Origin of the sequence: Dokdonella soli, from assembly GCF_039523175.1 — a bacterium.
In the GTDB taxonomy this organism is placed as follows: domain Bacteria; phylum Pseudomonadota; class Gammaproteobacteria; order Xanthomonadales; family Rhodanobacteraceae; genus Dokdonella_A; species Dokdonella_A soli.
Map to the genome: position 1 here is coordinate 470,734 of NZ_BAAAEU010000006.1, position 56,962 is coordinate 527,695.

The following is a 56,962-nucleotide window of genomic DNA, read 5'->3' on the forward strand; positions in this document are numbered from 1 at the left end:
ATCGGCCCCTGGCTCGGCATCCCGCCGGCGGTCGTGGCGCTGCTCTTGAGTCCGATCGCGACCGAGCTGCCGGAAACCATGAACGCGATCATCTGGGTCCGTCAGGGCAAGACCGGACTCGCGCTCGCGAACATCAGCGGCGCAATGATGATCCAGGCCACCGTGCCGAGCGCGCTGGGCCTGTTCTTCACGCCGTGGCTGTTCGACCAGGCGCTGACCCTGGCCGCGATCGTCACCATGCTCTCGATCGCGGGATTGTTCGTGCTGCTGCGACGCGACGCGCTGACGCCGCTGCGGCTGGCGCTGTTCGGGTTGCTGTATGGCGTGTTCGCGATCGGCCTGTGGCTGGTTTGACGGCGAGGCTCGATCGGATGGGCCTCACGCCGCGACCATCACCGCTGCGCGTCCACTCGCGAGCACCACCCCGGCGTGTTCGACGCGGAACGCATACTGCCAGCTGCTCTCGCCGCCCAGCAGGCGTTCGGCATGCACATCGAGCGCATGGGGAAGATCATCGACGCGCGCCACGTGCAATTCGACCGCGCGCAGCGAGACGAGAAACCCGGGCGCCGCGGTGCCACCGGCTGCGCGCGCGATCAGTCCGCCATGCACCGCCATCGCCTGCGCACCGAATTCGCACAGATGCAGCGCGCGCAACTTGCCGTCGCTGCGCAGTGGGTTGTCAATGCTGCGATGCGAGTCGCTGCGCGCGTGGATGCTCGTTGTGTCCCAGGCGATGACCGTGTCGAGCAGGCACATCGCGCCCTGGTGCGGGATCAGTGCGGACCAGTCGGATTTTTCGAGAAGGCGATCTTGCATCGGCGTGTGCGCTATGGGCGACGCTCGCGCGCCATCAGGATCGACAGGCAGAAATGGAAGCCGACGCCGAGCGCGACGGTGAGGCCGATCGCGCGCAGCACCGGCAGCGACGACCACGCCTGCAGGCCGAACACGAGCAGCGCGGACAGCACGCAGACGATCGTCGCATGCAACGTGCGACGGCCTTCCGCGGCGTCGGCAACCGGGCGTTCGAAGAACAGCGCGTAGTGCAGGCCGAGACCCGCCGCGAGCGTCAGCGCGACCAGATGGAACAGCGACAGCGAAATCCCCGAGGCGCGCTCGACGACCAGCACCAGCAAGGTCGCCAGCGACATCGGCGCGAGCACGTGCCAGGCGCGGCGCAGGCTGCGCAGGGCGACGATGACGGTGACTGCAAGCAAGCCGAGTGCGAGGCCGAGCGCGCGCAGGATGCGTTCGCGATAGGCGATGACCAGCGATTCCGAAGCGGTCTTGAGATCGAGCAGGCGCGCGTGTCCTTGCGTCGATTCGGCGAACGCGTCGAGCGCGGCCGCGTCGTGCACGCCGGACAGCGTCGCGAGTCCGAGCCAGCCGTCGTCCTGTTGCACCAGCATCGACGCGAGTCGTGCGCCGAACGGCGAGCGCGCAAATTCGGCCGGCGTCAGCGGCGGCAGCGTACGCGCGGTTTCGACGTCGGCGACGAACGGCGCGAACAGGCCGGAACGGAACGGCAGCTCGCGGCCCGCCTCTGCGAGTGCGCTTTCGAGCGTCGCCGCATCCGGCAGTTTCGCCTGGCGCGCGCGCTGGGTCGCGAGGCTCGGCAGGTAGCGACTTGGCAGTTCCGCCGCGTCGAGTGCGCCTTGCTTGACCAGCGCATCGAGCCCGGGTTCGAGCGCTTCGGACACGGCCAGCACGCAGTCCGCATCGGGCGCATCGAGTATCAGCAGATAGCGCACGTCGGGCGCGCCGAGCTCGCCACGCAGCTTCGCGTCACGCAGCAGCAGGTCCGGCGGCACCGGTGTCAACGCGGCGAGATCGTTCTGCCACAGCGGCCCTGGCAGGCGCCACAGCACGAGCAGTGCGAGGGCGAGCAGCAGCCACGGCAGCCAGCGCGGTCGCGGCAGATGGTCGATGAAGGTCGCGGCGCGCACGAGTCCCGGCGTATCCGCTGCATCGCGAAAACGCGCCGGCAATACGCGCGGCAACAGATGGCGCGTGCTCAGGCCGGCGACGATGAGGCCCGCGATCGTGAACACCGCCAGCTGCTGCAGGCCACTCACGCCGGACGCGAAAAACGCGAGATACGCAATCGCGGCCGACACGATCGCGGTCGCGAGCAGCGGCCACAGCGCGCGCGCGCTGGCCAGCGCATCCTCGCCGGCGCGGCGATGGCTGAGCAGGCGGATCGGATACTCCTGCGCCACGCCGAGCAGGGTGAAGCCGAACGCGAGCGTGATTCCATGCGCGGTGCCGAACGCAAGCGCGAGCGTGGCGACGCCGGCCAGCGCGCCGCTCGCGACCGGCAGCGCCGCCAGCAGCAGCGACGGCACGCTGCGGTATGCGAGCAGCAGCAGCAGGATGAAGCCGAGCGTGCTCACCGCCCCGATGCGATCGGCCTCGGCGCGCGTGTTCGCATTGATCAACACGGTGAAGTAACCGGGTCCGCTGAGCGTGAGTTTCGCTGTAGCCGCCTCCGGCAACGCGCTGAAGGCCGCCTGCAGTGCGTCGATCGCCGCGCCCTGCGCGGCCGGATCGAAGCCCGTACCGCCCGTTTGCGCGAGCAGGAGTGCGGCGCCATCCGCGGAAAACCAGACCCCGTCGCGCAGCGCCGGCGGCTTCGGCGGCGCCCAACGCTCGGCCAGCGCGAGCGTCTCCAGGGTCGGATCGCGCGGCAGCAACGGTTTCAACAACGTTGCCGCCGGCGAGGCGAGATCCTCGATGCGCTGTTCGAGCTGTTCGCCAAGATACGTCGCATCGAGCGTATGCCGGTCGAGCGTCGGCGAGAGCAGGTAGCGATACGCGAGCAGCCGGTCGTCAAGCGTGGCCGGATCGAAGGCGCCGTTGACGACCTGCTCGAAGTGCGCGTCGCTGTGCAATCGGTCGGCGAGGCCGCGGCTCAGGTCCGCGAGCTGCGCCTCGGGTGCGCCGTCGATCGCAAGCAGCAGCAGGCGTGAACCCGGGCCCTCGCCGATCTGGTCCATCAGCAGCTTCTGGTCCGCGGTCTGCGGCGGCGGCATGAAACTGCGCAGATCGGTGCCGATGCGCAGCGCATGGATCGCGAACGCACCGAGCGCGGCGAGTGCGAGCAGCCATGCAGCCAGCAGTATCCAACGCGCGGAGCGGCCGGGCATCCTCACGGGTTCCGCGCCATCGTGTTCACGGCACCTTGAAGCCGCGGCAGAGTGCATCGACCAGCGGCTGCGAGGGCCGCGTCGGCACCTTGGTATCGGCCAGCGCGTCGACCAGCAGCACGTTGAGGTCGCCGTCGGCATCGCGCGTGCGGAAGCAGCGCGCCGCGCTGCCGGTGCCGTCGACCTGGATCGCGCTGATGCGCCGCGCAAGCCGGCTGTCGCGCGGTTTCAGCGTGAGCTGCCAGCTCGCCGGGCTGCCGCGTGCGGCCAGCTCGAAATCGCGCGCGAGCGCGCCGGCGTCGCCGCCGAGCAGTGCGGTGAACCCGCGCAGGAAGCCCTCGAGTTCCGGTGCCTGGCTCAGTGCGAACGTGCGCGGCGCGCGCGTGCCGCGGCGCACGCTCGCGGTGCCATCCGCCACCGTGGTCTGCTCCTGATAGGGCGTGTCGACGCGTTTGCCGAGCTTGCCGGGGCCGAGGTATTCGAGTTCGCCGCGCAGGATCAGCGGACGCTCGAGCATCCCGGAAAAGCGCACCTCCGTGTAGGCGGTGCGCGCCGGCGTGTCGCGCTTGAGTCCGGCGACCAGCTTCGCGGCATCGATGCGCTCGGGGGCAGCAGCCGGTGTTGCGGCGTCAGGTGGCGCGGCCAGACATGGAAGGGCCAGCCCGCTCGCACTTGCCCAGAGCAGGCTCGCCTGCAGCAGTCGCGTCGCCGCCTTCGCTTTCGAGTTTCCAGAAATCATGCCAGTTGAACCAGTTGTAGGGATCATGTCGCACATGGTGTTCGAGGCGCGCCGCGTAGCGTTGCACGAGCGCGCGCGTTTCCGCACCGCGTTCGCGACGCGCCAACGTGAGCTCGTCGGCGAATGCCTCGAAATACAGATCGTAGCGGTTGCCGCCGCGGTACATGCCGAAGCACAGCACGATCGGCGCTTTCAGCACCGACCCGATCAGGAACGGAGCAACCGGAAACGCGGCCGGCGCGCCGAGGAAATCGACCACGACGGTCGCTTCGTGCGGACGCGCGCGATCCGCCAGCAGGGTCGCCAATGCACCTTCGCCGATCGCCTCGCCGAGTGCGAGCACGATCTCGGTGCCCGGTCGCGACGCGTCGATCACGTTGCGCGCGATCTCCGGGTTGAGCGCGTGCAGGAGTTCGGTCAGCGCCGGTGTCTGCTGCGTATCCAGCACCACGCGTACCTTCACATCGGGCCGTTCCGCGGCCGCGACGCGGAGCACCTCGAAGCTGCCGACATGTGCCCCGAGCAGCAGCACACCGCGCTCCGGACGCATCCGCGAGGTCAGTTCGTCGAGGCCGTGGATGCGCACGTCGAAGCGCGCGAAACGGTCTGCGAGCAGGAACACCCGGTCGAGGATCGTCGAGGCGAACCGGTGGATATGGCGCATGACCTGCCAAGCGCTGGCCGGACGGCCGAACGCGCGCTGCAGGAACGCATACGACACGCGCCGCTCGAATGGTCTGCGGAAATAGAAGTACAGCGTGATCGGATACAGCAACGAGCGCGCGACGCTGCGTCCCAGCCCGAGACCGATCGTGCGGATCAGCCAGAGCGCGAACCAGCCGCCACCCTCCGGGCGCTCGCTCCAGTGCGAGCTCATGTGTCGATCCATGTCAGCTCTCCCTCGCCACTGAGTATCGGCGTTCCGTCGCGCTCCATGCGAAAGCGCACGCGCGCGCCGTCGATGGTCAAGTTGAGTTCCGCATCCTGCTCGGGCAGCAGCGGCGCCATGAATTTCACCGCGACGATGCGTCGGAAGCAACCTGCACCGGCGCGTTCGAGCGCTGCCGCGATGCAGTCGAGCAGAACCACACCCGGCACGACCGGATTGCCGGGGAAGTGACCCGGCAGGCTCGGATGCCGCGCGGAGATGCGTACCGTCTGGATGATAGCGGGTGTGCCGTTCATCAGCCGCTCCGCGCGGTGTCGTCCGCGATGCTGCGCATCAGGGAGGGCCAACGCCGCGCCAGCAGCACGATGAACCGTGCCAGCGGTGGATGCGGAAGGTGGCGGAGGTGCCAGCGCCGGAACGCATACTCGAGAACCAGCAGTGCGGGCACCAGCACGTAGCTGCCCAGGTGCAGGTACCAGCGCCATGCCGGACCGATCGCGATCGGCGGGGCCACGCGCAGCGACGCCAGCAGGCCGTCCGGAACGACGCAGAGGACGAGCGTGGCGAGCACGCTGGCCTGAATCCCTAACGACAGCGCCCACGCCCAGGTCAGGCGGCGTGCATACGTGGCGACGCGTGGCAGCATGAGGCGCTCGCGTCCTTCGAGCGCGGCGATGATGCGCGCGATCAGCGGTTCGCGGTTGCGCACGAGAGTGCGCGCGAACACGAAGCACAACGCGACATTGATCAGGACCGGCATGCAGTCGAGTGCGAATCGGCCATTGCCGTGCGCGCCGAGCAGCGCGAGCATGGCGGCCGCGCAAAACCATACGATCCATGCCAATACGCGCCGCCGGCGCAGGCCTGGCAGCAGGAACAGCCCGATCAGCGCGAGCGCCGCGAGTTCATCGAACCAGACGTTCCCGCTCAGTTTCGCTGCGAGCATCAGCGCGGCATAGACCACCACGCCGCAGCCGAACAGGCGCGAGCCGCGATCCTGCGCCGCGGCGATTGAAGATGCGGGAACTCTGGCGGAAACGGAAGGCAACACGCGAAGGCGACAACCGATTTCGGAGCGACGCTGAAAGCGGCGCGACTGTAGCATAGGGTTCCGGGGGAACCGGCGGCACGAACATGGGGAGGGTGGAGTGGAACAAGCGGCAAACAACTACGATTGCGATGTACTGGTGGTGGGCGGCGGCCCCGGCGGTTCGACCGCGGCGACGCTGTTGCAACGCCAAGGCCGGCGCGTGCTGCAACTGGAGAAGGATCACCATCCGCGCTTCCACATCGGCGAATCCCTGCTGCCGGCGAACCTGCCGATCTTCGATGCGCTCGGCGTGATGGAGAAGGTGCGCGCGCTTGGGGTGCTCAAGCTCGGCGCCGACTTTCCGTCCGAGGAAGGCAACTACCAGACCTTCCACTTCCGGCGCGCGATCGGCGATACACCGCCGCACGCGTTCCAGGTCAAGCGCGAGGAGTTCGACCAGATGCTGTTCGAGCACGCACGCGAGAACGGCGTCGATGCGCGCGAGGGTGTCAAGGTCGAGCGCGTCGAGATCGATGGCGTCGGCGCGGTCGTCGCGCAGGCGAAGGACGCCGCCGGCAACGCACTGACCGTGCGCGCGAAATACCTCGTCGACGCCAGCGGCCGCGACACCCTGCTCGGCAACGCGCTGAAGATCAAGCGCAAGAATGACAAGCACCAGAGCGCCGCGATCTTCGCGCATTTTCGCGGCGTCGAACCGCGCCCGGGCGACGACGCCGGCAACATCAGCATCTACAACTTCGCGCACGGCTGGTGCTGGTGCATTCCGCTGCGCGATGGCGTAACCAGCGTCGGCGCGGTGTGCTGGCCGGAATATCTGAAGCAGCGCCGCGGCCGCAACGAGGAGTTCCTGCTGGCGACGCTCAAGCTGATGCCGGACCTGTGGCGGCGCATGACCGGCGCCGAGCTGATTTCCGACGTGCGCGTGACCGGCAACTATTCCTACACTTGCGAGCGCATGACCGGGCCGGGCTGGGTCATGGTCGGCGACGCGTACGCGTTCGTCGATCCGGTGTTCTCGTCCGGCGTGTACCTGGCGATGCACAGCGGCAAGCAGGCCGCGGCGATGGTTGGCGCGGTGCTCGACGAGCCCTCACGCGAAACCGGATTGCAGCGCGCATTCACGGCGCGCATCCGGCGCGGCGTGCGCGTGTTCTCGTGGTTCATCTACCGCTTCAATTCGCCGGTGATGCGCCATCTGTTCGCGCACCCGGGCAACCAGTGGCAGCTCGAGCAGAGCGTGATCTCGATGCTCGCCGGTGACGTGTTCGACAGCGCGCTGGTGATGCGCAAGCTGAAGCTGTTCAAGTTCGTCTATGCGTGCTACGGCATCCGCAACCTGCGCCGATGGCTCGGCGAGCTGATCACGCGCCGGCGCCAGGCACGCTATACGTTCAGCGGCGGCAATACGCCGGTGGATCCGGCGTGAGTTGAGTGGAGCCGGTTGCCAGGTTACGCCACGCGATTCCGCTCGATATGCTCGGACAACGCGCGCAGGCTGCCGAAGATGCGCTTGTTGTCCGGGTTGTCGGAACGCAGCTGGAAGCCGTAGCGCCTGGAGACCGCGAGCGCGAGTTCGAGCGCGTCGATCGAGTCGAGGCCGAGATCGCTGCCGAACAGCGCGGCAGCGGGATCGATCTCGGCGGGTTTCACCCAGTCGATATTGAGACTCTCGACGATCAATTGCGCGAGTTCATGCTCGGCTTGTGTCTGCGCGGAGGCGCTGGCGTGGGTGTCCATGGGCGATTGGGCTGCAGCCGGTTCGGGCGGAAAATCGGCCGATCAGTGTATCATCCGCGCCCCGCCGCACCCTGCGCGGTGCCGCCCGTCTGCATTTCCGCGACCGATGTCGAGCCCGATGACCGAACCCGAACCGCTGCCGCTGCCGCTCGGGATCGGCTACGAGCGGACGCCGGCGAGCGAACTGCTTGGCCAGGCTGACGTGCTCGCGGTGATCGGCTTCGGTGCGAGTGCGGCGCTGCCGGACGATCTGCGCGCACTGCGGGTCGGGCTCGAACCACTCGATGCATCGCTTCTCGAGGTCTGGCGCGCGTCTGCGCCGGTGCAGACCGGCCGCGCCGGTGACCTGCGCTGGAGCAGCGACGGCGAGCATCTGTTTTTCGCGATCGAGGTCGACGAGGCCACGCACGGCGGGATCACCGGTGCGGCCGAGCACGCGTACCGCACGCTGGCCGCATTCGTCGCGGCGAGCGCGACGCCGCACCTGCTGCGGCTCTGGAACTATCTCGATGCGATCAACCTCGGCGAGGGCGACGCCGAGCGCTACCGCCAGTTCTGCGATGGTCGTGCGCGCGGCATGGGCGCGCATCCGGACACGCGCTATCCCGCCGCAACCGCGATCGGCCGCCAGGACGGCGTACGTGTATTGCAGGTCTACGGCCTTGCCGCGCGGCATGCCGGCGTGCCGGTCGAGAATCCACGCCAAGTCAGTGCGTGGCGTTATCCGCGCCAGTACGGCCCGACCGCGCCGACGTTCGCGCGCGGCATGCTGACCGCGACCTCGCAACTGCTGATCTCCGGTACCGCTGCGGTGGTCGGCCATGCCTCGCAGCACCACGACGATCTCGTCGCACAGATCGATGAGACGCTGGCAAACCTCGCAAGCCTCTTGCAGCGTATCGACGTGGACCCGTCGCGCTTCGCGGCGCACAGTTTCCTCAAGGCTTATCTGCGCGACCCGGCCGACGCCAGCCTCGTTGCGCAAGCGCTCTACGCGCATCTGCCGTCGCTCGGCGGCCTGCTGCTGCTCGCCGGCGACATCTGCCGCTCCGAGCTGCTGGTCGAAATCGACGGCGTGCATCGCAACGCCGACTGAGCTTCGCCCGACGCGTGCGCTGATGGAGATGCCGATGACACCGCGTATCGTATTTCTTGTCGCCATGGGCGCACTCGTTTGCGCGGGCGCCTGCGCGAACACCGAATCACCGGCGCCGAAGGATGCCGATACGACCTATCAGTCGAAGGCGGATGCCGTGGCCAAGCCGGCCGGCGCGAGTCGCGGAGCGGGCACGCCGACGACGGGCGGCAAGAACGAACATGGTCTCGACATCGTCAGGAATCCATATACGGACAAGCCCGACGCGATTGCCGAGGGCAAGGATCTGTTCGTCTTGAAGGCCTGCAGCGGCTGCCACGGTGCCGGTGGCGGCGGGGGCATGTGCCCGCCGGTGATCAACGACACCTGGGTCTATGGCAGCGACGACACCACGCTGTTCAACCTGGTCAAACTCGGCAGCACCGGTCTGCAGGCGAAGGGCTACACGCGCGTCGGCCACGAGAACGTGGTCGGTGACATGCCGCCGTTTGCCGGCGTCGTCACCGACGACGAGTTGTGGAAGCTGCTCGCCTACGTGCGCTCGAGGTATGCCGGCGATCCGTCATTGCGCAACTGGTAGGCTGTCCGCGATACGGTATCGTCTGCGACCCCTCGGTCATGATCATCGGAGACGCGATGCCACGCCTGCCTTCCACGCCAACGGTGCTCGCCGCCGCACTGCTGATCACGCTTGCGGCGGGCCGCGCGCATGCGGCGCCCTTTGCGTACGTACCGAACCAGAAGAGCGGCACGATCTCGGTGATCGACACCGAGACGGACGTGGTCGCGCGCACGCTGACCGCGCAAGGCAAGCTCGGCAAGCGCCTGCAGGCGATCGACGCCGACAAGGCAGGCCACACGCTGTACGTGGTCGATGCGCAGAACAACCAGCTGGTGGCGATCGATCCGGCCAGGGATGCCATCACCCACACCGTCGCGATCGGAAAGGACGCCGAAGGCGTGCGCCTGTCGCCAGACGGCCGCGCGCTCGCGGTCTGCGCGGAAGGCCAGCATCAGGTACTGCTGGTCGATGTCGCGTCGTTCGCGATCACGGCGCGGATCCCGGTCCAGGGCCGCAATCCCGAACATTGCGAGTTCACACCCGACGGGAAGCAGCTGCTGACCAGCAACGAAGGTTCGGACAACATCGACGTGATCGATGTCGCGAAGCATGCCTCCGGCGGCGTGATTCCGACCAGCGGCCACCCGCGTGGCGCCGCGTTCGTGCCGAGCACCTTGCATGTCTACGTCGCGCAGGAAGCGGCGAACAGCGTCGACGTGATCGACGTCGGCGCGCGCAGACGCATCACGAACATCCCGACCGCGCTGCGCGCCGCCGGCATCACCGCAAGCCGCGACGGCAAGCGCGTCTATGTCGCCAACGGCGGCGCCGGCAGCGTGTCGGTGATCGATGTCGCGACGAACAAGGTGATCAAGGAGATTGCGGTCGGCCAGCGGCCGTGGAACATGGCACTGACACCGGATGGAAAGAAACTCTACGTCGCCAATGGACGGTCCGGCAGCGTCAGCGTGATTGACACGCGCGCGCTTGCGGTGAGCAAGGAGATACCGGTCGGCGAGCTGCCGTGGGGCGTCGTGATCCCGCAGTGATCCGCGCCGCGCGATGGTGATCCACAAGTGCCACTGGCGGCCGCCGAATGCGCCGGCAGGTGTGCCACTCCGTTTCACTCGGAGGCATCATGCAGGCGCCACGCGGACCACGTCCTGAAAGAGCCGCGGTTTGCAGTGGCTCACGCGCACCTGCCGCCGCGGCATGCACATTGCTGCCGACGCCGTACCCCGCGCACGATTTATCTTTCGGAGATCGCGAACCATGAAGACACGAGCCGCCGTTGCCTGGGCCGCCGGCAAACCCCTCGAGGTCGAGGAAGTCGACCTCGACGGTCCGCGCACGGGTGAAGTCCTGGTCAGGATCGTCGCCACCGGCGTCTGCCACACCGATGCGTTCACCTTGTCCGGCTCGGATCCGGAGGGTTTGTTTCCGGTGATCCTCGGCCACGAAGGCGGCGGCATCGTGCAGGAAGTCGGCCCCGGCGTGACCAGCGTGAAGCCGGGTGACCACGTGATCCCGCTGTACACGCCCGAGTGCGGCGTGTGCAAGTTCTGCACCTCCGGCAAGACCAACCTGTGCCAGGCGATCCGGGTGACCCAGGGCAAGGGCCTGATGCCGGACGGCACTTCGCGCTTCTCGAAGAACGGCAAGCCGATCCTGCACTACATGGGCACCAGCACGTTCTCCGAGTACACGGTGCTGCCGGAGATCGCGGTCGCGAAGATCAATCCGGCCGCTCCGCTCGACAAGGTCTGTCTGCTCGGCTGCGGCGTGACCACCGGCATCGGCGCAGTGCTGAACACGGCGAAGGTGACGCCGGGCTCGACGGTCGCGGTGTTCGGCCTCGGCGGCATCGGCATGTCGGTGATCCAGGGCGCGGTCATGGCCAAGGCCGGGCGCATTCTCGCGATCGACATGAACCCCGAAAAGTTCGTGATGGCCAAACAACTCGGCGCGACCGACTTCATCAACCCGGCCGACTACAAGGACACGCCGATCCAGCAGGTCATCGTCGAACTCACCGACGGCGGCGTCGACTACTCGTTCGAATGCATCGGCAACGTCAAGGTCATGCGCTCGGCGCTGGAGTGCTGCCACAAGGGCTGGGGCGAGTCGATCATTATCGGCGTCGCCGGCGCGGGACAGGAGATCTCGACACGGCCGTTCCAGCTGGTCACCGGTCGCGTCTGGCGCGGCTCGGCGTTCGGCGGCGTCAAGGGCCGTTCGCAGCTGCCGGGCTACGTCGATCGTTACATGAAAGGCGAGTTCAAGATCGACCCGTTCGTATCCGCGGTGCTGCCGCTGGAGCAGATCAACCACGCGTTCGACCTGATGCACGAGGGCAAGGTGATCCGTTCGGTGATCCAGTACTGAGCACTGCCGAGCCGCAGGTCGTTGCAGGACCTGCGGCGTGGGTGCATCTCGCGTTTCTCGCTGGATGCGCGGGTGAACATCGTGGCGGCGCTCGGTCGCCGCGCGCATGTCGAACCGCATCTTTCGTCCCCCACTTGCTAGAATCGATCGCAGGGGGCCGCAACAGCGGCCCTTCGCTTTTTCGCATCACCAAGGATTCGACTCACCGCATGCAAAGCATCGAACAACGCATCGCCGCGGACATCGCCGCGCAGTCGGCGCAGGTGAAGGCCGCCGTGGAGCTCCTCGACGGCGGCGCGACCGTGCCATTCATCGCGCGCTACCGCAAGGAAGTCACTGGCGGTCTCGATGACACCCAGTTGCGCCTGCTCGAAGAGCGCCTCGGCTATCTGCGCGAACTCGAGGATCGCCGCGCCGCGATCCTCGACAGCATCGCCGAGCAGGGCAAGCTCGACGACACATTGAAGGCGCAGATCCTCGAGGCCGACACCAAGGCGCGTCTCGAGGACTTGTACCTGCCGTACAAGCCCAAGCGCCGCACCAAGGCGCAGATCGCGCGCGAGGCCGGGTTGGAACCGCTCGCGCTCGCGTTACGTGAGGACCCGACGATCGCGCCGGAGCAGCGCGCCGCCGCGTTCGTCGACGAGGCGAAGGGCGTGCCCGACATCAAGGCCGCGCTCGACGGCGCGCGCCAGATCCTTATCGAGACGATCGCCGAAGACGCCACGCTGGTCGGCGGTCTGCGCGACTGGATCTGGAGCAAGGGCCAGATTCGCGCGAAGGTCATTGAGGGCAAGGAGAACGAAGGCGCGAAGTTCCGCGACTACTTCGACCATGCCGAAGCGATCGCGAAGATCCCGTCGCACCGCCTGCTCGCGCTGATGCGCGCGCGCAACGAAGGCGTGCTCGCGCTGGAACTTGCGCCGGGCGCGGAGCCCGAGCAGGGTCATATCGAGGCGCAGGAGCGCGTCGCCGCGCATGCCGGCATCGCCGCACGCGGGCGCGCCGCCGATGCGTGGCTGCTCGAAACCTGCCGCCTGACCTGGAAGGTCAAGTTGCATCTGTCGCTGATGCTGGACCTGTTCGCACGCGCGCGCGAAACCGCCGAGGACGAGGCGATCCGCGTGTTCGGTGACAACCTCAAGGACTTGATGCTGGCCGCGCCGGCCGGACCGAAGGCGGTCATGGGGCTGGATCCCGGCATCCGCACCGGCGTCAAGGTTGCGGTGGTCGATGCGACCGGCAAGTTGCTGGCGACCACGACGATCTATCCACACGAGCCGCGCCGGCAGTGGGACCCGTCGCTCGCCGAACTCGGTGCCTTGTGCAAAAGGCACAACGTCGCGCTGATCGCGATCGGCAACGGCACCGCCTCGCGCGAGACCGACAAGCTGGCCGGCGAGATGATGAAGAAACTCGCCGATCCGAAACTCGCCAAGATCGTGGTCAGCGAAGCGGGTGCCTCCGTGTATTCGGCGTCGGAACTCGCGGCGAAGGAGTTCCCGGAACTCGATGTCTCGCTTCGCGGCGCGGTCTCGATTGCGCGCCGCCTGCAGGACCCGCTCGCCGAACTCGTGAAGATCGAGCCGAAGGCGATCGGCGTCGGCCAGTATCAGCACGACGTGAACCAGTCCAAGCTCGCACGCGCACTCGATGCCAAGGTCGAGGACTGCGTGAATGCGGTCGGCGTCGACGTGAACACCGCCTCGGCACCGCTGCTCGCGCGCGTGGCCGGGCTATCGTCCGGCGTCGCCGAAAATATCGTCAAATACCGGGATGAGCACGGCGCGTTCGCGACGCGCACGGCGCTGAAGAAGGTGCCGCGCCTCGGCGACAAAGCGTTCGAGCAAAGCGCCGGCTTCCTGCGCATCCCGCACGGCGACAATCCGCTCGATGCAGGTGGCGTGCATCCGGAGGCCTATCCGGTCGTCGAACGCATCATCAAGTCTTGCGGCCGTGAAGTGAAGCAACTGATCGGCGACAGCGGCTTCCTGCGCACGCTGAAACCCGAGCAATTCACCGACGAGCGCTTCGGCGTGCCGACCGTGCGCGACATCCTGAAGGAGCTGGAGAAGCCCGGCCGCGATCCGCGCCCGACCTTCGTCGCACCCTCGTTCGCCGAAGGCGTCGAGGACCTCAAGGATCTCGTGGTCGGCATGGTGCTCGAAGGCCGCGTGACCAACGTCGCCGCGTTCGGCGCGTTCGTCGACATCGGCGTGCACCAGGACGGCCTCGTGCACGTGTCTGCGCTCTCGCACACGTTCGTGCGCGACCCGCGCGAAGCCGTCAAGGCCGGCGACATCGTCAAGGTCAAGGTGATGGAGGTCGACCTGCAGCGCCAGCGCATCGCGCTCAGCATGCGCCTCGACGACGTGCCGGGCGAAGCGCGCGGCGGCGCGCGTCCTGCGCGCGACGAACGCAATGAACGTGGCAGCCCTCGTTCCGCACCCGTGAAGAAGTCCGCGGCGCCGGCCGCGAATAGCGCGCTGGCCGACGCGTTCTCGCGTGCGCTGAAGCGCTGAGCACCCATATCGAGATGAAATGATGGCCGCGGCTGCGCGTTTGGCATTCCGATTCGGATTGCGGGCCCGGGAATTCGAAAACTAACCAAGAGGACAGGCCATGCGCCGTCGAATCATGGGGTGGTTCAGTGCGGGTTTGATCAGCCTGGGCGTCGGCCACGCGGTTGCCTGTTCCGTGCCGGCGCCGGCGTTGTCGATCGATCCGCCGGGGTTCTATGACGATCCGGCCGGCTATGCGCAGGCGGTCAAGCCGATGCGCGGATTCGTCGATCGCCTCAACAAGGCCGCCGACTCGAATCAATGGTCATGCGCGCTCGACCTGCTGGAGGGCTGGGCGCGCGCGGATGCCCTGATGGGGCCGATCGCCGGGTATCAGGGCTACTATGAACGCTCCTGGGCGGGGACCGATTTTGCATTGGTGCTGCTGCGGTTGCCCAAGGACGTCAGCAGCGCCAACGAACAGCGACTGCGCATCATCACGCCGTGGCTGGCGCGCATCGCCGTCGCCACGCGCGACGCGGACGCGATCAATCACTTGCACAATAACCTGGTGTATTGGGCCGGATTGAATCTTGTCGCGATCGGCACGGTCGCGAGGCAACAGGAGCTCGTCGAGGCCGGCCTTGCGCGAGCGCGCGAAGGGATCCGTGACATCGGTCCGCGGGGCGAACTGGAGCGGGAGATCAAACGCGGCGATCGCGCGCTTCACTATCACACGTTCGCGTTGATCCCTCTCGTATTCGCCGCCGAGCTGGCGCAGCGGCACGGCGTGGACCTCTACCAGGAAAATCACGGCGCCATCGGCCGACTGGCGAACCTGGTGATTCAGGCGGTGCAGGATCCTTCCAGCTTTGCCAGGATCACACCGGTCGAACAGAAGCCCTTCCCGTGGACGTTTCAGGACGAGCTTTCGTGGATGGAGCCCTACTACGCCCACACACGGGACAAGCGGCTTCCCACGCTGATCGCACCGCGCCGCCCGTTCAACGAATGGCGGTTGGGCGGCAATGTCACCGCTGCATGGGGCGCCGTACTGCCGCGGTGACTTCGCCCGAGTGACGGCGCGCCGGCTGTCTCGAAGCGGACTCGATGGCCCGAATGGAGAAATCCACGCTCGACACGGCGGCTCACCGCGCGAACCGATGCAGCGTGCACGACGTATGGCACTGACCGCGAGGCATCGTCGTATCCAAGAATCGCACGGCCTCGACCCAGGAAGTGCATCGCAATGCGTTATCGCGCGTATCGAACATCGTTGTGGCTGTTGTGCCTGCTGGTTCCGATGCTGGCCGACGCGCGTATCGCCGGCTGTCCTCCAAGCGGGTTCGACCTTCCGAAGCTACGCGCGCTCAAGCAGGCGCATTTCGTCATCGACGATGCCGCAACGCGGGCATCGCTGGCGCGCGGGCTCCTTGCGTGCCTGCGCGATCCCGATCCGGAGCTGCGCGACCGCATTGGCTACGAGGCCTATGCGGCATGGCGCGAAGGCAATGCGCTCGACGCTGCGACGTGGAAATTCATCGAGGCGCGGCTCAAGGCTGAACTCGCTCGAGACCGGCCGGATCCAGACGGCGTCGCCAAGCCGTTCGCCGCATTGATACTTTCCGAAGCGGTCAATGCCGACCGCACGTCTCCGTTTCTCGACGCCGCCGCACGCCACGCCTTGCTCGCCGCGGCCACGTCATACATGACGACGCTACGAGACTATCGTGGGTTCGACGACACGGTCGGCTGGCGTCATGGCGTTGCGCATGCCGCCGACTTGCTAGCGCAGCTCGCGCTCGAACCGGATTTCGGCAGACCGGAACTCGACGAGATCCTGCGTGCGCTCGCCAGTCAGGTTGTCGCCGCCGAAGCGCGTTTCTATGTCTACGGCGAAAGCGAGCGGCTGGCGGAAGCGGTCGCAGCGGTGGCGCTGCGCGGTGTGTATTCCGAGTCGGACTGGCAACGCTGGTTGCACAATGTGGCCGACCCCGCACCGCTCGCGAGCTGGGACGACGCGTACTGGAGCCAGGCGGGATTGGCCAAGCGCCACGACACGATGGCGTTTCTGCTTGCGCTTCATGCCGATGCCGCCCATGACAAACGTACGCAGCTATCCCAACTCGCTCCGATTGTTGCGACGGCAATGCAGCGATTGCGCTGAACCTTGCTCCGCGTGCGTGGCGGTGCCGACGCCGGGCAGCAGCAGCGTGAACGACATCGGCATCTACGAAACCAGTGGCGGTTTGTTCAACCAGGCAGCAGCCACTTCGACCGCCCAGGTCGGCAGTCTAATTTTCCAAAACTGTACAGCCGCAACGCTGACCTACACGTTCACGTCGGGCTCGAATGCCGGCATTGCCGGTAGACTGAATTTGTCGCGACTCACGCCGGCCCCGGCGGGTTGCCGGGTGCCATGAGATAGCTTCCGCGCACAGGTCGTGTTGCGCCGGAGCACGTCCTGCGCGCGACGAACGCAATGAACGTGGCAGCCCTCGTTCCGCACCCGCGAAGAAGTCCGCGGCGCCGGCCGCCAACAGCGCGCTGGCCGACGCGTTCGCGCGCGCGCTGATCACCTTCAACCCTCCCCGGCAAGAGGAGGGTTGGATGGGACCCGCATGCTGCGCTTATCCGCCCGCCTTTCCCGCAATCTCGGCCGCTCGCGCCAACACGGTGTCCTCCTGTGTCGGGACCGTGGGCGTGTCGATGGCGATGTCGGGGCGCACGCCGCGCGCGTCGGTCGCTCCGCTCGGACGGATGATGTAGGCCTTGGGGAAGCCGACCGTGACGCCGGTGCGCGAGAGTTCGAACTCCTCCATCGCGCCATAGGTCGTGGCCAGGTCGGAGGTTTCCTCGCCCAGGATCGTGGCGAATCCGTAGTCCTGGGCCAGCGCTGCGACCGACACCGTGTTGGAGTAGGAGTGGCGGTTGATCAGCAGGAAGACCTTGCCCTGGAATCGAGTGCCGGGGCGAGGTTGTGCCAGCGGAATCTCGTATGAGAACACGTCGCCGGGTTTGCGTGTCGCATACGCTGCGGCCAGCTTGTGCGAAGTCGAAGCGGCATCGTCGGCGTTGGCAACGAGTCGTTTCCGGTTGGTATCGATCGCAGCCTGGCTCACCTTGATGCGGAAGTCCGATGCGAAGCGGAACGGTTTGGTCGCGAACCAGCTCACCATGGGGTCGCTGAAGGAGTTGTCGCCGCCGGGATTGTCGCGCAGGTCGATCACGAGGCTCTTCGCACCTGCTTCGATGAAGCGCCAGAATGCCGCATCGATAAATACCGAGTACGCGGTCGCGTCCCACATGTTGGTTGCGCCGGGGTCGTTGTTGTAGAACGGTCCGGGACGCAGATACGCGACGCCGTTCTGCAGCATCCTCGATTCGCGCTTGTCCCAGTCGAGTTCGAACGTCTTGGGCAGTTTTTCCGAAGACGCCTGCATCTCGTCGCGGGAGCGCGCGGGAACCACGACCTCGTACGTCTTGCCCTGGGCGGTGCGCAGCTTCATGTGAAACCGAGTCGCGTCGCGGTGCTCGAGCCACTCGACCGCCGGCAGGAGCGACTCCAGCATCGCATAGGCCATATAGTCGTTGTCGGCGGACAGGTGTCTGCGCAGGCTCGACAGCCATGCCGCGCCGGGTTGGCCATCGAACGCGACGATCTCGTCTCCGAGGGAGATCGCGTCCAGCCCGCTCTGATTCGAACTGACCCGAGCCGCACCGTTGACGATGCGGACGCGAAGCGGAAACACCTTCCCGCCCCCGGCGCGGTAGGCCCTGTAGACGTCCATGGGAAAGTCGATCCGTGCGTGCGCGACGTTGCCGTAGGCGATGAAATCCTGAAATCGCGTCTGGATGTCGAACCGCTTCATCGGCGTGTCGAAAGAGCCGCGCAGGCTCTTGAAACGGGCATCGAAATCCGGCTTGGAACGACGGGCGTAGAGATCGTAGTGCGTGGCCTGCAAACGCTCGTACAATTCGTCGAAGTCGGCGCGCACCTGTTTCGCGGCATATGTCTGCGCCTCGACAGGCTTGTCGGCGCCGAGGGCTTGGCCGCCGGCGAACAGGGCGAGGAATATCGCGATGCCGGGTAGGGCGGTTAGGGTCCGCAGTTTCATCCTTGTCTCCTGGTTGTAGTGTCTTGCTGAACGCGTGTCGAAAGGATGCGTCAGAGCGCACATTGACGATGAAACACGGCAGCATGGCCAGGGAGAATTCCTCCCTTTTTCCTGACGGAATGCCGGAGTGCGAGGATTCGACGATGGATACAGCAAGTTGCCCGGATTCCGCGGTGATCGGCGAATGGCATGCCTGCCGCGCCACGGGAGAACTGGTCGGTGCGTCGAGCCGCGTGCGGCTGGAGCCGAAGGTCATGGATCTGCTTCTGCTGCTCGCGTCGCGACCGGACGGTGTGTTCTCGAAAGACGAGATCATGCTGCAGCTCTGGCCGCGGGTGATCGTCGGCGAGGACACGCTGGCCCGAACGGTCTCCAAGCTGCGCAAGGCACTCGGCGACGATCCGAAGGAGCCGCGTTTCGTCGAAACCATCCCCAAGCGGGGTTATCGGCTGATGGCGCCGAAGCCGCCTGCGCGGCACGGCGCGGACAACCCGCCGGTCCGGACACCCGCGAGAACGCCGTTGATCCGGGCGCACGCAGGTGCCGTCGTCGTAGCGATCGGGGTCGTGCTTTCGCTGGCGGTGTGGCTCGGATTCTCCACGCCCAGAACGGCGCTGGCCGAGGCGCGCGTCGTCGTCGAGCGCGCCAACGACTTCTACTTCCAGTATTCGCGCCCCGAAAACGAAGCGGCCATCGAGCTGTACGAACGCATCCTCGTGTCACATCCCGACTATGCCCCCGCGTACGCCGGCCTTGCGAATGCACTGGTGCAGAAGGTGATCCGCTGGCCGGATGGCTCCAGCGAGTCGGGCACGATCGGATACAGCCGGCTTGGCGATGCGCTCCAGCATGGCAACATGCGTTCACCTCCGGCACTTCGCCTGCTGCAACGCGCCGAGCAACTCGCACAGCAGGCCGTGCAGCTGGCACCGAATGACGCGGCTTCCCACAAGGCGCTGGGTCTGGTGCTCAGCGCACGCATGGAGTTCGATCGCGCGATCGAGTCCTACCGACGTGCGGTCGCACTCGACGCGGACGCCTGGGGTCCGCTCATCAACATCGGTGACGTTCTCGAACTATCCGGTCGCGCAGACGAGGCGCTGCCCTATTTCGAGGCGGCCTACGCCGCGATGACCCGGGTCTACGACAGCCAGACCACGCGCATTCAGCCCTGGTATGCCGAGTTGGGCGTGCTGATTGGAGATCGCTATCGCGCGAGCGGCCGCCTTCGCGAAGCGCAAGGCTGGTACCAGCGGGTACTCGATTACGCTCCGCTGCATCCGAAGGCAACCGGTCGCCTGGCGACCGTGCTATCCGAATCGGGACACCAGGATGCGGCGCGCCTTCTGTGCGAGAACTTTCGCCAGCACATCGATTCCGTCGAACCCTGCGCGATGGCTTCCATTGCGTCAGCCAAGGTCCAGCCCGACACGCCGCAGAAGAGATAGGTCCAAAGGACCGCACGCGTCGCGCCGTCGATCACCACGAGCCCGATACGGCTGATAGCGGGTTGACGGAAGACCATGGCGCGCAAGAGGAATGGTGCAGCGCGCGTTTCCGGGTGGCGACAGACGCCATCGGACGCTGAAATGGTGCCGGCACCCGGATTCGAACTGGGGACCTACCGCTTACAAGGCGGTTGCTCTACCAACTGAGCTATGCCGGCACGGGGCGCGCATTCTAGCAGTGCTCGGGGCCGCGTCAGAAGCAATCGATAGCGTCCTCGCGCAGATCGCGTTGCGCGGTCACGCGACGGCGCCAGTCCAGCGGCTCGGAGCCGGCGAGCGCATAGTCGAGCCAGTACGCCGGCAGGTCCTCGGTGCGCGTGTTGACTTGCGGCGTGAAGCCGAGCGCGGCGATTTCGGCGCGCCGGCGCTCGGCATTGCCCTGGTCGCGGAACAGGCCGAGCGAGATCGTGTTCTGCTGGTCGCCGGCGGTGACCACGTAGTAGTCGCGCACGCCTTTCTGCGACAAGGTGCGCGCGGTGCCGAGCGCCTGTTCGCGGTTCGGCATCGCCGGCAGGTAGACCCAGTAGCCACGCGTCTGCGGGGCGCGCGTCTCGCGGGTACGGATGCGCTTGGTCAGCGGCGTCAGTGCATTCATCGCGGCGCGTGTGTCGGCCTGGGTCGGGAAGGGGCCCAGCGTGCGGCACTGGTCGTTGGCGAGATCGGCCTTGCTCTCGGGTGCGGTGGCGAGTTCCGCGTCGGCCGCGTCGCCGCCGTCGCGCTCGGACAGCAGCGCCAGCTTCGGCACGCCCGGATCGGTCGCCGCCCGCCCCGATTGCGGGTGGTGCGCGAACAGCAGCCAGCACGCGCCACCGAGGTTCAGTGCGAGCAGCAGCAGGAAGAGGGCGCGGACGAACATCGGGGCGAGCAGACCTCGGACGAGACGAAAAGATGATTCTAGCGTCGTGGCGCCAGCGCATCCGCCCACAGCGCAAGACCACGCAGCACGAGATCGTGCGTGCGTTCGACGGGCACGATGAGCGGAGCAAGCTCGTCGGCACCGCCGCCGGTCAGGATCAGCGCAGGCACCGAACCCAGACGGCGTGCCGCAGCCGCACAGAATCGGTCGATCGTGCCGGCCGCTGCGTACAGGGAACCGGTGACGACCGCATCGGCCGTGTTGTCCGGCAGTTCGCGGCAGCGGCCACTCGCGGTGCCAACGCGCGCGGTGCCGTTCAGCACCGCCTCGCGCATCAACTGGGGGCTCGCGACGATCACGCCGCCGTGATGAACGCCGTCCGCGGCGAGCGCATCGAGGGTGAGCGCAGTGCCGACGCTGGCCAGCACCTGCGCGCGCGGATGCTCGGCATGCAGCGCGGCAAGCGCGAGGAAACGGTCGATGCCGAGCCGCGCCGGTTCCGCATACGCGTTGCGCACGCCGAGTGCCGCGGCCGGACTGCGCAGGAACTCGGCGTGCAGGCCGAACCGGTCGTGCACGTACGCGTCGAGTTCGTCCTCGCGCGTCGGCGCGACGACGCTTGCGACGAGCACCCCGTCGACGCGCGCCAGTTCGACCCATTCGCGGCGCAGTTCGGAAAACAGCGGCTTGCCGGCATGCGTAAACACGCCGCCGGCCTGCAAGTTCGCGCCGGTCAGGGTCGCCCACTTGAGGCGCGTGTTGCCGAGGTCGATCAGCAGCTTCATGCGCCCTCCCGGATCGTGACATCGCCGCTGTCGACTGCGTGTTCGCCATCGGCGAACACGACGCGCAATGCGCCGCGTGTGTCGACGCTGCGCGCGATGCCTTCGCGCACGCCGTCCGCACGCAGCACGCGCACGCGCCGCCCCTGCAACAGGTCGTACCGGGCGTACCTGTCGGCGAACGCGGCGAAACCGCTGTCCGCGAAGCGATCGAGCACATCGACGAGCCGGTCGAGCAGGTGCGCGGCAATCCGGTTGCGCTGCGGCGGCGCATCCGCCGCCAGCGTCGCCAAGTCGATCCAAGGCTGGTCGATCGCCGCACCCGCGCGCGCGTCGAGACGCACGTTGATACCGATGCCGATCACCGCATGGCACGGTCCGAGCGCATCGCCGCCGAGTTCGACCAGAATGCCACCGAGCTTGGCGCCGCGCGCGATCAGGTCGTTCGGCCATTTCAGGCCGACCTCGCCGATGCCGAGTTCGGTCAGCGCTTCGACGCAGGCGATGCCGACGACGAGGCTGAGGCCGGCCAGCGACGCCATGCCGCCATCGAAGCGTTTCAGCAGCGACAGCGCGATCCCGCCGGCCAGGGGCATCCGCCAGGCGCGCCCGCGCCGGCCGCGCCCCCGGGTCTGGATTTCGGCGAGGCAGGCGAGGCGATCGCGCGGATCGCTGCCGACGCGACGCAGCAGCTCGCTGCTGGTCGAGTCGATCTGCCAGTGCACGGCGAGGTTGCCGAGCCGCGTGCGCGCCGCAACGGCGGTTTCGATCCGTGCCGCGTCGAGCAGATCGACCGGCGTATCGAGTCGATAGCCGCCGCCCGGTTGCGCCGACACGGCGAGCCCGAGCTCGCGCAGACGCTCGACCCGTTTCCAGACCGCGGCCCGGGTCACGCCGAAGCGGGCGGCAAATTCACTGCCGGACACGGGCGCACCGGCGGCGAGTTCGGCCAGCAGCACCGGCAGCGTGAGGCCCGCGGCGCGCGCCGTGGTTGCCGGAGCGGTGGTCGTCCTGTTCAGGGCCTGGCGATCGAGCACGGCTACGGTCTGGATGCGGGTGATCGCTGAAGTGTAGCCGCGGCCGGCCGGGCGGAGTGTCGTGCCACGCAACCTTTGTACCTGCGCGCGCATCCAAGCCGAGGCAGACACACGGAGTCGCCCCGAACCCGGATCCGTACACGGTTCGTCGTGCCGGGGGCACTGTCCGTCGTGTCCGCAGGCGTCCGGCGGACACGCTTTTTCGATCACCGGCCCCCGAACGACACCATGCAGATCGCCATCCGGCGCCGGTGGCACAAACGATGCTAGAGCCGGGCAGACGGCTGGAGTCGGGAAATGGAACGTGCGAGCATTACGGCTTCCCTAGGCGTCGTCGCCGGGAAAACCCTCATGAAGAAGCCTGTCATCGCCCTTGCGGCCATCGTTGCCGCGATGTCCAGTGCCGCAGCGCTCGCGCAGAACGCGCCGTTGCGCGGCGTCGGCTTGCTCGCGCTGGACGCGAGCGAATCGCACAGCGGCTCCGGCGGCCGCAGTGCGCTGGTGGAGATTCCGGACGACAACAGCGGCGGTGGCTCGATCGGCGCGCGCGCGCTGCGCGGCGGCGATGGCTCCGCGCCGCATGCTGCACACGAGGCCGGCGGACTCGAGCTGTCACCCCCCAAGACATTGATCCAGGCCGGCGATCCGGCCCAGCCCGCCGCGGCAACGCCGAAGCGCCCGAGCTACCGCTGGCAATCGCTGGTACCCGGCGCGATCAAGTGAGTCCAGGATGGACTCATCCCGTGCAGGCCATGGATGGCCGATGACACGGGATCCAGCTTCTGATTCCCCTGCGCTTCCTCTGTGGCTTATGCGAAAACTGGATCCCGGCCTTCGCCGGGATGACGGCATTGCATAAGCTCCCGAGATCATGACCGCATTCCTCAACTGGCTGGCGCGACTGCGTCATTCGTTCGCTCCCGCTCCGCGCATCGGCGACGGCGACTGGCAGGCGATGCTTGCTGCCTCCGCGCTGTTCGAATGCCTGTCCGCGCAGGAGCGGGCCCTCCTGCGCGAACTCACCTCGCGCTTCCTGGCCAGGAAAACCTTCAGCGCCGCAGGCGGCCACGAGCTGACGGAACAGCAATGCCTCGCGATCGCGACGCTCGCTTGCCTTCCGGTGCTGCACCTCGGCTTCGACTGGCTCGCCGGTTGGCGCGAGGTCATCGTCTATCCGGGCGAGTTCAGAGTGAAGCGCGAACATCACGACGAGCGCAGCGGCGTGGTCACCGAGGGCGAGGACGACCTGATCGGTGAAGCCTGGGAGCGCGGTCCGCTGATCCTGTCCTGGACCGACGTGGCGACCGATCTCGAGCACCCGTTCGACGGCTTCAACGTGGTCGCGCACGAGATCGCGCACAAGCTCGACATGCTCGACGGCGCGATGAATGGCGTACCGCGTCTGCCCGCGCATATCACGCGGCGCGACTGGATCGCCGCGATGCAGCCGGCCTATGACGCGCTGCTGCGTGCGGTCGAGCGCGGGCGCGACACGCTGATCGATCCGTATGCGGCGGAGAGCGTCGAGGAATACTTCGCCGTCGTCAGCGAGCTGCATTTCTCCGATCCGACGATGCTGCATGGCGCGGCACCGGCCGTCAGCGCGCTGCTCGAGCGGTTCTATGGCCCGCCCGATTCGCCAGGTAATACCTCAGTTTGAAATCTCACCACCGTTCGCCCTGAGGTATCGAAGGGTGAACGGCGTCGGGCGCCGCCGTTCATGGTTCGATACGCCGTAGGCGTACCCTGTGCTGAGCCTGTCGAAGCATCCACGAACGGCTACCTATTCAAACCGCGGCACTCCCATGCGTCGGCAGTGGTTGCGGGCACGCGGTCGGGCCGGTAGCCTCCCTCGTTCCGATTCCGGTTCTCTGCTGCGCGGGCGCCATACCGCGATCGCTCCCGCCATGTCATCCAGACCTCTCATTCGCGCGCTCGCGCTTGTCCTCATCGTCGCTCCGCTGCAGGTGCTCGCGTGCAGCGGCGAGCTGCACATCGAGCTCGAACACGCCGGCGTCTACACGCTCGACCACGCCGCGATCGCGGCCGCGCAACCGGGACTCGCCGACTGTGCCGCCAGCGATCTCGTGCTGACCTGGAACGGCAAGGACGTGCCGATCCGCGTGGTCGCACGTGGCGAGCGCTTCGCCGACGGCGACCGTATCGAATGGATCGGCCAGCCGCTGCACGGACCGGAAAGTTGGTACGACCCGTTCAGCGTGAACAACGTCTACCTGCTCGGTGCGGCGCCGGGCGCGCATGCGCGCCTGCGTGATGTCGAGACGAGCGGAAGCGGCCGCGCCGCGCTCGCACGCAAGCTGCATGTCGAGCAGGAAAACCTGATGATCCGCCTCGACCAGGAGCAGCAGAAGCCGGGCGAGGAATCCGATGTCTGGCAATGGGCGAAGCTGACCCAGGTCGATCCGCAGCCGTTCGAGACGCGCTTCGACCTGCCCGACCTCGACCCGCGTGGCGCAGGCACGAAGCTGACGTTGAACTTCCGCGGGCTATCCGATCTGCCGGTACCTGGAAAGCACAGGGACGCCAAGCCCGACGATCACCTTGTCGAGGTCAGCATCAACGGTCATGCGCTGGCGCCGTTGCACTGGGATGGCCGTGACGAGGTGCATCGCGATGTCGACGTGCCGGCGGCGCTGCTGAAGGTTCGTGGCAACGTGCTGACGATGCGCGTGCCCAAGCGTGCACTGCCATGGGACAACGCGGTCAGCGTCGTCGACGTGGTGATGTTCAATTGGCTCGAAGCGCGCTATCCGCTCGCTGGCGACCTCGACGTGAGCGCACTGCCGCTCACAGTGCGCGCGGAAGCGGCGCAGCCGTTGCAGCTCGCGTATCGCGGTGCGGGTACGCCGGTCCTGTACGGCAGCGATGGCGTGCGCCGGCCCGGCCGCGCAATCGGCAATGGTCGCTACGCATTCGCGCCGGCCGCGACCGGCATCGAACTGCTGCCGGCACTCGACGGTCAGCTCGCCAAGCCGGTCAGCTTGCGCGCCGCGATCGGCGAAGAGTGGCGGCATCCGACGCAGGGCTACGACTATCTCATCGTCGCGCATCCGCGCCTGATCGACGCGATCCGGCCGCTCGCCGAGTTCCACGAGAAGCGCGGCCTCAAGGTCGCGATCCTCGACATCAACGCGGTCTACGACCAGTTCAACCACGGCATCACGCATCCGCAGGCGATCCGCAACCTGGTCAGCGCCGCGTACCACGACTGGCCGACGAAGCCGCGCTTCCTGCTGCTGGTCGGCGATGCCAGCTACGACATCCGCCACGACACCTACAACGATGGCGCCTACGCGAAGTGGACGAACCAGGAACTGCTGTTTCCGAACTCGTTCGGCGCGATCCCCGGTACGCCCTACAAGGAGCAGCCGAAGAAGCTCGCCGACCGCAACCTGATCCCGACCTGGCAGTACCCGTCGCCGGAAGGCCAGTCGGCCAGCGACAACTGGTTCGGCGCGATCGATGGCGACGACTGGCATCCGGTCGTCGCGATTGGACGCTTTCCGGTGGTCGAACCGACCGAGGTCAAGGCGATCGTCGACAAGACCATCGACTATCTCTCCAAGCCGCAGCTCGGCGCGTGGCGACGCGATGTGATGTTCATCACCGACGAGCTCGACGCGTTCAAGCAGGCCTCGGACGAGATCGCGACAACCCTCGGCAAGGAAGGCTTTCTCGCCGACAAGGTCTATGCGAGCCCGAAGGAAACCGACAACGCGGCGCACCAGACCGCGATCCGCGACGGCATCGACGACGGCCGCCTGATCGTGCACTTCATCGGCCACGGTGGTCGCTACATCTGGCGCACCGGGCCGCCGGACCTGCACAAGAACGCCGATCTCTTCACGCTCGACGACGTGTCCTCGCTGAAGAACAGCGAACGCCTGCCGATGGTGCTGTCGATGACCTGCTACTCGGCGCCGTTCGACAACCCGACCGAGGACTCGATCGGCGAGAAATTCCTGCGCGAACCGGGCAAGGGCGCGATCGCGGTGTTCGCCGCGTCATGGCGCAACTCGCCGTCGCCCGCGTTCAGCAAGAGCATCATCAGCGAACTGCTGACGCCGGGTGCGACGATCGGCGAGGCGATCGTGCGTGCGAAGAAGCAGTCGCAGGACCGCACTCTGGTCGAAATGTACAACCTGCTCGGCGACCCGGCGGTCGTGCTGGAACGCCCGCGCGACACCGCGAGGGTCGTCCGCGACGGCGGGCGCTGGAACGACGGCGTGCTGGTCGACCTCGGCTGGCCGCGCTTCAATGGCAATGTCGCGATCGACTGGCTCGATGCGAAAAGCAACAAGCTGGCCTCGTCGAACTACCGCACGGATGAGGCGCGCTTCCGCCTGCCGCTGCCGGCGAGCGTGGCCGGCAAGGTCGCCGAGGTGCGCGTCTATGCCGCGTCGTCGACGACCGGCCGCGATGCGGTCGGCGGCATCGATTTCCCGAAGATCGTTTCGGCTCCCGCGAAGCCGTTGCGCATCGCGCTCACAGAATGGTGGCGTGAACTCATGCGTCCGCCATACCAACCGCCGGTACGCCACTCCGACACGATCGCGATCCTCGATTTCGATGCGCCGCCTGCGACGATCGCCACCGAGGAGAAATCCGGCTCGGGCGTGACAGCCGCAAGTGGCGCACGCTGAGCGGCCCTGCCGCGCAGCCCGTCTTTGCAACTGTCATGCACATGAATTACAGCGCCGATATCGTTTTTATCGCATCGGAGATCCGACGTTGGCCGCCAACGCACTTGTACAGACACGCATCGACGCCGCCGTGAAAGAGCGGGCGGCGGCGGTGCTGGACAGCATGGGACTGACGGTCAGCGATGCCGTGCGCATCCTGCTGACGCGCGTTGCCAACGAGGGCGCGCTGCCGTTCGCCTTCGCCGCTGATCCGGCCGCGCACGATGCCTGGTTCCGCGCGAAGGTGCGGGAGGCGTTGGACGATCCGCGCCCGGCGATTGCGCACGAGGACATCGAGGCCCATTTCGCGAAGCGCCGTGCGGCGGCTCTGCGCAAAGCCGGCGACGTTGAAACATGAGGCTGGAATGGTCCGTGTTCGCCTTGGCGGACCGCGATGGAATTTTCGACGACCTGCATCGCCAGTACAAACTGGCTACCGCCGATGCGATCGTCTATGCGACCGCGCGGGAACTGCGATGCGCACTTCGACAAGCTGCCCGGTGTCTTGTATATCAAGAAGGTTCCGTAGAGTCGTTGCTTCCGGCTCGCCGGCGAAACGTTGGCCTGTGCCCGCGCATCAATAGTGGGCCCCGTCGCCATCTTTCCCGACGTGATGCTAGTCCAAATGTTCTCTGATCCCGTTGCTCCTACGGTGGGTGGGTGTCGGAAAGTCCAGGTTTCGGCGTTGGGATCGGCCGCAGACCACGCCGCTTGGCTGATTCCTACATGTCGATCCGCACGCAAACCGATCGTGGCCGACAGACTGACCATCAACTCCGACACTCGCTATCAACACTCTCGGCACACGCACCGAAGCAGCAGTCACTCGCCGCCACCCATCTCCGCGCCGCTCTCTCCACCGGCGGGCTCTTCACTGCGCGCCTTGTCGAGCCCCGCCTTCAGGCTCGCAACGTTCGCGAAGAACACGATTTCGCTGTGCGCAGACACGATGCGCAGCGACGGCGGCTCCAGCCGCTGCAAGGTGACCGGCTGGCCGTAGTTCGCGCGCCAGTCGGACTGCTTCAGGCTTTGCATGCCGATGCCAAGCGCGGCCAGCGCGAGCACCGCGATCGCCTTCAGCGGCAGCCGCGTGTTGCCGAGCACGCGCAGGTGCGCGAAGCAGACCGCAGCGAACGCCAGCCACGCGCCGGCATAGACGCTGCGCGCGAGCGCGGTCCACGACAGCGCGAACGCGCCGAGTTCGCTGGCTTGCTCGTACAGCGTGTAGGCGAGCAGGCCGGCGCCGACGATCAGCAGGTGCAGGCCGAAGCGCGCATGGCCGCCGAAGATGCGCGACAGCACGCTCCACGCCGAGGTCCAGATCGCAACCATCACCGCCAGCGTCAACAACGGCGTCAGATAGCCGATGAGTTTCGGCTCGCCGGTCTCGCGCAGCCACAGGTCGAGCAGGGCCAGGCCGAACACCAACGCGAGACAGCCGAGCGCCAGCGGCCAGCTCGGCGCGCTGCGCAGCAGCGGCTGCTCCGCCGGCACCGGTTGCGCCGACGTGCGCAGGCGCAGGCCGGTGTGGCCGATGCGCAGTGTGGTGCCGCCATTGAGCACGACCCTTGCCTGCCGCTGGTGCTGGCCATCCGCGAACAAGCCGTTGAGGCTGCCGAGATCCTCGGCGACCCACGCGCCGTCATCGCCGCGCACGAGGCGCAGGTGATGCGCGGCGACGTGCGGATCGTCGAGCACGACGTCGTTGTCGTAGGCGCGGCCGATCGTGACCGCGTTCGTCGCCACGCGCTGCCGCGACGCGACCTCGCGGTGACGCGACAGCACCTCGATCCAGGTCACTTCGTCCATGCGACCGCTCCCATGAAGCGCTTCGCCAGCGCGAGCGCGTTGTCGTAGCTGACGCCCTGCATCGCGAGCCGCGACACCAGCGCTTCCTTGTCGCGATCCTGCGTGACCGTGGTCAGCGCGACGTCGTAGAGCCCGGCGAAATCGCGGTAGGCGCGCGCGCACCAGACCGCGCGCAGCACCGGCGCGGTCGCCGCATCCGCGGGCGCGACGAAATCTTCATGGCATTCGGGCTGGGTCAGGCGCTTGCGCGACCACGAGCGCGTCATCGCCGCCGAGCCGTAGTACTGCGACAGCGATGCGGCGAACTGGAACGCGTTGAGGTCGCTGCTGCGCACGTACGCGTGCGTGAGCTCGGTGCGGCCGCTCTCGATATCCTCGGCGACGAACAGCGAGCTCTGCGAATTGCAGCTGGAGCTGTCCATCTGCGCGCGCGGTTTCGGCGTCTGCTCGGCGTTGGTGCGTGCCCAGCAGTTGAACCACGGCGCCGAGCTTTCCGGCGCCTGGTACGGACCGAACTTCGTTTCACGGAAGCCCTTCGCATCGAGCGCCTGGTAGAACGCGCCTTGCCAGGCCAGCAGCTGGCGGTCGATCTCCTCGCGCGTCTGCGCGAGCGTGAGCGGTGCGTCCTTGCGTGCGCGTTCGAGCAGGGCCGCGGCCTTGCTGGCCGGCACGAGGAAACTGACCAGCTCGCCGTCGAGGCGCTTGGCGACGTTGATGCCGACGACCTTGCCGCCGCCGGTGACCGCGGGACCGCCACTCATGCCCGGATTGATCGCGCCGGTGAAATGCACGCGCTCGTTGTAGCTGCGCTCGACCAGGCCGTTGTAGGTGCCCTCGACGATCGTGAAGCCGAGGTCGAGCGGATTGCCCATCGCGTAGACGCGTTCGCCGCGCGGCAGCTCGCCATTGACCGCAGCCGCATCGAACTCCAGATGCGGCAGGTCTTCGCCTTCGAGCCGGACCACCGCAAGATCGTCCGCGATATCGATCGCGAGCAGGCTCAGCGCGCCCTGCGTGCCGTCCGGCCGCGCGAATTCGAGGCGATAGGTCTTCGGTTCCAACGCGAACTGCGAGACCACGTGGTAGTTCGTGATCGCAAGGCCGTCCGCGCTGACCAGGAAGCCCGAACCGATCGACGACTGCCGGCCGGCGGCCTGGACCAGGGTGCGGATCTGCAGCAGGCTCGGCCGCGTGCCCGCGTAGATGCCTTCGGCCGCGGCCGACACCGGCGCGGCCGGCGCGTTCGTTTGAGGTGCGGGCGGTTGTGGCTGCAGGAGCTGCGCCGAGCCGATGCCCGCGGCGGTTGCACAAACGAGCGCCGCGCTGAATTGCATGATCCGAACGAATCCGCGATCCGTCATCGTCTTCTCCATGGAAACTCGCCGCAGTCTATAGCGGTTCGCGCAGGGAGTTCGACGCCAGCACCTCGCGATACACCGCGACGGTTTCGTCGACGCAACGCGCCCAGGTGAACCCACGTGCGCGCTGGATGCCGCGTGGCCTGGCCTGGTCACGCCACGCAGCGTCCTCGAGCACGCGTTCGAGTCCGCCGCGCAGTGCGGATTCGTCGAGTGGATCGACGGTCAGCGCAACTTCGCCGGCGGCGTCGCGCGCGATTTCCGGCAGCGACGACACGTTCGAGGTCAGCACCGGCACGCCGCTCGCCATCGCCTCCAGCACGGGCAGGCCGAAACCCTCGTACAGCGACGGAAATGCGAACGCATGCGCGCCGGCATAGACCAGCGGCAATTCGCTCTCGGCGACATAGCCGAGCCGGCGCACTTCGCCGCGCGCTTCCAGTGGCGCCAGCACGCTCTCGAGCTCGGCGCTGAGCCAGCCGCGCGCGCCGACGATGACCAGCGGATGGCGCGCGCGCAGGCTCGCCGGCAGTGCCGCATACGCGCGCACGAGCCGCGCGAGATTCTTGCGCGGCTCCTGCGTCGCGACGACGAGCAGGTAGGCCTTGTCCGCCAGGTCGTGTTTCGCCAGTGCGGGCATGAGTTCGTCGTGCGCGCGCGGCCGGTACGCGGCGTCGGCGCCGAGCGGCACCACGCGCACCTTCGCGCGCGGCACGTCGAGTTTGGTCACGATCTCGTCGGCGATGAACTGCGAATCGGTGAATACCGCCGCGGCCTTTTCCAGCGTGCGCGGCAGGTGCCGGTCGAGGAAACGCACACGCTCGACCGGATGCGTCTCCGGATAGTTCAGCCAGGACAGGTCGTGCACGGTCGTCAGCGCCGGTCCCGCGAACGGCATCAGCACGTAGTTCGGCGTGTGCAGCAGCCAGTCGCGCATCTGCCGCGTGTGCAGGCGGAACATCGCCGAGCGCAGCTGCGTGTAGGCCTCGAGCGCCGCCGTCTTGAACGGCACGTTCTTGCGCAAGGTCGCGATGGTCCGGTTCGCGGCCAGCGCATGCTCGGGATCGCCGACCCACCGGTACGCCGAATACAGTCGCAGCGCTTCGACTTCGCGATGCCGCGCCAAGCCGCGCGCGAGCTCGAGTGCGTAGCGGCCGATGCCGGTCAGCGGCGCGGTGATCGCGTCGACGTTGAAGATGACCCGCATCAATGATGGTCCGCTTCGGGCGACGTGCCGTACCCAGGCGCGCCACGTTCGCGCGCCAGATCGGCAGGGGCGCAGGCGCAAGTGTTCATCCCTGAAGCGTCCCCCGGTCGGCATCCTGCCTCCCCCTCAACCTCCTGAGGTCGGCTTCGACCATGCGCCGCGCCAGGCTGGCCAGGTCCAGCGTCGGCGCGAAGCCGAGTTCGCGGCGCGCCTTGGTCGAGTCGCCGACCAGCAGCGGCGCGTCGACCGGGCGGAACAGCGCCGGATCGACACGCACGCGCACCTTGTCGCTGCCATGTTCGACGCCGACCTCGTCGACGCCCTCGCCGAACCAGTCCAGCGCGATGCCGGCCGCCGCGAACGCGGCGCCCGCAAAGTCGCGGATGCTCGCAGCGACGCCGGTCGCGAGCACGTAGTCGTCGCCGGCCTCGCGCGCGGCCATCGCCGTCATTGCGGCGACGTAGTCCGGTGCATAGCCGAAATCGCGCCGTGCATCGAGGTTGCCGAGCGTGATCGCGGTCTCGAGCCCGAACGCGATGCGCGCGACGCCGCGGCTCAGCTTGCGCGTCACGAAGGCGGGATCGCGCAGCTCCGATTCGTGGTTGAACAGGATCGCGCTCGATGCGCGCAGACCGTAGCTTGCGCGCCAGCCGCCGACAGCGGCATGCGCGACCAGCTTCGACAAGCCGTACGGCGAACGCGCGGCGAGCGGCGTGGTTTCATCCTGCGGTGCATGCAACGGTGCGCCGAAGATCTCGGCGCTCGAGGCGAGCACGAAATGCGCGTGCGGCGCCTGCGTGCGCAGCGCCTCGAGCAGGTTCACTGCGCTGGTGCCGTTCGCGACCAGACTCGCCGACGGATCGCGGAACGAATCGGCGACGCGCGACTGCCCGGCCAGATGGAACAACGCCTGTGGCGCGCTCGCCGTGATCAGCGCCGTGCAGGCTGCCGCGTCGCCGGGTTCGAGCGCGAGGAGACGCAGGCGCGGATGCGCGGCGACGCCGAGTTCGCGCAGCCGCCACAGATCCGGTTCGCGCGCTGGCCGATGCGTGCCGACGACCTCGACACCCAGATTCAGCAGATGCGCGGCGAGCAACGCGCCGTCCTGGCCGCTGACGCCGGTGACCAGCGCGCGGGTGTAGGGCAGGTTCATTGTTCGCGCTCCGGAAAACTGCGCAGGTCCGCTTCCGCGGAACGCAGCGATTCGCGCGCCGACGCGGCGAACACCGCGCCGACCGGCGCGATCGGGATGTCGAGCAGCCGGCACAGGATCTCGGCGGCGGACTCCTTGCGCTCGACCACGACGAGGCGTTCGAACGCGTACATCTGCAGCCAGTTCCACAGCGCGCGATACGAAGTTTCCGCCTGGTCCGCCTTCCAGATGTTCATGGCCACGACCGCGCCCTCGAACACCAGTTCGTTGCGGTCACCACTCGCGCGCAGGTTCCACACTTCGGCGTCGCTCCAGTCCGGTGCACCCGCGCCGACCCAGAGCACGCGCGGCTTCGGCGCAGTGGTATCGCGTGCGTCGGCGAAGATACGCCGTACGCGCCAGTCGAGCACGCGGCGCTCGAACGAGAACAGGGTCGCACCGACTTCGGCTTCGTAGTCCGGCCAGCGTTCACGCAGCACGGCCATGCCGGCCTTCCCAAGCGCGAGCCGGCGTTCCTCGCCGAAACTCTGGCTGCGCGCGTGCTTGACCAATACGTTGCCGGCAATCAGGTGCCGGAAGCCGCGCTGCGCCGCACGTTGGCAGAAATCGTTTTCCTCGCCGTAGCCCTGTGGGAACGCCGCCTCGTCGAGCGCGCCGACCGCGTCGATCGCGGCACGCCGGATATACAGGCAGAAGCCATTGCCGGTCGGCAGCGCCGGATACGCAAATCCGGCCTGCTGCCAGAGCGCGCGCGCGGCCTGCTCGAAGGTCCAGCACGCCGGCAGCGCGTTCGCCTGTTCGAGTTCCGGCACCGAGAACGCGCCGGCGTTGTCGGACACCGCGGTCGCGGTGCCGATGTCGTCGCTCGAGTACGCGGCGCGACGCAGGCCGCTCAGCCAGTTCGGGCCGACTTCGGTATCCGCGTTGAGCAGCACGACATCGGCGGTGCCCGCTTCCGCGATACCGCGGTTCGCGGTTGTGGTGAAGCCACGATTGGTGCCGTTGCGCAGCACGCTGACACGGGCGAGACCGGCGTAGTGCGCGAGCAGCGGCGCGATCGCCGGATCCGGGCTCGCGTCATCGATCACGATCAGGCGCGCGCGGCCGGTGGTGTGGGCGAGCACCGCATCGAGGCAGCGCTCGACCAGGTCCGGCGCGTTGTAGACCGGTACCACGATCGCGACCTCGGGCGCGGCGACGTCGACGCCGAATGGGACGAGTTGCGACGATTCGGGCAGCGGTGCGAGTGTGCGAGGCGCATCGCCGCGCGCCGTCGCGATGCCGGCCGCGCCGCAACGCAGGCGCAGCGGCTGGGGCGCGAGTGGCACGCCGTCGCGGCCGAGCCGCGGCAGCACGTCGATCAGCTCGCGACCGGACGGCGAAAACGCGAGCGTGAACCGCGCGCGCTGCGCATGATCGAGGTGCATATGGGAGAAGAAACAGCCATCCAGATCGAGCGCGATCTCGCCGGAGCTGCCTGCGGCGAATGCGAGCGTGAGCGTGCGGCCATCCCAGTCGGCCGACTGCAACGGCGCCTGCAGCGCCGGCGCCGCGCGCAAACGATTGCGCAGGAACGCGAACATCGACTCAGTCTCCGCCGCCGCGCGCGCGCGTTTCGCTCACGCCGCCATCCTGCAGGCCCGCGACGGGTGATCCATCCGCGTGGAGGATACTGCGATCCACGATCGCAGCCCACAACGCGCGCTGTGCAGCGCTGAGATCAATGCGCGCCGCCACCGGCGCGCGCGCGCGGCCCGACGGCGGTTCGATCCATTCGCGCACGCGCGCCGGGTCGGGTTCGAGCAAGCCTCCGACGCCGAGCGCGCCAAGGTCGGTGCGCAGCCTGGCCGCGATGCGCACCGGATCGGCGAGCAGATCCGCATAGTCGACGACGAGACGCGGCCAGCCACGACTCGCCTCGAACGCGGCATCCGTGTAGTGCTCCCACAACGCGAGCGCAGGCGCGCGCGCCATGTCGTCGCGCGCGGCGAGCGAATCGGCGACCTCGTGCGGATCGCGCACGACATGCACGAACACCGGTCGCGTCAGCAGCGGCAGCAGCTCGCGCGCGAGCAGGCACAGGCGCGGTTCCTTGATCAGCCAGGGCCGCTGCGCGTCGAAGGTGTCGAGCAGCGCGGCGACTTCGCGCCGGAACGTGTCGATCGCCGCCGGCGGCGCGCCGGTTGGCGGATTCTTCCAGTCGCCGCCGGCCGCGGCGAGCCGGCGCAGGCAGGCGCCATGCAGGCGAGCGGATTCGTAGTGACCTTTCGGATTGTCCGGGCCGACCAGCAGGTCGTCCTCCGGCCCGGCCGAAGCCCCCATGCGCGCAAGCAGGCCGGCCACGCTCGAGGTGCCGGAGCGGTGCATGCCGAGCACGACGATCTGGCCGCCGGCGGGTCGCATCAGCTGCGCCGGTCGATGCGGCGCGGGTCGGACGCGCGGCGCGGCGAGCGTGCCGCCGCGCGCGAGCAGTTCGACGAGTCGGTTGGCGCTGGCTTCGATGTCGTGTTCACAGGCGAATGCAGCGGCGCGTGCATGCGCATCCGCCACGAGGCGTGCGCGCTGTTCGAACACGATCCGCAGCTGCGCGGCGAGCGCGTCGGCATCCGGCTCGGCCCAGCGTAGCCCGGGATGTGCCGGGTCCTCGACAAGTCGTGCGACGGCGACCGGCAAGCCGTACGCGCGCACTAACTCGGCCTGGCTGCCGAACACAGTCGCGACCAGGACTCTTCCGCAGGCGAGCGCCTCGGCCGCGAGCGGATCCCAGCCGCCGCCGCGCCGCGCCGACACATACGCATCGGCCGCCGAAAGCAGCTGCGCGCGCTGGTGCCACGGAAAACCCCAGCCGTCGAGTATGCGCACGCGCGCATCGCCCGCACGCACAGGCGCCAATGCAGACGAGATCGCGGCGGTGTCGCGGCCGGGGCGGATATGGATCAGCAGCTCGACGGGCTCATCCTCGCCGAATGCGCGGCGGAACGCGGCAACCAGAACGTCCGGCGCGTCGCGTGCGAGCTCCTCGACGACGGTGAGAAACACGCACGCGCCCTGCGGATGGCGCGGTGCGGGGACAGCGGTGTGGCAATAGTCGCGGTCGATGCCGAGCGGCAGGATCTCGATCGGCGTGGACACGCCGGCGGCGCGGAATGCGTCGCGCTGGAATGCATCCGGCACGATGAGGAGGTCGAGCGCGTTGGTGCCCGGCGCCCAAGTCTCCGGCACGCGCTCCCATTCGCCGAACGCGATGCCGACGCTACGGCGGCCGCGCGCCTGCGTGAATGCCGCACCCGGTGCGCAGACGAGCGCGACATCGGGCAGCGCGACAGCACGTCGGCTCGCGGCGAGGTCGAGCCGGCGATCCTGTGCGTCACCGAGTTCGAGCGCGACCGGCGCGAACGCCATGCGCAGGCCGCGCGCGTCGAGGCGGCGCACGAACAGGCGTGCGAGTTCGGCCTGAACATGCGGAAAGCGCGTTGCCCCGTGCCACGTCACATCGCCGCGGTAGTCCGCGCGCAGCCGCTCGCACCAGCGCGCAGCGAACGTCGTGCGGCTTTGTGCGAACAGCCGAGCGCGGAAACGGCCATCGTCGCCAGTCGAGCCGTGCTGGTCGTGGCGCAGGGTCACCGCGCCGGCGACCACGCTGGCAATGCCGGCATCGGCCGCGCGCAGGCAGTAGTCGGTATCCTCGAAATAACTGTGGAAGGCCTCATCGAGCCTGCCGATGCGATCGAGACAGTCGCGCCGCAGGTAGGCGACCGCGAAAGCTATGGCGTGCACGCCGCGCAGGTGCGGGTATTGTGCGACTTCGCGTTCGACCAGACCGGATTCGGTCTGCTCGCCGTGCAGGTCGTAGGGCTCGATGTAGCCGCCGACGTGGTAGACGCGGCCTTCGACCTCAGGGCCGAGCAGGCGACAGCCGACGATGCCGTTCTTCGGGTCCGCATAGGCGGCGTCGCGCACTCGGCCGAGCCAGTCGGCTTGCGTGAACACCAGGTCGTTGTTGAGCAGCACGACATCGTCATCGGCCCGCGCCGCCGCGATGCCCGCGTTCATGCCGCGCACGAAGCCGCGGTTTTCCGGCAGGGTCACGACGCGCACGCGATCGGTGTACGCGGCCAGTTCCAGCGGAGTCTCATCGCTGCTGCCGTTATCGACGACGATGACTTCCGTTTCGTCGAGGTCGCTGGCCAGCAGCGAATCGAGGCAGCGCCGCGTCAGCGGCCACTGGTTCCAGGCGAGCACGATCAGGGCGGCGCCGCGCATCGCTCAGGCGTCCGTTGCGAAGCGCGCCGGCCACAGGCTCGCCAGCGCGCGCTCGACATCGTCCTGCGCGAAACTCGCGATCGGCGTCGCCAGCAGCAGCGCGGCGGTGCCTTGCATCGCGGTCAGTTGCGCGCGCGCGTCGCGCACGATTTCGCATCGACGTTGCGCATCACCGGTGGTCCCATCGCGCGCGAGCCGCGCCGCGGCGAGCAGTGCCTGGCGTGGCGACACGCCCAGCGCGCGCGCCAATCCGGCGATGCGCTGCGTGGCGAACGCGCTCACGCGGCCGCTCCACCCAGATGCAGGTCGCGATGGTAGGCCGCGAACACATCGTCACGACCGCCCTCCAGCACGCTCTTGCCGTGCTCGACCCAGAGCACGCGATCGCAGAGCTTGGCGACCTGCGATTCGTCGTGGCTGACCAGTACGACCGTGTGGCCTTCGCCCATGCGCTGGCGCAGCGCGGCGCCGGATTTCTGCTGGAACTCGGCATCGCCGACCGCGAGCACTTCGTCGATCAGCAACACGTCGGGTTCCACCTGGATCGCGACCGAGAACGCAAGGCGCATGGTCATGCCCGCCGAGTAGGCGGCGATCGGCTGCTCGAAGAATTCGCCGAGTTCGGAGAACTCACGGATCGCCGGCAGCCGCGCGACGATGTCGCGACGGCGCAGGCCGAGCATCAGGCCGGACAGGATCGCGTTGTCGCGGCCGGACAGGTGTGGAGTGAAGCCGAGCGCGAGCGACAGCAGCTGGCATGACACCGGCGCACGCTGAACGCTGCCGCGGTCGGGCACGAGGATGCCGGCGATCACGCGCAGCAGCGTGCTCTTGCCAGCGCCGTTGCGGCCGATCACGCCGAGACGCTCGCCACGGCGCAGCGAGAGGCTGACGTCCTCGAGCGCCCAGAAACGGTTGTCGTTGAGCTGGCGCTGTGCGCTGAACGCGACACCGACATTGCGCAGTTCGACCAGGATCTCGCCCATTAGAGCCTACTCATGATCTTCCAGCGCTCCGCGCCGGAGCCGGTTTGTTCGCAGGGCGAGGAAGAGTGAAGGAGCGGATGTCGGTCCACGACTGAACGATGACGAAGCGATGCGGACAAACCGCCCCGGCCCTCCGGGTTGACCCGCAGAGGCCGCCATGCGGCAGCGCGCTGCTTGAACAGACAGCCAACCTGCCCGGCTCGCACTCCCATCTGACGGCTTCTGCGGGACAACGCGGGGTGCTGGAAGACCATGAGCAGGCTCTCAAACCGCCAGCTTCGGAAAGCGCGGTGCGAGCCGCGCGACCACGAACGCGCCGATCGCGCAGGCGGCGAGCGCAATCAGGCTGGCCTTGGTCAGACCGACCCAGTTCGGCCACTGGCCGTGCATCAGGATGCCGCGCGCGGCGTCCATGATCACCGCGATCGGGTTCAGCGAGAGGATCTCGCGCAGCGGCGACGGCACGTTCGAGAGCAGGAACACGACGCCGGACAGGTACATGACGACCTGCAACACCTGCTCGATCACGAACCGCAGGTCCGGCAGCAGCGGCACCAGCGCCGCGATCACGAAGCCGACGCCGGCCGACAGCAGGAACATCGCGAGAAACAACGGCAGCAGGCCGAAATAGGCCAGGTTCGGTGGATAACCGGAGATCCACAGGATGACCAGCAGCACCGCGAAGATGTAGAGGAACTTCACCGTGTCGGACAGCATCGCGACGATCGGGAACACCAGCGGCGGCAGATGCACCTGGCGGATCAGGGCGAGATTGCTCCAGATCGCGTAGCCGCCATGCGTCATGCACGATTTCATCCACTGCCAGAGCGTCAGGCCGATCAGCAGCGACGGCAGGTAGCCCGGCCCGCCGGCATGCAGGATCACCTCGATCAGCAGCCACCAGACCGCCATCTGCATCGCCGGATCGAGTACCCACCAGATCAGTCCGAGATAGCTGCGCGCGCGTTCGGCACGCAGCTCTGCGTAGGTGCTGAACAGGACGAGTTCGATCAGGTGCTGGCGCATGGGAAAAAGGACGACGGAAGCTGCGCGAGGATACCGGATTCTGCCGCTCAGCCCGCGCAGAGGTGATCCAGCGCCGGGCCTGCGAATGCGAGGAACAGCAGCAGTACCGCCAGCAACGCGCCAAGCGCGAGGCGCATCGGTGTCAGCGCGATCACGTCCTCCGAACGAGCAGCGAGGTGCCTGCGCAGTGCGGCGAGGAAGCTGCCGGCGAAACCGCACAGGAACGGCAGCAGCGGCAGCAGGAAGCGCGCCTTCACGTGGATCAGCAGCATCAGGCCGAGCTGGTAGGCGATGAGCAGCGTGATCACCGCGAGCAGCGGATCCCGCAGTGGGCGCAGCGCGCCGGCAGGCATCCTTCGCCAGCGCCAGCACACGATGCCGAACGCCGCCGCAGCCAGCATCAGGGCATGCAGCCAATCATTCGCGACCGTCAACGTGCGCGTCAGCCACGGCGACGTGCGATAGACCGACAGATGTCCGGCGCAGGCCGGCCCCGGCAGTTGCGAAACCAGCGGGGTCTTCACACTGAACAAACGGAAATACTGACGCCCGAACTGGCCGGCGAGCGTCGCGGCGAGGCCCCGCTCGGCGACCAGAGCGCGCAGCTTTTCCAGATAGGCAGCGTTGCGTTCCTGTGGCGTCGTGCCGCTGGCGATGAACGCGGGCAAGGTCGCGCCGCCCATGTCCTCGACATAGTCGCTGCGCCAGCGATCGGTCAGGCCGATCCAGAGGTTGTAGACCGAACTGTCTGCGATCATCGGCCGCCCGTACGCGCGCCAGCCGTGCCAGAGCGCTGGTGCGGTGACCAATGCGAGACCGAGAACGAACAGCGCGGCCGGACGCAGCAGCAGATGCGGCCGTTCGCGGCGCAGGAACGCGATCAGGAATGCCGGCCAGAACGCCGAGAGCAGGCTCTTAGCGAGGATAGCGAGAGCGATGCATGCGCCCGCCGCGAACGCGCTCAGCCGCGACGGCGCACGCGCAAGCAGGCACAACGCGGCCAGCAGCAGGAACAGGTGCGGGATTTCCGGCCACAGCCATTGCGCGTAGGCCGCGGTCGCCGGGTTCAGCAGAAACAGCGCGGCCGCCGTGTTCGCCGCCGCGACACTGCCGCCGAGCCGTCGCCAGAGATCGCGCAGCAAGGCCGCGCAGGCGACGAACAGCAAGGTCTGGACGATCTGCGCGGCCAGCACATGCGCGCCGAAGGCCGTATAGATCGCGGCCAGCAGCAGCGGCTGCAGCGGCGGCCAGATCGTGTTCGGCATCCACGCGCCGCCGGCGAGGATCGCCAGTGCGGTGTCCTGATAGCCCTGCTCGTCGCCGATCAGCGGTTTCGCGCCGTGTGCGTAATAAGCGAACCAGAGCAGCGCCTGTGAAAGAGCGAACAGTGCGACGAACAACGCCGCGAGCCTCTGCCGGCGGCGCGCGACGCCCGGCGCGACGGGGTTCATCGCGGCAGGCCGCGGCGATCCGCGATCACTCCTTGGCCGGCACGCCCGGTTCCGGCGTCGTCGTCGCCGACGACGTGCTGCCGACCGCGCGGCGTTTCGCCGGAGCGAGGAACGTCGGCGTGAACTTCTCGCGCGCGCCGCTGGTGGTGATGCCTTCGACGTAGTACCAGTATCCCCTGCACGGATCGATCGCGTCGTCGCGGTATTCGTACTTGTGCGTTTCGTCCGAGGTGCCGGCGCCGAGGATCGGCTCCTTGGTCAGCTTGGTGAACTCGCCCTTCTCGCTGTCGCCGCGATAGACATCGAAACCGAAATTGTCCTGCTCGCTCGCGGTGGTCCAGCGCGCGGTATTGGCGACGCGCTGCTCCGGTGGCAACTTGCCCTGGTCACCGCAGGCGCCTTCCGGAATTTCCTTCGCGGGCGCCGCCGCTTCCGTTTGCTTTGGCGTTTCCGATGCCTGTGGCGGCTGGACGGGTGCCGGCGTTGCGGTCGGCGCGGGCGCGCTCGATTCGGGCGTCGACGGGCTGCATGCGCAGAGCGCGGCGGCGATCAGGGTGGTCAGGGCGATCTGGCGCATGCGGGATACTCCGTGGGTTCGAGGCTGGACAGCGGCGGCCGTCGACAACGATAGTCGGCAGATGCAGCCGCTGGCAACCCGCGTGACCGCGCGCTCCACCCTCCGATTGATCGCATTCGCCGGCATCGGCGCCCTCGCCTGCGCAGCGGAACCTGCGCGCGCGTTCGACTGGCAGGTTGAGATCACGCCAGGTAGCGAGCTGTTCCCCGCGCTGCAGCTTTCGCAGGGACCACGCGCCGCACCGGCATCCGCATTCGGCAATGGTGACGGCCTGATCAGCGTGCGCATCCATGGCGCCGATCTGCCGACCGCGTTGCGCTTGCGCGTCGAAACCGCCGGACTTCGTGAACCCGCCGTTGTCGAGGCGACGCGTGGCGCGGCCGGCGAAGTGATCGAGCTGCATCCACGGCTGGACTGGGATGTCGCGCAGCTGCGCCGCCTGCGCGGCGCGCGACGTCAGCCCATGCGGATCACGCTCGACGGGGCAGGTCTCACGCCACAGACACGTACGCTCGAGGTGCGCCTGCACCCGCTCGACGATGCGATGTACTTTGCGCGCGAAGGCAGGGACCGCGTGGACCTCGGCTGGGTGTTCGCGGCCTACGTAAATCCGCGGGATCCGGTCGTCGACGAAGTGCTGGAGCAGGCGCGTGCGATCGATCCGGCATTCGACGCGGACGTAGTCCCTCACACCGCAGCAGCCGACCTGCGCCGCGCAGGTGCGGTATGGACGGCACTGGAACGGCACGACCTGCGCTACGCCGGCGGCGATCCCGCATTAAGCCGCGGGCCGTCGCTATGGAGCCAGCGCGTACGCCTGCCCGGCGATGTCTGGCGCGATCGCCGGGCGAACTGCATCGACGGGAGCGTGCTGATCGCCTCAGTGTTCGAACGGATCGGCATCCATCCGTTCATCGTGCTGGTCCCCGGTCATGCGTTCGTCGGTTTTCGCGGTGACTCGGGACGGGGCGATGCGCAGTATCTGGAAACCACGTTGCTCGGCGCGCGTCTTGCGCGCAGCGACAGCGCTTCGGGAGGCGTCAGCGCCCCGGGGATTGGCGCCGCCAGTTTCACCGCGGCACTCGCCGCGGGTCGTGCGCGCTGGCGCAAGGTTGCAGCGAAGTTCGACGGCCGTCATCGACCCGACTATGCGCTGATCGATATCGGCACCGCGCGCGCGTATGGCATCATCCCGCTCGCCGTCGATGCTGACGCGACCATGGCCGCCCAACCGTCGGCCGGCGCTCGCCAGCACGCATCGTCGCAGATGGCATCGCGGTGCGCCGCGTGCGTCGCGCCGCCCTCCCGACCTCAGAATGGACAGCCGTGAGTTCCAACCCGAACGACGATTACCTTGAGCGGGTCAAGGCGGAAATCCGCGCCGAAGCGGAGGCTGCGCGCGCGCGCGATCCTCTGCCGCGCATCGAACCGCCGCCACGCGCGTCCACGCGGACGCCGGCGAGCGACGGTATCGAACGCGAGCGTCTCGACTACACGATCGGCGAGCTGACCGGGCCGGACTATCGCGCGTTCATCGACCACGCGTTCCACGCCCTGCTCAAGCGCGCACCGGACGACGCCGGCTCGGCCATGCAGATCCGCCTGCTCGCGGCCGGCGCGGCCAAGGCAGAAGTGCTTGGCAACCTGCGCTGGTCACCGGAAGGCCGGCGCGTCGGCGCGCGCGTGCGCGGCCTGCTGCCGCGATACGCGCTGGCCAAGCTCGCGCGCGTACCGGTGTTTGGCTATTTCGTTGAATGGGGCCTCGTGCTGGCCGGCCTGCCGATGCTGCTGCGTCACCAGCGTGCAGCCGACACCTCGATCGCCGCGCGCTTCAACGCGGCCGCGGACGCCCAACGTGAGCATGAGCAGCGCCTTGCCGGGTTGCAAGGTGCTTTCGCCTCGCTCCAGGGCGATTTCGCTACCCTCAGCGCCGAACACGACCGTCGCAGCGAGGCGATCCGCGACGACATCGGCCGCATGCGGTCGAGTCTGGACGAACTCGAGCGCCGAACGGTGGTGCTCGAAGACCGCACCCGCAGCATCGAACAGCGCAGCGACGCCAGCGCACGCGAAATGATCGAACTGCGCCATTATGTGCACGCCGCCAACCATTGGGTCACATCGCTGCAGCGCAGCCTTGCCGACCTTGAGGACGCCACAGCCGCTGAGCGCGAGCGCGCCGATGCATTCGCTGCGGCGATCGATGAAGACGCCGATGAGGCTGCGACGCGCAAGCGTCGCTACGGTGACTGGAGCGCTGCACTGGCAAGCCGGTTGCCGACTGGCGCGACGGTGCTCGATCTCGGCAGCGGCGATGGTGCCTGGCTCGAAGCACTCGGCGCCCGCATGTTCGTCGCGAGCGGCATCGAAGCGAACCATGTGCTGGTCACGCGCGCGCAGCAACGCCACGTGCGGCTCGCGCACGGCGATCCACTCGCCGTGCTCGCGCGTTGCGCAGACGCCAGCCTCGATGGCATCACGCTGTCGGACAGCCTGTTGCTGGCCGGCATCGCCGCAACGAGTGAGTTGCTCCGTGAGTCGCGGCGTGCGCTCAGGCCCGGTGGCAGTCTGTTGGTGCGTGTCGAGTCCGAACCGTATCGCTTCTCACAGGCACACGTTGCGAACCTCGATCCGCAGCGTTGGATCGCGTTGCTCACCGCGGCCGGCTTCGCCGCATCGATCTCGTTGCCGGCGACCGGTGGCAGCGCCGTGCTCGCGCATCGGAGCAATCCGTGAAGCGGCTGGCGATGTCGCGCGCATGAGGATCGCGATGCTGGTGCCGGGTCTCAGCCCGCACGACGCGGTCAGCAATGACGCGCTCGGGATGACCGCCGCGCTGCGCCGGCTCGGCCATGAGGTCGCGCTGTTCGCACCGCATGCGCGCGGCGTCGACGAGCCCGTGCATGCACCCGCCGCGATCGATTCGTGGCTGCGCTCGCCTGAAGACGTTGTGCTCTACCACTATTGCGTCGGTTGGGATTCCCCACTCGCGCTGTTCAAACGCACGCGCGTGCGCCGCATCCTGCGCTACCACAACATCACCCCGCCAGAGTTCTTCGCTGACTGGTCGCCGGGTTACCTTGCAGGGTGCGCGGAAGGCCGTGGCCAGCTCGACGCTTATGCGGCGATGGGCTGCGAGTTGTATCTGGGGTGTTCGCCCTACAACCTCGATGACTTCATCACGCGTGGCGTCGATCCAGCGCGCTGCGCGCTGCTGCCGCCGTTCCACGAGGTCGAGCAGCTGCGCGCACTCGAGGCCGATGCGCGCCGCCTGCCCGCCGGCGCGCCACTGCTGTTGATGGTCGGCCGGCTCGCGCCGAACAAGCGGCATCTGGATCTGGTCGATGCGCTCACGGTACTGCGCAGGACGCAAACGGGCGCGCATCTGCTTTCGATCGGCAAGCTCGATCCGAATCTTGCGCGCTACGGCGAAGCATTGCAGACGCACATCCACGTGAGCGGTGTTGCGTCCGCGGTAACCTTGATGCAGGACGCGAACGGTGCGGAGTTGCGCGCGGCTTACGAACGGGCCGACGCGCTGGTCATGCTCAGCGAACATGAAGGGTTCTGCGTGCCGCTGATCGAGGCGATGGCGCTCGGCACGCCGGTAATTGCGCGTGCGACCAGTGCGATTCCGTGGACGCTCGGCGATGCCGGCCTGCTCTGGGATTCGGCGGACGCGCACCTGATTGCGACGTCGATTCAGCGCGTGGCGCACGACACCGAATTGCGCGCGCACCTGTCCGAACGCGGTCGTGCACGCTATGCCGCCACCTTCGTGCCGGCCGTGCTCGAACGCGAGCTCGCCACGGTGCTCGCGAGATTTGGACGCCGATGAAGGCTGCGATCCTGCTCCCGACCCTCGCCGGCAAGGACGCGGTCGGCAATGATGCGCTGGCGATGGCGCGGTTGTTGCGCGAGCGCGGCATCGATACACGCGTGTTCTGCGATTCCGCGCACGGTGTCGACGAGACCACGTACCCGGCGGCGAGCCTGGCCGATTTTGCCGGCGGCCCGCAGGATCTGGTGATCTACCATTTTTCGGTCGGCTGGCCGGTCGCGCTGGACATCATGAAGCGCGTGCGTGGTTATCGCGTGGTGCGTTACCACAACATCACGCCACCGCACTTCTTCGCCGGCACCTCGCGCATCTACGAGAGTGCTTGCGCACGCGGCCGTGCAGAGATTCCGGCGGTCGCGCGACTCGGTTGCGAGCTGTATCTCGGCGATTCCCGCTACAACCTCGACGAGCTGATCGAGCACGGCGCAAGGGCCGAGCGCGGCGCGGTACTCGCGCCGTTCCACCGCGTCGATCACCTGCTCGATGCGCCGGCGGATCTCGGCCTGCTCGACGAACTCGGTGACGGCGCGCGCAACGTACTGATGGTCGGCCGCCTCGCACCGAACAAGGGCCATATCGAGCTCGTGGATGCATTCGCGGCGCATGTCGACGCGTATGGTGACCCGGCGCGGCTGCTGATCGTCGGCAAGTCCGACCCGGGCCTCGCCGCCTACACCGATGCGATCCACGCGCGCGTCGCGCAGCACCGCCTCGGCGAGCGCGTCTGGTGGCTGGAATCGGTCAGCGAAGCGCAATTGAAAGCGGCCTATCTCGCTAGCCATGCGTTCATGACGCTGAGCCGCCACGAAGGCTTCTGCGTGCCGCTGATCGAGGCGATGGCGCTCGGCGTTCCGGTCGTCGCGCACGGCTCGAGTGCGGTCCCTGAAACGACCGGCGCCGGCGGCGTCGTCTGGGACGAAACCGATCCGTGGCTGTACGCAGCGAGCTTGGCGCGGCTGCGCAATGACACGCGCTTCCGTAACGATCTGCGCGACGCGGCGCGCTTGCGTTACGAGCGCGAGTTCGCGCCGACGGTGCTGCGTGAGCGTTTCCTGAAGATCCTGGAGCCGGTGCTGTGAAACGCGTCGCGATTGTCGTGCCACGCTGCCACGAGCAGCTGGTTGGCGGTGCCGAGGCGCTCGCCTGGCAGTACGCGACCCTGCTCGCCGGCGACTACGCGGTCGACGTGTTGACCACGACCGCCAGCGACTACGTGACGTGGGCGAATGATTTGCCCGAGCGCAGTGAGCAGCGCGACGGCGTCATGATCCGGCGTTTCCGGGTCGCGCGCGAGCGTGGCGGCTATTTCCACGAACTACACCGGCGTCTGCTTGCGCATTTCGCTGCGAACGCCGGCACACCGGTGCGCGTTTCGTGGCCAGAGGCGTTGCAGGAAGAATTCATCCGCGCGCAGGGACCGGTCTGTCCGGGATTGGTCGAGCATCTCGCCCGGCACGGCAACGACTATGCCGCGGTGATCTTCCTGACCTATTTGTATCCGACGACCTACGACGGCGCGCGCGCGCTGCGCCATCGGCGTTGGGCGATCGTGCCGACCCTGCACGACGAGCCGGCCGGTTACTTCAGCGCATTCGCGCAGATGGGACGCAAGACACCGCGCCTGCTCTGGAACACACCCGCGGAGCGGCGCCTCGGCGCGCGACTGTGGGGCGTCGATGCCGGCAACATCGTCGCGATGACGGTTGCGACCGAACCGGTCGAACCCGCGCGCGAAGCGTCGCCCTACCTGCTCTACAGCGGCCGTATCGATACGCACAAGGGCTGCGCGATGCTGATGGAGGCGTTCGAGGCCTACAAACGCGCGCATCCGTCGGACTTGCGCCTCGTACTGACCGGTTCCGACCAGCTAGGCCTGCGCCCGTCGGAGCATGTGCGTTACCTTGGCTTCGTCGACGAGGCGCGCAAGTTCGCACTGATGGCCGGCGCACTCGCGTTCGTGCACCCCTCGCCGTACGAGAGCCTCAGCATCGTCGCGCTCGAGGCGATGGCGCAGGGCACGCCGATCGTCGTCAACGGCGAATGCGAGATCCTCGCTGACCATGTGCAGCTGAGCGGCAGCGGCTTCGTGTTCCGTGGCGAAGCGGAACTGCACGCGGCGATCGACAGCGTGCGCGCACTCGATCACGACGCACGCGCGGAACAATCCCGCCGGGCGCGCGCCTACGTGCTCGAGAACTACAGTCGCGACCAGGTGCGCGCGCGCCTCGCCGCGGAAATCGAAGCGCTCGCGGCGGAATAGCTCAGCGCGGACCGAAGCGCACCGCGAAACGCGCGCCACCGAGCGACGGCGAGCGGTCGACATGCAATTCGCCGCGGTACGCCTTCATGATGTCCTGCACGATCGAGAGGCCGATGCCGTGGCCCTGCACGCGTTCGTCGCCGCGCACGCCGCGCTGCAGCAGGTGCACGACCTTGTCCTCGGGGATGCCGGGGCCGTCGTCCTCGATCACCAGGTCGAGGCCGGCGCGCCGGCCGCTGCCCGCCGGCAACGGGTGCGCGGTCAGCAGCACGCGCCGGCGCGCCCACTTGAACGCGTTCTCGAGCAGGTTGCCGAGCAGCTCCATGAGATCGCCCTGGTCGCCGTGGAAACGCGCGGCGCGGTCGATGTCAAATTCGCAGAGGATCGATTTCGCGGCGTAGACCTTTTCCAGGCTGCGCACGATCTCCTCGGCATAGGGCTCGAGCAGCAGCGGCGTCGCGAAGGTCTGGTGGCCCGAAGTCGCCGCGCGCGAGAGCTGGTAGGCGACGATCTCGTCCATGCGCCCGACCTGCTCGAGCACGGTCCAGCGCAGCTTTTCGCCCTCGCTGCCGGTTTCCAGCTGGCTGCGCATGACCGCGAGCGGGGTCTTCAGGCTGTGCGCGAGATCGGACAGCGTGTTGCGGTAGCGCTTGACGCGATCGCGCTCGGCATCGATGAAGTTGTTGAGACCGGTGGTCAACCCGGCCAGTTCGAGCGGATAACTGCGGTCGAGGCGTTCCTGCGTGCCGCGCTCGACGCGGGCCAGATCGGTCGCGACCTTGCGCAGCGGCGCCAAGCTCCAGCGCAGCACGGCGAACAGCAGCAGCAGCAGCACGGCGCCGAGTGCCCCGAGCCAGCCGAGCAAGGTGCGCCGATACACGTCGACCTGCTCGCGCAATGCGCGGCTGTCCTCGGCGACGTAGTAGGTCAGGTGCAGTTCGTTCTTCGCGCCGCTGTTGTAGTCGACGCCTTGCGAGAGCACGAACAGCGCGCCCACCGGCGTCTGGATCGGACCGCTGAACTGCGGCGGCCCGCGCACGAGGTCGGCCGTGAACGGCAGATCGCGGCCGAGTGCGGACGGTGAATGCCAGATCTGGTCCTTCGCGCCGATGATCCTGGCGCCGACGATGCCCGCATAGAGGCCGCTCGCCGCCGGCTGGTCGAAGCGCGGATCCGGACCGACCTCGGGCGGAATCAGGTTGCCCGAGCGGGTCATGTCGGAGCCCGCGAGGTAGGCGTACATGTAGCCCTGCAGGCGCTCGCGCAACGAACTCTCGGCCGCGTCGTAGAACGCGCGGTCGAGCGCGAAGAACGCAAGGCCGAGGAATGCGGCGAGCACAACGCTGGCCGCCGCCAGCGAGCGCGCTTGCAGCGATAACGGGCGCGCCACGCCGGTCGGTCTCAGGCGCTGTCGGCAGTCTGCGCGTCGTCGGCCGGCGTGTCGCTGCGCTCGAGCGCGAAGCGATAGCCGCGGCCGCGCACGGTTTCGATCGGCTTGATCGTGTTGTCCGGATCGAGCTTGCGGCGCAGGCGGCCGATGAACACCTCGAGCACGTTCGAATCGCGGTCGAAATCCTGCTGGTAGATGTGCTCGGTGAGGTCGGCCTTGGAGACCAGTTCGCCGGCGTGCAGCATCAGGTATTCGAGCACCTTGTATTCGTAGCTGGTCAGGTCGACCGTGCTGCCGTTGACGCTGACCGTCTGCGCGGTGGTGTCGAGGACGATCGGCCCGCATTCGAGCGTCGGCCGCGACCAGCCGCTGGCGCGGCGCACCAGCGCATTCAGGCGCGCCAGCAGTTCTTCAACGTGGAACGGCTTGACCAGGTAGTCGTCGGCGCCGTTCTTCAGGCCCTGCACCTTGTCCTGCCACGACGAGCGCGCGGTCAGGATCAGGATCGGGTAGCGCTGGCCGGCTTCGCGCAGCTGCTTGACCAGGTCCATGCCGGACAGTTTTGGCAGGCCGAGGTCGATGATCGCGACGTCGAACGGCACCTCGCGACCGAGATACGAGCCTTCCTCGCCGTCGCCGGCCGCATCGACCGCGAAACCGTCGCGCTTCAGGCGCGCCGCGAGGGTTTCCCGCAACGGTGCCTCGTCTTCCACCAGCAATACGCGCATTGACTGTCTCCTGAGAATCGTGACCTGCGCGCGGCCTGCGGCCGCGACGTTCGGTTATTGCTCGGCCGGCACCTGCACGATGCGCACCTGGCCATCGCGGGTGAGCAGCTTGATACGGTAGACCTTGCGCTTGCCGACGTTCAGGGTCTGTACGGACAGCACCTTGCCATCGGCTTCGCGCTGGGCCTGGGCGACCGCTTCCTGCGCGTTGATTTCACGCGCACCCGCCAGCGGCGCCATCAGCATGGCGCCGAGAAAGACCAGACAGCCCGTGTATTGGAAGGGTCGCACTCGCATGATCCGCATCTTAGCCGGCACGCCTCGGCGCGCAAATGCGACCGATGACAGCCAGAGTCTCGGTAGCACGCATTGAATTGCCGCTGAATTCGGGTTGGATCGTGCCAGCGCGATCAGAATATCTCGGCCACACAGCAACGCAGGCTGCCGCCGGCTTTCTCGATCTCGTCCAGTTCGACATCGCGGAGCGCGAAGCCGGCGCGCTGCAGCGCGGCACGCTGCGCCGGCTCCAGCGCTGCAGCGCCGGCCGTACTCATCCAGGCACGATCCGGCGCGAGCGCGATCGCGTTGCCGGCAAAGGCCTGCTTCTGCGCGACGCTGAGCGCAACGGCACGGCCGTCGCAGGCCTGCGTGATCGCGCTCGGCACCGCCGGATCCCGGAAACCGTCCGGCGCAAGGATCGCCGCGCGGCCCGCTAGCAGCGCGAGCACGACGTTGGTGTGGTACTCGCCGGGCGCGAGTTCGAAACAGAACGTGAGGTTCAAGCCGAACGCCTCGTGCATCGCGCGCGCGCCGTGCATGTCGCAGCGCTCGGACAAGCCGCAGTAGCCGATCCCGCGTGCGCGGTCGATGACCAGCGCGCCGGTCAGCTCGGCGACGAAATCGCGCTGCGACAGGTCGATCGTGCGATAGCCGAGCACGTCGCGGAAGAAACCGCGGATGTCGGCACGTTCCGCCTCGCGCCGGCGCACCGCATGGCGCATGCGGCCGACGATCAGGCGCCCGCGCGCGGTCGCGAACACATTGTTCGGGAACATGTCGTCGGGGCAATCGGGATCGCCGGGAAACGTGAGCACCGGCACGTCTGCGCCGAGCCGGCGCGCGAGTTCCGCGTGCTGGCGCAGTGCGCGCGCCGGATCCGGCACCTTCGCCATGTCCATGTAGCGGTTGTCCTGCGCGGACTCGGCGGCAAGCCGATCGCTGGCCGGACTGACCAGGAACGCCGCGCGCGCGGTCGCGGCGGCGCGCACCGGATAGCGTTCGCTCGAGATTTCGGCAAGAAATGCGGCGGGATCGGTGACGAGCATCAGGGCCTGGCCTTTCGCGCCGTGCTCGTGCACGGCCGGTGGCGGAAGCAGTCGACGACATGATCGTTGACCATGCCGGTCGCCTGCATGAATGCGTAGCAAATCGTCGAGCCGATGAAGCGAAAACCGCGCCGACGCAGCTCCTTGCTCATGCGATCGGACACCGGCGTCGTCGCCGGCACATCGCCGTTGCCGCGCCGCTGATTGCAGACCGGCTCGCCGTTGACGAACGACCACAGGAACGCGTCGAGGCTGCCGAACTCGTCGATCGCGACCAGTGCCGCGCGCGCATTGTCGCGCACCGAGGTGATCTTCAGGCGATTGCGGATCAGGCCCGGATCGGTCAGCAATTTCTCGATGCGCGCATCGCCGAGCTTTGCGCAGCGCGCGATGTCGAACTCCGCGAATGCGCGCCGGTAGTGGTCGCGCTTGTCGAGCACGGTGCGCCATGACAGTCCGGCCTGTGCGCCTTCCAGGCAGAGGAATTCGAACAGCGCACGGTCGTCGTGCAGCGGCACGCCCCATTCCTCGTCGTGATAGTCGCGCAGGCTGTCGCTGCCGGCAGCCCAGGCACAGCGTTGTCGATGATCCCCGGCCATGCGCGATCCTCCGAATGCGACGCGTATGATACGGCGCTTCGCGCGCACCGCAGCGCAGACGCCCTCGTCTCGATGACCACCGCTTCGACTTCACGCCGCGCCGCGCTCGTCGCGCTGGCCCTGATCACGCTGATCTGGAGCTACAACTGGATCGTGATGAAGCAGGTGCTGCGTTACTCGGGACCCTTCGAATTCTCCGCGCTGCGCTACACGCTCGGCACCGGCGTGCTGTTCGGCGTGCTGCTGCTGCGGCGTGAATCGCTGCGTCCGCCGCCGCTGCTGCAGACCGCGCTGATCGGCCTCGCGCAGACCATGGGTTTCCAGGCGCTGGTGCAATGGGCGCTGGTCGAGGGCGGCGCCGGCAAGACCGCCTTGCTCGCCTACGCGATGCCGTTCTGGGTCGTGCTGCTGGCCTGGCTGCTGCTCGGCGAGCGGCCCGGCCTGCGGCTCTGGGCCGGCCTCGGTATCGCCGCGTGCGGACTTGTGCTGGTGCTGGAGCCGTGGCTCGGTCTCGGCGGCGCGCGCAGTTCCCTACTCGCGATCGCTGGCGGCGCGTGCTGGGCGATCGGCGTCGTGCTGTCGAAACGCCTGTTCCAGCGCGGCAACGTCAGTGCGCTGTCGCTGACCGCCTGGCAGATGCTGATCGGTTCGCTCGGCCTGATCGTGGTCGCGCTCGTCGCGCACGAACGCGCGATCGAATGGTCGGACTTCTTCATCGGCGCGCTCGCCTACAACGCGGTGCTGTCGTCGGGACTCGCCTGGCTGATGTGGTCGTATGTGGTGGCGCGCCTGCCGGCCGACATCGCAGGGTTGTCGAGCCTGGTGATCCCGATCGCCGGCATCGGCTTCGCCTGGGTGCTGCTCGGCGAGCGGCCTTCGCTGCTCGAGGGCGCCGGCATCCTCCTGATCGGCATGGCGTTGGCGATCGTGAACCTGCGTCGCGCGCCGGCCAAGGCGTCCTGAGGCGGATCGATCGGGATTGCTCCGTCGAGCCTGTCCTCAGCGCAGGCCGCGCGCCATGATCACCGCGGCGAGCGGAATCAGCGCGATCAGGTGCAGCTCGACCATCACCCAGCGGCGCGCGCGTTGCCATTCGGCCTGCGGAACCGTGAAGGAAGGGTCCTGGCGACGTGCCTTGCGCCAGCGCAGGAAGCTGCGCGTCGGCGCGATCGAGATCAGGCCGACCAGCACGAACAGGCCGACCTTGAGATGGAACACCGGATTGTGCGCGTAGAACGCCCAGCCCTTGATCCCGAATACCGCTCGCGCCGCGCCAGTCAGGAACACCGCGCCGGCGAGCATGCCGAACCCGGCGTCGGCACGCGCAAGGCGATCGATGTCGAGCTGCTGCGCGCCCGTCCTCAGCAGGGCCCATTCCTTCGCCAGGAACCAGACCAACGTGAAGATTGCGGCAAAGTGCAGATAGGCGAGAACGGCATCTTTCCACATGGTCATTCCTCCGCAGGAACGGGCTTGCTCACCAGGGCAACGCGTCGAGATCGACGTTGCCGCCTGAAAGGATCACGCCGACGCGCTTGCCCGCGAACTGCTCGTGATGGCCGAGCAGAGCGGCGAGCACGATCGCCGACGACGGTTCGACGACGAGCTTGAGGCGCTGCCAGATCAAGCGCATCGCGGCGACGGTATCGCGGTCGGCCACCGGCAGCACAGTGACAGCATATGTTTTCAGCAATGCGAAATTGATCGGCCCGATCAGGCCGCGCAGGCCGTCGCAGATCGTGTCGGGCGCGAGTTCGGCGACGCGCTCGCCGCGGCGCAGCGATTCGAACGCATCCGCGGCGCCTTCCGGCTCGGCCGCAAGGACGGCCATTCCGGGAGCGAGTGCGCGGGCCGCGATCGCGCTGCCGCCGATCAGGCCGCCACCGCCGACCGGCGCGATCAACGCATCGAGCGGGCCGGTTTCGCGGATCAGCTCCAGCGTGGCGGTACCCTGACCGGCGATCACGCGCGGATCGGTGAACGGATGTACCAGCGCCGCGCCGGTTTCCGCGCGCACGCGTTCGGCGGCCTCGTCGCGCGCGGCCATCGTCGGCGCGCAGCGGTGCAGGGTCGCGCCATACGCCTCGATCGCCGCGAGCTTGGATTTCACCGCGCCGTCCGGCACGACGACGTGCGCCGGAATGCCGCGCGTCTTCGCCGCCAGCGCGAGCGCGGCGCCGTGGTTGCCGGACGAATGCGTGACCACGCCGCGCGCGGCCACGGTGTCGCTCAGCGACCAGACCGCGTTGCAGGCACCGCGGAATTTGAACGCGCCGACGCGCTGCAGGTTCTCGCACTTGAAATGGAGTTCCGCGCCGACCAGCGCGTCGAGCGAACGCGAGCGCAGCACCGGCGTCCGGTGCGCGTGCGGCGCGATGCGCGCGGCCGCAGTCTCGATGGCGGCGAAATCGGGCAGTTCGATCATGTCGAAGGCGGACATCGGCGGCTCCAAGCAGCGCGCGACGATACACGGCCGCGCATGACGCGTGCTAGCCTGCCGATGGTCATTCCGCCCCGATCCCGAACATGTCCTCGACCGCGTCCCTCGACGGCGCCAAGCCGCCCGTTTTCCTTCGCGACTACTGCGCGCCGGCCTGGCGTATCCGCGAGATCGAACTCGAGATCGACCTCGATCCGGCCGCGACGCTCGTCGTGTCGCGGCTGGCCGTCGAACAGGATCCGGCGCAGGCCGATGTCGAACTCGTGCTCGACGCCGAACACCTCGAGCTGCTCGAAGTCAGCATCGATGCGCGCGTGCTCGGCGCCGACGAATACCGGGCTTCCGCGCAGACGCTGACGATCCCCGGCCTGCGCGGGCGGTCGGTCGTCGGGACGCGCGTGCGCATCGCGCCGGAAAAGAACACTGCGCTGCAGGGCCTTTACCTCAGCGGTTCGCGCGACGCCGGCTTCCTGCTGACCCAGTGCGAGGCCGAGGGCTTCCGCCGCATCACCCCGAGCATCGATCGCCCCGACGTGCTCGCGCGCTACACGGTCACCTTGCGCGCGGACCGGGCGCGTTTTCCGCTGCTGCTCGCGAACGGCAATGCGGACGGCGCCGGCGAGCTCGACGGCGGCCGTCACTGGGCGCGCTTCGTCGATCCCTATCCGAAGCCGAGCTATCTGTTCGCACTGGTCGCGGGAAACCTCGAACATATCGAGGACGAGTTCGTCACCGCCGAAGGTCGCCGCGTGCGGCTCGTCATCCATGCCGAAACGGACGCGATCGGCCACTGCGGCTGGGCGATGCAGTGCCTGAAGATGGCGATGCGCTGGGACGAACAACGCTTCGGCCGTTGCTACGATCTCGACGTGTTCCACATCGTCGCGACCCACGATTTCACGATGGGTGCGATGGAGAACAAGGGTCTCAACATCTTCAACGCGAAGTACCTGCTTGCCGATCCCGAGCACGCGACCGACGACGACTACCGCCACGTGCTGGCCGTGGTCGGCCACGAGTACTTCCATAACTGGAGCGGCAACCGCGTGACCTGCCGCGACTGGTTCCAGCTCTCGCTGAAGGAAGGCCTGACCGTCTACCGCGAACAGGAATTCGAGGCCGACCTCGCCTCGCGCACGTTGCGCCGCATCGAGGACGTGCGCGTGCTCTGGCGCGCGCAGTTCGCCGAGGACGCCGGCCCGCTCGCGCATCCGGTGCGCCCGGACCGCTACAGCGAGATCAACAACTTCTACACCGCGACCGTGTACGAGAAGGGCGCCGAGATCGTGCGCATGCTCGGTGTCGTGCTCGGCGCCAAGGGTTTCCGCCGCGGCCTCGACCTCTACTTCGAACGCCATGACGGCAGCGCCGCGACGGTCGAGGACTTCCTTGCCGCGCTCGGCGACGCGAATGCGCTCGACCTGTCAGCGTGGCTGGCGTGGTACGCCCAATCGGGCACGCCCGACCTGCGCGCGAGCGGGCGCCACGATGCACAGCGGCGCTGCTACGAACTCACGCTGACGCAACGCACACCACGGACGTCGGGCCAGCCGCGCAAGCAGGCGCTGCCGGTCCCGGTTGCGGTTGCGCTGCTCGATGCCGACGGCCGGCCGCTGCGTCTGCATCTGGACGGCGAACCCGCGACCGCCGCGCACGAGCGCGTGCTGTTGCTCACCAGTGACTCGGCGACGTTTCGCTTCATCGATGTCGCCAGGCCGCCGGTCGCGTCGGTGCTGCGCGGCTATTCCGCACCGGTGCGCCTCGAGCAGGCCATCGACGCCGCGGCGCTGGCCGTGCAGGCACGCCACGACAGTGACGGTTTCAATCGCTGGTTCGCCACGGACACGCTGGCGCGGCGGCTGTTCGCACAGGCGCTCGCGTCCGGAGAGCCGGATCCGGCGCTGCTGGCGACCCATGTGCGATGCCTCGACGGCGCGCTGCGTGATCCGGCGGTCGATCCCGCGCTGGCCGCCGAGATGCTTACCCTCGCCGATGCGGGCTCGCTCGCCGACGGGCTCGCCGACATCGATCCGGAAGCCGTGCACCAGGCGCGCGCGCAGGTCGAACGCGCGCTCGCCATCGCGCTGGCGGAGCCGTTGCTCGCCCGATATCACGAGCTTTCCGGTAGCGATGGGACGGCGGTCGATCTCGCCGCACAGGCGCGGCGCCGGCTGCGCAATGCCTGCCTGGCTGCGCTGTGCCGCGCTGATCCGCGGCACGTCGATCTTGCGCGCACGCAGCGCGCGCAGGCGTGCAACCTGACCGACCGGCTGGCCGCGCTCTCCGTTTTGGTCAACGCACGTGCCGATGGCGTTGACCCTATGCTCGACGCGTTCGCGCAACGCTACGCCGGCGACGCACTGGTGCTCGACAAGTGGTTCTCGGTGCAGGCGACCGAGGCCGATCCGCGGGCGCTCGCGCGGGTCGAGGCGCTGACCGCACACGCGGCGTTCCGCTGGACGAATCCGAACAACGTCTACGCGCTGATCGGCGCGTTCACGCTGCGCAACCCACGCGCGTTCCATCGTGCCGACGGCGCCGGCTACCGGTTCCTCGCGCAGGCGATCACCCGGATCGACAGCGTCACCCCGCAGGTCGCGGCGCGGTTGGCGACCTCGTTCGGCGCATGGCGCAAGTACGAACCGGTGCGACGTGCGTTGATGCGGCATGAGCTCGAGGGCATCGCCGCGCGCAACGGACTGTCGCCGGATCTCGGCGACATCGTCGGGCGCACGCTTGCCGGCTGAGGGCGGCCGCGCAAAAAAAGAGGCCGCGCGAACGCGCGGCCCCGACCCCTGTTCCCAACGACTCTTGTTTGTTCAGGCGGGAAGCTTGCTGAGTGCCTCGTTGATCTTCGCGCAGCGCGTTTCAAGCTGCCCGACGGTATCGTTGGCGGCAGACTGCGAACGCGCGCTGTCGATCGCCATCTCGAGGCGCCCGAGTTCGATCATCAGATCGTGGCGCAGGAAGAGCGGGTTGAGACTCATCGTCGCGATGTTGCTCATGGTGGCGTGCTCCCTGATTCCCATGAGCAGATTTAGCAAACGGCGTGCCAACCGCAAAGAAGCGCTTTCCGAGGCGGCTGCAGCGGGGCGTGTGCAGTAGTTCGTGGCCGGCATGATCGATCGCGAGGCGGACATCGTCCGTCGAAATCTGACCTGCATCGCATCGACTGCGCGGCTGACGGCGAGAGTTCGCGAACAGCGTCACAGTCTGCCACTGGGTGTTCCGGCTAGTTTCGCGGGGCGCAATAAAGCCGGATGGCCCGGCTTCGGCGGCAACATCAGTTTGCGGTCACTGGCGCCCGGCACACGGTCCTCTTGGACTCCCCCTGTTCCTACGACCGCCGGGCGCCAGCCTTGCTGCCTGTTGATTGATCCGGTCCTCAGAACTTGAGGGGTGGATCAATCAGCGGGTAGGGAGGCGTCACTCGTGC

52 protein-coding genes and 1 tRNA gene (1 of these 53 cut by a window edge) are annotated in these 56,962 nt (G+C 67.9%); 22 read left to right on the forward strand and 31 right to left on the reverse strand.

Annotated features, from left to right (window positions below; all coding sequences use genetic code 11):
- A protein-coding gene (locus ABD002_RS07785) for a sodium:calcium antiporter (RefSeq protein ID WP_343789049.1) crosses the window boundary here: on the forward strand, window positions 1–354 show its end. It extends 636 nt beyond the left edge of the window; the window shows 354 of its 990 coding nt (coding positions 637–990); the start codon falls outside the window, past its left edge; it ends in the stop codon at window positions 352–354.
- A gap of 24 nt (window positions 355–378) precedes the next feature.
- On the opposite strand, the gene ABD002_RS07790 is transcribed toward ABD002_RS07785, so the two are convergent.
- The 6 genes from ABD002_RS07790 to ABD002_RS07815 are packed head-to-tail and all read right to left on the reverse strand — an operon-like array spanning window position 379 to window position 5,825.
- Window positions 379–819, reverse strand: a complete 441-nt coding sequence (locus tag ABD002_RS07790; RefSeq protein WP_343789052.1) for a hotdog family protein — start codon at window positions 817–819, stop codon at window positions 379–381.
- 11 nt (window positions 820–830) lie between these two features.
- Window positions 831–3,149 (reverse strand): MMPL family transporter, encoded by a 2,319-nt coding sequence (locus ABD002_RS07795; RefSeq protein ID WP_343789055.1) that lies wholly within the window; start codon window positions 3,147–3,149, stop codon window positions 831–833.
- Window positions 3,150–3,174: 25 nt separating this feature from the next.
- A complete protein-coding gene (locus ABD002_RS07800) occupies window positions 3,175–3,888 on the reverse strand; it encodes a LolA-related protein (RefSeq protein WP_343789058.1) in 714 nt (237 codons plus the stop codon).
- A complete protein-coding gene (locus tag ABD002_RS07805) occupies window positions 3,779–4,777 on the reverse strand; it encodes a lysophospholipid acyltransferase family protein (RefSeq protein WP_343789061.1) in 999 nt (332 codons plus the stop codon). Before ABD002_RS07805 ends, ABD002_RS07800 begins: the two co-directional genes overlap by 110 nt.
- On the reverse strand, window positions 4,762–5,073 hold the full coding sequence (locus ABD002_RS07810; RefSeq protein ID WP_343789064.1) for an ApeI family dehydratase: 312 nt from the start codon (window positions 5,071–5,073) through the stop codon (window positions 4,762–4,764). Before ABD002_RS07810 ends, ABD002_RS07805 begins: the two co-directional genes overlap by 16 nt.
- The gene (locus tag ABD002_RS07815; protein WP_343789067.1) at window positions 5,073–5,825 is read right to left on the reverse strand and encodes a COG4648 family protein; all 753 of its coding nucleotides are present in this window, start codon (window positions 5,823–5,825) and stop codon (window positions 5,073–5,075) included. Before ABD002_RS07815 ends, ABD002_RS07810 begins: the two co-directional genes overlap by 1 nt.
- A 100-nt stretch (window positions 5,826–5,925) precedes the next feature.
- Between ABD002_RS07815 and ABD002_RS07820 the strand changes: the two genes are divergently transcribed.
- Window positions 5,926–7,254 (forward strand): NAD(P)/FAD-dependent oxidoreductase, encoded by a 1,329-nt coding sequence (locus ABD002_RS07820; RefSeq protein ID WP_343789070.1) that lies wholly within the window; start codon window positions 5,926–5,928, stop codon window positions 7,252–7,254.
- Between the two features lie 23 nt (window positions 7,255–7,277).
- Here ABD002_RS07820 and ABD002_RS07825 read toward each other — a convergent pair whose 3' ends face one another.
- Window positions 7,278–7,565 (reverse strand): phosphopantetheine-binding protein, encoded by a 288-nt coding sequence (locus ABD002_RS07825; RefSeq protein ID WP_343789073.1) that lies wholly within the window; start codon window positions 7,563–7,565, stop codon window positions 7,278–7,280.
- A gap of 106 nt (window positions 7,566–7,671) precedes the next feature.
- On the opposite strand from ABD002_RS07825, the gene ABD002_RS07830 reads away from it, so the two are divergent.
- The 8 genes from ABD002_RS07830 (at window position 7,672) to ABD002_RS07865 (ending at window position 16,532) form a co-directional block, all read left to right on the forward strand.
- On the forward strand, window positions 7,672–8,661 hold the full coding sequence (locus tag ABD002_RS07830; protein ID WP_343789076.1) for a chorismate transformation FkbO/Hyg5 family protein: 990 nt from the start codon (window positions 7,672–7,674) through the stop codon (window positions 8,659–8,661).
- 34 nt (window positions 8,662–8,695) lie between these two features.
- On the forward strand, window positions 8,696–9,241 hold the full coding sequence (locus ABD002_RS07835) for a c-type cytochrome (RefSeq protein ID WP_343789079.1): 546 nt from the start codon (window positions 8,696–8,698) through the stop codon (window positions 9,239–9,241).
- 56 nt (window positions 9,242–9,297) lie between these two features.
- On the forward strand, window positions 9,298–10,272 hold the full coding sequence (locus ABD002_RS07840) for a beta-propeller fold lactonase family protein (protein ID WP_343789082.1): 975 nt from the start codon (window positions 9,298–9,300) through the stop codon (window positions 10,270–10,272).
- 223 nt (window positions 10,273–10,495) lie between these two features.
- The gene (locus ABD002_RS07845; RefSeq protein WP_343789085.1) at window positions 10,496–11,608 is read left to right on the forward strand and encodes an S-(hydroxymethyl)glutathione dehydrogenase/class III alcohol dehydrogenase; all 1,113 of its coding nucleotides are present in this window, start codon (window positions 10,496–10,498) and stop codon (window positions 11,606–11,608) included.
- 209 nt (window positions 11,609–11,817) lie between these two features.
- Entirely contained in the window at window positions 11,818–14,130 is a 2,313-nt protein-coding gene (locus ABD002_RS07850; RefSeq protein WP_343789088.1) for a Tex family protein, read from the forward strand.
- A gap of 190 nt (window positions 14,131–14,320) precedes the next feature.
- A complete protein-coding gene (locus ABD002_RS07855) occupies window positions 14,321–15,175 on the forward strand; it encodes an alginate lyase family protein (protein ID WP_343789091.1) in 855 nt (284 codons plus the stop codon).
- A 183-nt stretch (window positions 15,176–15,358) separates the two neighbouring features.
- Entirely contained in the window at window positions 15,359–16,276 is a 918-nt protein-coding gene (locus tag ABD002_RS07860) for a DUF2785 domain-containing protein (RefSeq protein ID WP_343789094.1), read from the forward strand.
- Between the two features lie 46 nt (window positions 16,277–16,322).
- Complete coding sequence (locus ABD002_RS07865; RefSeq protein ID WP_343789096.1) at window positions 16,323–16,532, forward strand: hypothetical protein; 210 nt, start codon at window positions 16,323–16,325, stop codon at window positions 16,530–16,532.
- A gap of 207 nt (window positions 16,533–16,739) precedes the next feature.
- Here the strand turns inward: ABD002_RS07865 and ABD002_RS07870 are convergent, their stop codons facing one another.
- Window positions 16,740–18,227 (reverse strand): S41 family peptidase, encoded by a 1,488-nt coding sequence (locus ABD002_RS07870; RefSeq protein ID WP_343789098.1) that lies wholly within the window; start codon window positions 18,225–18,227, stop codon window positions 16,740–16,742.
- 143 nt (window positions 18,228–18,370) lie between these two features.
- Between ABD002_RS07870 and ABD002_RS07875 the strand changes: the two genes are divergently transcribed.
- Window positions 18,371–19,675 carry a winged helix-turn-helix domain-containing protein gene (locus tag ABD002_RS07875; protein WP_343789100.1) on the forward strand — a complete coding sequence of 435 codons (1,305 nt, stop codon included), beginning with the start codon at window positions 18,371–18,373 and terminating at the stop codon, window positions 19,673–19,675.
- A gap of 142 nt (window positions 19,676–19,817) precedes the next feature.
- Here ABD002_RS07875 and ABD002_RS07880 read toward each other — a convergent pair.
- From ABD002_RS07880 to ABD002_RS07895, 4 genes are all read right to left on the reverse strand, one after another.
- Window positions 19,818–19,893 (reverse strand) — tRNA-Thr (locus tag ABD002_RS07880).
- Between the two features lie 35 nt (window positions 19,894–19,928).
- Window positions 19,929–20,591 (reverse strand): SPOR domain-containing protein, encoded by a 663-nt coding sequence (locus tag ABD002_RS07885; RefSeq protein ID WP_343789101.1) that lies wholly within the window; start codon window positions 20,589–20,591, stop codon window positions 19,929–19,931.
- A gap of 38 nt (window positions 20,592–20,629) precedes the next feature.
- Complete coding sequence (locus ABD002_RS07890; RefSeq protein WP_343789104.1) at window positions 20,630–21,376, reverse strand: type III pantothenate kinase; 747 nt, start codon at window positions 21,374–21,376, stop codon at window positions 20,630–20,632.
- Entirely contained in the window at window positions 21,373–22,410 is a 1,038-nt protein-coding gene (locus ABD002_RS07895) for a biotin--[acetyl-CoA-carboxylase] ligase (RefSeq protein ID WP_343789107.1), read from the reverse strand. Before ABD002_RS07895 ends, ABD002_RS07890 begins: the two co-directional genes overlap by 4 nt.
- Before the next feature lie 351 nt (window positions 22,411–22,761).
- On the opposite strand from ABD002_RS07895, the gene ABD002_RS07900 reads away from it, so the two are divergent.
- From ABD002_RS07900 to ABD002_RS07915, 4 genes are all read left to right on the forward strand, one after another.
- Window positions 22,762–23,133: a hypothetical protein gene (locus ABD002_RS07900; protein ID WP_343789109.1), complete on the forward strand. Its 372-nt coding sequence runs from the start codon at window positions 22,762–22,764 to the stop codon at window positions 23,131–23,133.
- A gap of 148 nt (window positions 23,134–23,281) precedes the next feature.
- Window positions 23,282–24,070: a M90 family metallopeptidase gene (locus tag ABD002_RS07905; RefSeq protein ID WP_343789111.1), complete on the forward strand. Its 789-nt coding sequence runs from the start codon at window positions 23,282–23,284 to the stop codon at window positions 24,068–24,070.
- A 247-nt stretch (window positions 24,071–24,317) separates the two neighbouring features.
- Window positions 24,318–27,074 (forward strand): C25 family cysteine peptidase, encoded by a 2,757-nt coding sequence (locus ABD002_RS07910; RefSeq protein WP_343789114.1) that lies wholly within the window; start codon window positions 24,318–24,320, stop codon window positions 27,072–27,074.
- Window positions 27,075–27,162: 88 nt separating this feature from the next.
- Window positions 27,163–27,471, forward strand: a complete 309-nt coding sequence (locus ABD002_RS07915; RefSeq protein WP_343789117.1) for a type II toxin-antitoxin system RelB/DinJ family antitoxin — start codon at window positions 27,163–27,165, stop codon at window positions 27,469–27,471.
- A gap of 464 nt (window positions 27,472–27,935) precedes the next feature.
- On the opposite strand, the gene ABD002_RS07920 is transcribed toward ABD002_RS07915, so the two are convergent.
- The 11 genes from ABD002_RS07920 to ABD002_RS07970 form a co-directional block, all read right to left on the reverse strand.
- Window positions 27,936–28,922, reverse strand: coding sequence for an FHA domain-containing protein (locus ABD002_RS07920; protein ID WP_343789120.1), 987 nt, complete (start codon window positions 28,920–28,922; stop codon window positions 27,936–27,938).
- The gene (locus ABD002_RS07925; protein WP_343789123.1) at window positions 28,910–30,283 is read right to left on the reverse strand and encodes a S1C family serine protease; all 1,374 of its coding nucleotides are present in this window, start codon (window positions 30,281–30,283) and stop codon (window positions 28,910–28,912) included. The genes ABD002_RS07920 and ABD002_RS07925 overlap by 13 nt, the downstream gene beginning before the upstream one ends.
- Before the next feature lie 28 nt (window positions 30,284–30,311).
- On the reverse strand, window positions 30,312–31,487 hold the full coding sequence (locus ABD002_RS07930; RefSeq protein ID WP_343789126.1) for a glycosyltransferase family 4 protein: 1,176 nt from the start codon (window positions 31,485–31,487) through the stop codon (window positions 30,312–30,314).
- An 85-nt stretch (window positions 31,488–31,572) separates the two neighbouring features.
- Window positions 31,573–32,640: a GDP-mannose 4,6-dehydratase gene (locus ABD002_RS07935; RefSeq protein WP_343789128.1), complete on the reverse strand. Its 1,068-nt coding sequence runs from the start codon at window positions 32,638–32,640 to the stop codon at window positions 31,573–31,575.
- On the reverse strand, window positions 32,637–34,223 hold the full coding sequence (locus tag ABD002_RS07940) for a glycosyltransferase family 2 protein (protein WP_343789131.1): 1,587 nt from the start codon (window positions 34,221–34,223) through the stop codon (window positions 32,637–32,639). The genes ABD002_RS07935 and ABD002_RS07940 overlap by 4 nt, the downstream gene beginning before the upstream one ends.
- 4 nt (window positions 34,224–34,227) lie before the next feature.
- Complete coding sequence (locus tag ABD002_RS07945; RefSeq protein WP_343789133.1) at window positions 34,228–36,903, reverse strand: glycosyltransferase; 2,676 nt, start codon at window positions 36,901–36,903, stop codon at window positions 34,228–34,230.
- Between the two features lie 3 nt (window positions 36,904–36,906).
- Window positions 36,907–37,185 carry a hypothetical protein gene (locus tag ABD002_RS07950; protein WP_343789136.1) on the reverse strand — a complete coding sequence of 93 codons (279 nt, stop codon included), beginning with the start codon at window positions 37,183–37,185 and terminating at the stop codon, window positions 36,907–36,909.
- Window positions 37,182–37,889, reverse strand: a complete 708-nt coding sequence (locus tag ABD002_RS07955; RefSeq protein ID WP_343789138.1) for an ABC transporter ATP-binding protein — start codon at window positions 37,887–37,889, stop codon at window positions 37,182–37,184. The genes ABD002_RS07950 and ABD002_RS07955 overlap by 4 nt, the downstream gene beginning before the upstream one ends.
- Window positions 37,890–38,153: 264 nt before the next feature.
- On the reverse strand, window positions 38,154–38,915 hold the full coding sequence (locus tag ABD002_RS07960; RefSeq protein WP_343789141.1) for an ABC transporter permease: 762 nt from the start codon (window positions 38,913–38,915) through the stop codon (window positions 38,154–38,156).
- A gap of 47 nt (window positions 38,916–38,962) precedes the next feature.
- Window positions 38,963–40,366: a glycosyltransferase family 39 protein gene (locus ABD002_RS07965; RefSeq protein WP_343789144.1), complete on the reverse strand. Its 1,404-nt coding sequence runs from the start codon at window positions 40,364–40,366 to the stop codon at window positions 38,963–38,965.
- 25 nt (window positions 40,367–40,391) lie between these two features.
- Entirely contained in the window at window positions 40,392–40,943 is a 552-nt protein-coding gene (locus ABD002_RS07970; RefSeq protein WP_343789147.1) for a hypothetical protein, read from the reverse strand.
- A gap of 61 nt (window positions 40,944–41,004) precedes the next feature.
- Here ABD002_RS07970 and ABD002_RS07975 point away from each other — a divergent pair, with 61 nt between their 5' ends.
- Genes ABD002_RS07975 through ABD002_RS07995 form a run of 5 tightly spaced genes read left to right on the forward strand, consistent with a single transcriptional unit; the run spans window position 41,005 to window position 47,044 of the window.
- Entirely contained in the window at window positions 41,005–42,273 is a 1,269-nt protein-coding gene (locus ABD002_RS07975; RefSeq protein ID WP_343789150.1) for a hypothetical protein, read from the forward strand.
- Complete coding sequence (locus ABD002_RS07980) at window positions 42,270–43,679, forward strand: class I SAM-dependent methyltransferase (protein ID WP_343789153.1); 1,410 nt, start codon at window positions 42,270–42,272, stop codon at window positions 43,677–43,679. Before ABD002_RS07975 ends, ABD002_RS07980 begins: the two co-directional genes overlap by 4 nt.
- A gap of 22 nt (window positions 43,680–43,701) precedes the next feature.
- Window positions 43,702–44,781 carry a glycosyltransferase family 4 protein gene (locus ABD002_RS07985; RefSeq protein WP_343789156.1) on the forward strand — a complete coding sequence of 360 codons (1,080 nt, stop codon included), beginning with the start codon at window positions 43,702–43,704 and terminating at the stop codon, window positions 44,779–44,781.
- On the forward strand, window positions 44,778–45,863 hold the full coding sequence (locus ABD002_RS07990; protein WP_343789158.1) for a glycosyltransferase: 1,086 nt from the start codon (window positions 44,778–44,780) through the stop codon (window positions 45,861–45,863). The genes ABD002_RS07985 and ABD002_RS07990 overlap by 4 nt, the downstream gene beginning before the upstream one ends.
- Entirely contained in the window at window positions 45,860–47,044 is a 1,185-nt protein-coding gene (locus ABD002_RS07995) for a glycosyltransferase family 4 protein (RefSeq protein ID WP_343789161.1), read from the forward strand. The genes ABD002_RS07990 and ABD002_RS07995 overlap by 4 nt, the downstream gene beginning before the upstream one ends.
- A gap of 1 nt (window position 47,045) precedes the next feature.
- Here ABD002_RS07995 and ABD002_RS08000 read toward each other — a convergent pair whose 3' ends face one another.
- The 5 genes from ABD002_RS08000 to ABD002_RS08020 all read right to left on the reverse strand — a co-directional run bounded on the left by ABD002_RS08000 (window position 47,046) and on the right by ABD002_RS08020 (window position 51,086).
- The gene (locus ABD002_RS08000) at window positions 47,046–48,434 is read right to left on the reverse strand and encodes an ATP-binding protein (RefSeq protein ID WP_343789164.1); all 1,389 of its coding nucleotides are present in this window, start codon (window positions 48,432–48,434) and stop codon (window positions 47,046–47,048) included.
- An 11-nt stretch (window positions 48,435–48,445) separates the two neighbouring features.
- Complete coding sequence (locus ABD002_RS08005; protein ID WP_343789167.1) at window positions 48,446–49,162, reverse strand: response regulator transcription factor; 717 nt, start codon at window positions 49,160–49,162, stop codon at window positions 48,446–48,448.
- Window positions 49,163–49,216: 54 nt separating this feature from the next.
- A complete protein-coding gene (locus ABD002_RS08010) occupies window positions 49,217–49,453 on the reverse strand; it encodes a PepSY domain-containing protein (protein WP_343789170.1) in 237 nt (78 codons plus the stop codon).
- 119 nt (window positions 49,454–49,572) lie between these two features.
- Entirely contained in the window at window positions 49,573–50,520 is a 948-nt protein-coding gene (locus ABD002_RS08015; protein ID WP_343789173.1) for an arginine deiminase-related protein, read from the reverse strand.
- Window positions 50,487–51,086, reverse strand: a complete 600-nt coding sequence (locus tag ABD002_RS08020; protein ID WP_343789176.1) for a DNA-3-methyladenine glycosylase I — start codon at window positions 51,084–51,086, stop codon at window positions 50,487–50,489. The genes ABD002_RS08015 and ABD002_RS08020 overlap by 34 nt, the downstream gene beginning before the upstream one ends.
- 72 nt (window positions 51,087–51,158) lie before the next feature.
- On the opposite strand from ABD002_RS08020, the gene ABD002_RS08025 reads away from it, so the two are divergent.
- Window positions 51,159–52,049, forward strand: a complete 891-nt coding sequence (locus ABD002_RS08025; protein ID WP_343789179.1) for a DMT family transporter — start codon at window positions 51,159–51,161, stop codon at window positions 52,047–52,049.
- A 36-nt stretch (window positions 52,050–52,085) separates the two neighbouring features.
- Here the strand turns inward: ABD002_RS08025 and ABD002_RS08030 are convergent, their stop codons facing one another.
- On the reverse strand, window positions 52,086–52,535 hold the full coding sequence (locus ABD002_RS08030) for a DUF2214 family protein (RefSeq protein ID WP_343789182.1): 450 nt from the start codon (window positions 52,533–52,535) through the stop codon (window positions 52,086–52,088).
- Between the two features lie 28 nt (window positions 52,536–52,563).
- Window positions 52,564–53,526 (reverse strand): pyridoxal-phosphate dependent enzyme, encoded by a 963-nt coding sequence (locus tag ABD002_RS08035; RefSeq protein WP_343789185.1) that lies wholly within the window; start codon window positions 53,524–53,526, stop codon window positions 52,564–52,566.
- An 86-nt stretch (window positions 53,527–53,612) separates the two neighbouring features.
- On the opposite strand from ABD002_RS08035, the gene pepN reads away from it, so the two are divergent.
- Complete coding sequence (gene pepN, locus ABD002_RS08040) at window positions 53,613–56,273, forward strand: aminopeptidase N (RefSeq protein WP_343789188.1); 2,661 nt, start codon at window positions 53,613–53,615, stop codon at window positions 56,271–56,273.
- 72 nt (window positions 56,274–56,345) lie between these two features.
- Here pepN and ABD002_RS08045 read toward each other — a convergent pair whose 3' ends face one another.
- Complete coding sequence (locus ABD002_RS08045; RefSeq protein ID WP_343789191.1) at window positions 56,346–56,645, reverse strand: hypothetical protein; 300 nt, start codon at window positions 56,643–56,645, stop codon at window positions 56,346–56,348.
- Between the last annotated feature and the right edge of the window lie 317 nt (window positions 56,646–56,962).

Excerpts from the sequence above, each read along its gene's own strand:
- ABD002_RS07875 (WP_343789100.1), top strand. The coding sequence starts at position 18,371 with ATGGATACAGCAAGTTGCCCGGATTCCGCGGTGATCGGCGAATGGCAT.
- ABD002_RS07885 (WP_343789101.1), bottom strand. The coding sequence starts at position 20,591 with ATGTTCGTCCGCGCCCTCTTCCTGCTGCTGCTCGCACTGAACCTCGGT.
- ABD002_RS07860 (WP_343789094.1), top strand. The coding sequence starts at position 15,359 with ATGCGTTATCGCGCGTATCGAACATCGTTGTGGCTGTTGTGCCTGCTG.
- ABD002_RS07940 (WP_343789131.1), bottom strand. The coding sequence starts at position 34,223 with ATGTTCGCGTTCCTGCGCAATCGTTTGCGCGCGGCGCCGGCGCTGCAG.
- ABD002_RS08045 (WP_343789191.1), bottom strand. The coding sequence starts at position 56,645 with ATGCCGGCCACGAACTACTGCACACGCCCCGCTGCAGCCGCCTCGGAA.
- ABD002_RS08025 (WP_343789179.1), top strand. The coding sequence starts at position 51,159 with ATGACCACCGCTTCGACTTCACGCCGCGCCGCGCTCGTCGCGCTGGCC.
- ABD002_RS07790 (WP_343789052.1), bottom strand. The coding sequence starts at position 819 with ATGCAAGATCGCCTTCTCGAAAAATCCGACTGGTCCGCACTGATCCCG.
- ABD002_RS07935 (WP_343789128.1), bottom strand. The coding sequence starts at position 32,640 with ATGAACCTGCCCTACACCCGCGCGCTGGTCACCGGCGTCAGCGGCCAG.
- ABD002_RS07825 (WP_343789073.1), bottom strand. The coding sequence starts at position 7,565 with ATGGACACCCACGCCAGCGCCTCCGCGCAGACACAAGCCGAGCATGAA.
- ABD002_RS07960 (WP_343789141.1), bottom strand. The coding sequence starts at position 38,915 with ATGCGCCAGCACCTGATCGAACTCGTCCTGTTCAGCACCTACGCAGAG.
- ABD002_RS07870 (WP_343789098.1), bottom strand. The coding sequence starts at position 18,227 with ATGAAACTGCGGACCCTAACCGCCCTACCCGGCATCGCGATATTCCTC.
- ABD002_RS07965 (WP_343789144.1), bottom strand. The coding sequence starts at position 40,366 with ATGAACCCCGTCGCGCCGGGCGTCGCGCGCCGCCGGCAGAGGCTCGCG.
- ABD002_RS07925 (WP_343789123.1), bottom strand. The coding sequence starts at position 30,283 with ATGACGGATCGCGGATTCGTTCGGATCATGCAATTCAGCGCGGCGCTC.
- ABD002_RS07805 (WP_343789061.1), bottom strand. The coding sequence starts at position 4,777 with ATGGATCGACACATGAGCTCGCACTGGAGCGAGCGCCCGGAGGGTGGC.
- ABD002_RS07945 (WP_343789133.1), bottom strand. The coding sequence starts at position 36,903 with ATGCGCGGCGCCGCCCTGATCGTGCTCGCCTGGAACCAGTGGCCGCTG.
- ABD002_RS08035 (WP_343789185.1), bottom strand. The coding sequence starts at position 53,526 with ATGTCCGCCTTCGACATGATCGAACTGCCCGATTTCGCCGCCATCGAG.
- ABD002_RS07975 (WP_343789150.1), top strand. The coding sequence starts at position 41,005 with ATGCAGCCGCTGGCAACCCGCGTGACCGCGCGCTCCACCCTCCGATTG.
- ABD002_RS07850 (WP_343789088.1), top strand. The coding sequence starts at position 11,818 with ATGCAAAGCATCGAACAACGCATCGCCGCGGACATCGCCGCGCAGTCG.
- ABD002_RS07905 (WP_343789111.1), top strand. The coding sequence starts at position 23,282 with ATGACCGCATTCCTCAACTGGCTGGCGCGACTGCGTCATTCGTTCGCT.
- ABD002_RS07800 (WP_343789058.1), bottom strand. The coding sequence starts at position 3,888 with ATGATTTCTGGAAACTCGAAAGCGAAGGCGGCGACGCGACTGCTGCAG.
- ABD002_RS07990 (WP_343789158.1), top strand. The coding sequence starts at position 44,778 with ATGAAGGCTGCGATCCTGCTCCCGACCCTCGCCGGCAAGGACGCGGTC.
- ABD002_RS07970 (WP_343789147.1), bottom strand. The coding sequence starts at position 40,943 with ATGCGCCAGATCGCCCTGACCACCCTGATCGCCGCCGCGCTCTGCGCA.
- pepN (WP_343789188.1), top strand. The coding sequence starts at position 53,613 with ATGTCCTCGACCGCGTCCCTCGACGGCGCCAAGCCGCCCGTTTTCCTT.
- ABD002_RS07955 (WP_343789138.1), bottom strand. The coding sequence starts at position 37,889 with ATGGGCGAGATCCTGGTCGAACTGCGCAATGTCGGTGTCGCGTTCAGC.
- ABD002_RS07900 (WP_343789109.1), top strand. The coding sequence starts at position 22,762 with ATGAAGAAGCCTGTCATCGCCCTTGCGGCCATCGTTGCCGCGATGTCC.
- ABD002_RS07845 (WP_343789085.1), top strand. The coding sequence starts at position 10,496 with ATGAAGACACGAGCCGCCGTTGCCTGGGCCGCCGGCAAACCCCTCGAG.
- ABD002_RS07910 (WP_343789114.1), top strand. The coding sequence starts at position 24,318 with ATGTCATCCAGACCTCTCATTCGCGCGCTCGCGCTTGTCCTCATCGTC.
- ABD002_RS07920 (WP_343789120.1), bottom strand. The coding sequence starts at position 28,922 with ATGGACGAAGTGACCTGGATCGAGGTGCTGTCGCGTCACCGCGAGGTC.
- ABD002_RS08020 (WP_343789176.1), bottom strand. The coding sequence starts at position 51,086 with ATGGCCGGGGATCATCGACAACGCTGTGCCTGGGCTGCCGGCAGCGAC.
- ABD002_RS08030 (WP_343789182.1), bottom strand. The coding sequence starts at position 52,535 with ATGTGGAAAGATGCCGTTCTCGCCTATCTGCACTTTGCCGCAATCTTC.
- ABD002_RS07795 (WP_343789055.1), bottom strand. The coding sequence starts at position 3,149 with ATGCCCGGCCGCTCCGCGCGTTGGATACTGCTGGCTGCATGGCTGCTC.
- ABD002_RS07985 (WP_343789156.1), top strand. The coding sequence starts at position 43,702 with ATGAGGATCGCGATGCTGGTGCCGGGTCTCAGCCCGCACGACGCGGTC.
- ABD002_RS07810 (WP_343789064.1), bottom strand. The coding sequence starts at position 5,073 with ATGAACGGCACACCCGCTATCATCCAGACGGTACGCATCTCCGCGCGG.
- ABD002_RS07830 (WP_343789076.1), top strand. The coding sequence starts at position 7,672 with ATGTCGAGCCCGATGACCGAACCCGAACCGCTGCCGCTGCCGCTCGGG.
- ABD002_RS07930 (WP_343789126.1), bottom strand. The coding sequence starts at position 31,487 with ATGCGGGTCATCTTCAACGTCGACGCGATCACCGCGCCGCTGACCGGC.
- ABD002_RS08005 (WP_343789167.1), bottom strand. The coding sequence starts at position 49,162 with ATGCGCGTATTGCTGGTGGAAGACGAGGCACCGTTGCGGGAAACCCTC.
- ABD002_RS07890 (WP_343789104.1), bottom strand. The coding sequence starts at position 21,376 with ATGAAGCTGCTGATCGACCTCGGCAACACGCGCCTCAAGTGGGCGACC.
- ABD002_RS07840 (WP_343789082.1), top strand. The coding sequence starts at position 9,298 with ATGCCACGCCTGCCTTCCACGCCAACGGTGCTCGCCGCCGCACTGCTG.
- ABD002_RS07835 (WP_343789079.1), top strand. The coding sequence starts at position 8,696 with ATGACACCGCGTATCGTATTTCTTGTCGCCATGGGCGCACTCGTTTGC.